General features: G+C 65.2%; 44 protein-coding genes (2 of these 44 running past the window's edge). 21 read left to right on the top strand and 23 right to left on the bottom strand.

The window, feature by feature from the left end; genetic code table 11:
- A protein-coding gene (acs, locus tag ACLBKT_RS10010; RefSeq protein ID WP_410182769.1) for an acetate--CoA ligase crosses the window boundary here: on the top strand, window positions 1–199 show its end. 1733 nt of this gene lie to the left of the window's left edge; the window shows 199 of its 1932 coding nt (coding positions 1734–1932); its start codon lies beyond the left edge, outside the window; it ends in the stop codon at window positions 197–199.
- Window positions 200–203: 4 nt separating this feature from the next.
- A complete protein-coding gene (locus ACLBKT_RS10005; RefSeq protein ID WP_410182768.1) occupies window positions 204–842 on the top strand; it encodes a response regulator in 639 nt (212 codons plus the stop codon).
- Here the strand turns inward: ACLBKT_RS10005 and ACLBKT_RS10000 are convergent.
- The 6 genes from ACLBKT_RS10000 to ACLBKT_RS09975 all read right to left on the bottom strand — a co-directional run bounded on the left by ACLBKT_RS10000 (window position 812) and on the right by ACLBKT_RS09975 (window position 12207).
- Complete coding sequence (locus ACLBKT_RS10000; RefSeq protein WP_410182767.1) at window positions 812–4180, bottom strand: PAS-domain containing protein; 3369 nt, start codon at window positions 4178–4180, stop codon at window positions 812–814. The two genes, ACLBKT_RS10005 and ACLBKT_RS10000, sit on opposite strands and share 31 nt — an antisense overlap.
- A 107-nt stretch (window positions 4181–4287) precedes the next feature.
- Complete coding sequence (locus tag ACLBKT_RS09995) at window positions 4288–5958, bottom strand: MFS transporter (RefSeq protein WP_410182766.1); 1671 nt, start codon at window positions 5956–5958, stop codon at window positions 4288–4290.
- Window positions 5959–6100: 142 nt separating this feature from the next.
- Complete coding sequence (locus ACLBKT_RS09990; protein WP_410182765.1) at window positions 6101–6538, bottom strand: META domain-containing protein; 438 nt, start codon at window positions 6536–6538, stop codon at window positions 6101–6103.
- 136 nt (window positions 6539–6674) lie between these two features.
- On the bottom strand, window positions 6675–6974 hold the full coding sequence (locus ACLBKT_RS09985) for a hypothetical protein (protein WP_410182764.1): 300 nt from the start codon (window positions 6972–6974) through the stop codon (window positions 6675–6677).
- A 118-nt stretch (window positions 6975–7092) separates the two neighbouring features.
- Window positions 7093–9945: a M16 family metallopeptidase gene (locus ACLBKT_RS09980; RefSeq protein ID WP_410182763.1), complete on the bottom strand. Its 2853-nt coding sequence runs from the start codon at window positions 9943–9945 to the stop codon at window positions 7093–7095.
- A 45-nt stretch (window positions 9946–9990) separates the two neighbouring features.
- A complete protein-coding gene (locus ACLBKT_RS09975; RefSeq protein ID WP_410182762.1) occupies window positions 9991–12207 on the bottom strand; it encodes an acylase in 2217 nt (738 codons plus the stop codon).
- Between the two features lie 204 nt (window positions 12208–12411).
- Between ACLBKT_RS09975 and clpB the strand changes: the two genes are divergently transcribed.
- From clpB to ACLBKT_RS09960, 3 genes are all read left to right on the top strand, one after another.
- The gene (gene clpB / locus ACLBKT_RS09970) at window positions 12412–14988 is read left to right on the top strand and encodes an ATP-dependent chaperone ClpB (RefSeq protein WP_410182761.1); all 2577 of its coding nucleotides are present in this window, start codon (window positions 12412–12414) and stop codon (window positions 14986–14988) included.
- A gap of 386 nt (window positions 14989–15374) precedes the next feature.
- On the top strand, window positions 15375–18815 hold the full coding sequence (locus ACLBKT_RS09965) for a TonB-dependent receptor domain-containing protein (protein ID WP_410182760.1): 3441 nt from the start codon (window positions 15375–15377) through the stop codon (window positions 18813–18815).
- A 164-nt stretch (window positions 18816–18979) separates the two neighbouring features.
- Window positions 18980–20977 carry an alpha/beta hydrolase family protein gene (locus tag ACLBKT_RS09960; protein ID WP_410182759.1) on the top strand — a complete coding sequence of 666 codons (1998 nt, stop codon included), beginning with the start codon at window positions 18980–18982 and terminating at the stop codon, window positions 20975–20977.
- Window positions 20978–21062: 85 nt separating this feature from the next.
- Here the strand turns inward: ACLBKT_RS09960 and ACLBKT_RS09955 are convergent, their stop codons facing one another.
- Window positions 21063–21635, bottom strand: a complete 573-nt coding sequence (locus ACLBKT_RS09955) for a hypothetical protein (RefSeq protein ID WP_410182758.1) — start codon at window positions 21633–21635, stop codon at window positions 21063–21065.
- 249 nt (window positions 21636–21884) lie between these two features.
- Between ACLBKT_RS09955 and ACLBKT_RS09950 the strand changes: the two genes are divergently transcribed.
- A complete protein-coding gene (locus ACLBKT_RS09950) occupies window positions 21885–24848 on the top strand; it encodes a TonB-dependent receptor domain-containing protein (protein ID WP_410182757.1) in 2964 nt (987 codons plus the stop codon).
- Window positions 24849–24930: 82 nt separating this feature from the next.
- On the opposite strand, the gene ACLBKT_RS09945 is transcribed toward ACLBKT_RS09950, so the two are convergent.
- From ACLBKT_RS09945 to ACLBKT_RS09920, 6 genes are all read right to left on the bottom strand, one after another.
- The gene (locus ACLBKT_RS09945; protein WP_410182756.1) at window positions 24931–26613 is read right to left on the bottom strand and encodes a tetratricopeptide repeat protein; all 1683 of its coding nucleotides are present in this window, start codon (window positions 26611–26613) and stop codon (window positions 24931–24933) included.
- A gap of 16 nt (window positions 26614–26629) precedes the next feature.
- Complete coding sequence (locus ACLBKT_RS09940; protein ID WP_410182755.1) at window positions 26630–27361, bottom strand: 2OG-Fe(II) oxygenase; 732 nt, start codon at window positions 27359–27361, stop codon at window positions 26630–26632.
- A gap of 29 nt (window positions 27362–27390) precedes the next feature.
- Complete coding sequence (locus tag ACLBKT_RS09935) at window positions 27391–27948, bottom strand: hypothetical protein (protein ID WP_410182754.1); 558 nt, start codon at window positions 27946–27948, stop codon at window positions 27391–27393.
- 90 nt (window positions 27949–28038) lie between these two features.
- Complete coding sequence (locus tag ACLBKT_RS09930; protein ID WP_410182753.1) at window positions 28039–29919, bottom strand: tetratricopeptide repeat-containing sulfotransferase family protein; 1881 nt, start codon at window positions 29917–29919, stop codon at window positions 28039–28041.
- A 6-nt stretch (window positions 29920–29925) separates the two neighbouring features.
- Window positions 29926–31467, bottom strand: coding sequence for a putative 2OG-Fe(II) oxygenase (locus tag ACLBKT_RS09925; protein WP_410182752.1), 1542 nt, complete (start codon window positions 31465–31467; stop codon window positions 29926–29928).
- A 71-nt stretch (window positions 31468–31538) separates the two neighbouring features.
- The gene (locus ACLBKT_RS09920; RefSeq protein ID WP_410182751.1) at window positions 31539–34682 is read right to left on the bottom strand and encodes a TonB-dependent receptor domain-containing protein; all 3144 of its coding nucleotides are present in this window, start codon (window positions 34680–34682) and stop codon (window positions 31539–31541) included.
- A 348-nt stretch (window positions 34683–35030) separates the two neighbouring features.
- Between ACLBKT_RS09920 and ACLBKT_RS09915 the strand changes: the two genes are divergently transcribed.
- The 4 genes from ACLBKT_RS09915 (at window position 35031) to ACLBKT_RS09900 (ending at window position 38571) form a co-directional block, all read left to right on the top strand.
- A complete protein-coding gene (locus ACLBKT_RS09915; protein WP_410182750.1) occupies window positions 35031–36200 on the top strand; it encodes an acetyl-CoA C-acetyltransferase in 1170 nt (389 codons plus the stop codon).
- Between the two features lie 113 nt (window positions 36201–36313).
- Window positions 36314–37099, top strand: coding sequence for an SDR family NAD(P)-dependent oxidoreductase (locus ACLBKT_RS09910; RefSeq protein WP_410182749.1), 786 nt, complete (start codon window positions 36314–36316; stop codon window positions 37097–37099).
- 118 nt (window positions 37100–37217) lie between these two features.
- Window positions 37218–38090: a crotonase/enoyl-CoA hydratase family protein gene (locus ACLBKT_RS09905; RefSeq protein ID WP_410182748.1), complete on the top strand. Its 873-nt coding sequence runs from the start codon at window positions 37218–37220 to the stop codon at window positions 38088–38090.
- Window positions 38083–38571 (top strand): MarR family winged helix-turn-helix transcriptional regulator, encoded by a 489-nt coding sequence (locus ACLBKT_RS09900; protein ID WP_410182747.1) that lies wholly within the window; start codon window positions 38083–38085, stop codon window positions 38569–38571. The genes ACLBKT_RS09905 and ACLBKT_RS09900 overlap by 8 nt, the downstream gene beginning before the upstream one ends.
- A gap of 41 nt (window positions 38572–38612) precedes the next feature.
- Here the strand turns inward: ACLBKT_RS09900 and ACLBKT_RS09895 are convergent, their stop codons facing one another.
- The 7 genes from ACLBKT_RS09895 to ACLBKT_RS09865 form a co-directional block, all read right to left on the bottom strand.
- The gene (locus ACLBKT_RS09895) at window positions 38613–39608 is read right to left on the bottom strand and encodes a type II secretion system F family protein (RefSeq protein WP_410182746.1); all 996 of its coding nucleotides are present in this window, start codon (window positions 39606–39608) and stop codon (window positions 38613–38615) included.
- A gap of 19 nt (window positions 39609–39627) precedes the next feature.
- Window positions 39628–40599 carry a type II secretion system F family protein gene (locus tag ACLBKT_RS09890; RefSeq protein WP_410182745.1) on the bottom strand — a complete coding sequence of 324 codons (972 nt, stop codon included), beginning with the start codon at window positions 40597–40599 and terminating at the stop codon, window positions 39628–39630.
- Between the two features lie 107 nt (window positions 40600–40706).
- The gene (locus ACLBKT_RS09885) at window positions 40707–41987 is read right to left on the bottom strand and encodes a pilus assembly protein CpaE (protein ID WP_410182744.1); all 1281 of its coding nucleotides are present in this window, start codon (window positions 41985–41987) and stop codon (window positions 40707–40709) included.
- A 3-nt stretch (window positions 41988–41990) separates the two neighbouring features.
- The gene (locus ACLBKT_RS09880) at window positions 41991–42668 is read right to left on the bottom strand and encodes a CpaD family pilus assembly protein (RefSeq protein WP_410182743.1); all 678 of its coding nucleotides are present in this window, start codon (window positions 42666–42668) and stop codon (window positions 41991–41993) included.
- 19 nt (window positions 42669–42687) lie between these two features.
- Complete coding sequence (locus ACLBKT_RS09875; RefSeq protein WP_410182742.1) at window positions 42688–44274, bottom strand: type II and III secretion system protein family protein; 1587 nt, start codon at window positions 44272–44274, stop codon at window positions 42688–42690.
- Between the two features lie 86 nt (window positions 44275–44360).
- Entirely contained in the window at window positions 44361–45485 is a 1125-nt protein-coding gene (gene cpaB / locus ACLBKT_RS09870) for a Flp pilus assembly protein CpaB (RefSeq protein ID WP_410182741.1), read from the bottom strand.
- A gap of 90 nt (window positions 45486–45575) precedes the next feature.
- Complete coding sequence (locus ACLBKT_RS09865) at window positions 45576–46061, bottom strand: prepilin peptidase (protein ID WP_410182740.1); 486 nt, start codon at window positions 46059–46061, stop codon at window positions 45576–45578.
- Window positions 46062–46195: 134 nt separating this feature from the next.
- Here ACLBKT_RS09865 and ACLBKT_RS09860 point away from each other — a divergent pair, with 134 nt between their 5' ends.
- The 3 genes from ACLBKT_RS09860 (at window position 46196) to ACLBKT_RS09850 (ending at window position 48484) form a co-directional block, all read left to right on the top strand.
- Window positions 46196–47134, top strand: coding sequence for an alpha/beta hydrolase (locus ACLBKT_RS09860; RefSeq protein WP_410182739.1), 939 nt, complete (start codon window positions 46196–46198; stop codon window positions 47132–47134).
- On the top strand, window positions 47131–48246 hold the full coding sequence (locus ACLBKT_RS09855; protein ID WP_410182738.1) for an NAD(P)/FAD-dependent oxidoreductase: 1116 nt from the start codon (window positions 47131–47133) through the stop codon (window positions 48244–48246). The genes ACLBKT_RS09860 and ACLBKT_RS09855 overlap by 4 nt, the downstream gene beginning before the upstream one ends.
- A gap of 61 nt (window positions 48247–48307) precedes the next feature.
- On the top strand, window positions 48308–48484 hold the full coding sequence (locus ACLBKT_RS09850) for a YegP family protein (RefSeq protein WP_410182737.1): 177 nt from the start codon (window positions 48308–48310) through the stop codon (window positions 48482–48484).
- A gap of 123 nt (window positions 48485–48607) precedes the next feature.
- On the opposite strand, the gene rnhA is transcribed toward ACLBKT_RS09850, so the two are convergent.
- Genes rnhA through ispH form a run of 3 tightly spaced genes read right to left on the bottom strand, consistent with a single transcriptional unit; the run spans window position 48608 to window position 51057 of the window.
- The gene (gene rnhA / locus ACLBKT_RS09845; RefSeq protein ID WP_410182736.1) at window positions 48608–49051 is read right to left on the bottom strand and encodes a ribonuclease HI; all 444 of its coding nucleotides are present in this window, start codon (window positions 49049–49051) and stop codon (window positions 48608–48610) included.
- 28 nt (window positions 49052–49079) lie between these two features.
- Window positions 49080–50048, bottom strand: a complete 969-nt coding sequence (locus tag ACLBKT_RS09840) for a homoserine kinase (protein WP_410182735.1) — start codon at window positions 50046–50048, stop codon at window positions 49080–49082.
- A gap of 19 nt (window positions 50049–50067) precedes the next feature.
- Window positions 50068–51057 (bottom strand): 4-hydroxy-3-methylbut-2-enyl diphosphate reductase, encoded by a 990-nt coding sequence (gene ispH, locus ACLBKT_RS09835; RefSeq protein ID WP_410182734.1) that lies wholly within the window; start codon window positions 51055–51057, stop codon window positions 50068–50070.
- Between the two features lie 71 nt (window positions 51058–51128).
- Here ispH and ACLBKT_RS09830 point away from each other — a divergent pair, with 71 nt between their 5' ends.
- The 8 genes from ACLBKT_RS09830 to tatB all read left to right on the top strand — a co-directional run.
- A complete protein-coding gene (locus ACLBKT_RS09830) occupies window positions 51129–51779 on the top strand; it encodes a hypothetical protein (RefSeq protein ID WP_410182733.1) in 651 nt (216 codons plus the stop codon).
- A gap of 196 nt (window positions 51780–51975) precedes the next feature.
- Window positions 51976–53724 (top strand): arginine--tRNA ligase, encoded by a 1749-nt coding sequence (gene argS / locus ACLBKT_RS09825; RefSeq protein WP_410182732.1) that lies wholly within the window; start codon window positions 51976–51978, stop codon window positions 53722–53724.
- A 43-nt stretch (window positions 53725–53767) separates the two neighbouring features.
- The gene (locus ACLBKT_RS09820) at window positions 53768–54448 is read left to right on the top strand and encodes an SPOR domain-containing protein (RefSeq protein WP_410182731.1); all 681 of its coding nucleotides are present in this window, start codon (window positions 53768–53770) and stop codon (window positions 54446–54448) included.
- Between the two features lie 142 nt (window positions 54449–54590).
- Complete coding sequence (gene nagZ / locus ACLBKT_RS09815; RefSeq protein WP_410182730.1) at window positions 54591–55613, top strand: beta-N-acetylhexosaminidase; 1023 nt, start codon at window positions 54591–54593, stop codon at window positions 55611–55613.
- On the top strand, window positions 55610–56398 hold the full coding sequence (locus ACLBKT_RS09810; protein ID WP_410182729.1) for a segregation and condensation protein A: 789 nt from the start codon (window positions 55610–55612) through the stop codon (window positions 56396–56398). The genes nagZ and ACLBKT_RS09810 overlap by 4 nt, the downstream gene beginning before the upstream one ends.
- Window positions 56395–57018, top strand: a complete 624-nt coding sequence (gene scpB, locus ACLBKT_RS09805; RefSeq protein WP_410182728.1) for an SMC-Scp complex subunit ScpB — start codon at window positions 56395–56397, stop codon at window positions 57016–57018. The genes ACLBKT_RS09810 and scpB overlap by 4 nt, the downstream gene beginning before the upstream one ends.
- 107 nt (window positions 57019–57125) lie before the next feature.
- Window positions 57126–57374, top strand: a complete 249-nt coding sequence (locus tag ACLBKT_RS09800; protein WP_410182727.1) for a twin-arginine translocase TatA/TatE family subunit — start codon at window positions 57126–57128, stop codon at window positions 57372–57374.
- A gap of 38 nt (window positions 57375–57412) precedes the next feature.
- On the top strand, window positions 57413–57671 hold the 5' portion of the coding sequence (gene tatB / locus ACLBKT_RS09795) for a Sec-independent protein translocase protein TatB (RefSeq protein ID WP_410182726.1). It continues 188 nt past the right edge of the window; 259 of the gene's 447 nt are visible here — the first part of the coding sequence; the start codon lies at window positions 57413–57415; its stop codon lies off the right edge, out of view.

Raw genomic sequence — 57671 nt, 5'->3', positions numbered from 1 at the left:
CCGCAAGGAAATCGGCCCCATCGCCACGCCCGACGTGATCCACTTCACCGACGGCCTGCCCAAGACCCGCTCGGGCAAGATCATGCGCCGCATCCTGCGCAAGATCGCCGAGAACGACTTCGGATCGCTGGGCGACACCTCGACTCTCGCCGACCCCTCGCTGGTCGAGCGGCTGATCGAGGGGCGGCAGAACGGCTGAGGCGATGACCGCCCGGATCATCATCGCCGATGATCACCCGCTGTTCCGCAGCGCGCTGGCCCATGCGGTGGGCAAGGTGTGGTCCGAGGCGGCGATTGTCGAGGCGAGCTCCGCGGCCGAAGCCCGCGCCGCGCTGGCGGAGGGCGCGGTGGAAGCCCTGTTGCTCGATCTGCACATGGCGGACTCCACCGGCCTGTCGGTGCTGATGGACCTGCGGCAGGATTACCCCGCGCTGCCGATCGTGATCGTCTCGGCCTCCGAGGAGCCGCGGGTCGCGGCGGCGGCGGCGCAATTGGGGGCGGCAGGGTTCATCCCCAAATCCGCCAGCCTCGATGCGATGCGCGAAGGGTTGTCGGCGGTGCAGGGTGGGGACGGGTGGTTTCCTGAGGTGAACGCAGGGGCGGACGATGATCTCGCCCGCATTGCCAGCCTCACGCCCGCCCAGCGCCGTATCCTCGCCGCGATCCGGCAAGGCCTGCTCAACAAGCAGATCGCCTACGAACTTGCCATTTCCGAGGCGACGGTGAAGGCGCACATCACGGCAATCCTGCGCAAGCTTGGCGTGAGCAGCCGGACGCAGGCGGTGCTGCTCGCCGCCAAGCTCGATGTCGATCAGCCGGTGGCGGATTCTGCGAGATCCTGAACCTTGGCCTCGCGGCCCTGTGCCAGCGCCGTGGCCATCAGCGCGCGCAAGGCGGCGGGCGGCGCGGGTTTGAGCAAGCGGTTCGCTCCCATGCGCGCGGCGGCGGCTTCGGTTTCCTCCGAGCTTTCCGCCGTTAGCAGGATCGCAGGCGGGCGCTGGCCCCAGCCTTCGCACAGCGTCGCATAGGCGGCATCGCCGCGTTCATCCCCGTCGAGGCGGTAGTCCATGATCGCAATGTCGGGAGCCTGACGCATGGCCGCAGCCGCTGCGGCGCCACTGGCCGCGCAGGTGACGTCAAGGCCCCACTTGCCGAGAAGCGCTGCCGTCGCAGCCAGCACGGCGGGATCATTGTCGACCACCAGCACCCGGCCTTCGCCAACCCCTGCGGCGGCGCGGACCGGGGCAGGGCGGGGCGCAGGTGCCGCCTCGCGCCGCAGCACGGGAAAGGCCAGCGCGAACCGGCTCCCGCGCCCCAGCGACGAGGTGGTCTCAATCTCGACCCCCAGCAGCCGCGCGGCCCGCCGGACAATCGCGAGGCCCAAGCCCAACCCTTCCCGGTCGGTCGAAGCGCCGCGTTCGAACTCGCCGAAGATGCGCTCAATGTCATCCGGCGCGATCCCGCGCCCTGTGTCATGGATGCAGATCAGCACGTCCGCGCCGCGCCGCCGCACGCCGATCAGCACGCCGCCCTCGGCCGTGTAGCGCACCGCATTGCTCATCAGGTTGCGCAGCACCGCCGTCAGCAACGCGCGGTCGGCCAGCACCCAGGCATCGGTCCCCACCCGCCGCAGCCGCAATCCCTTGGCCTGTGCCTGAAGCGCGAATTCGCGCGCCACATCCTCGAACAACTGGTCAAGCGCTATGGGTTCCGGCGCTGGCACCACGCCGCCGCTGTCGAGCTTGGAAATCTCCAGCAGCACCCGGATCAGCCGGTCTGCCGAGACGATGGAACCGTCGAGATCGGCCACCAACCGCTCCAGCGCGGGGTGTCCCTGCACCTCCTCGCCCAACGCCGAAGCGAACAGGCGCGCGGCATTCAGCGGCTGGATCAGATCGTGGCTGGCGGCGGCGAGGAAACGGGTCTTGGACTTCGTCGCCTGCGCCAGGGCCGCGTTCGCCGCGCTCAGCTGGCGGGTGCGAACCGCGACCTTGTCCTCCAGCGCCTGCTCAGCCAGCCGGTCAGCAGTGATGTCGGTGTAGGAGGTGGTGTAGCCACCGCCGGGCGTGGGCGCGCCGACGATCCGGAGCACGCGGCCGTCATGCTGCACCCGCTCGATCCGATGCTCGGTCCCGGCCCGCATATAGGCGAGGCGGCGTTCGACCTGCTCGGTGATGGCGGCGTCGGACAGGGCGCCGCGCGCCAGGTTGAAGCGGATCAGATCGGCAATCGGCGTGCCGACACTGACGAGCCCGTCGGGCAGGTCGAAAATCTGCTGATAGCGGGTGTTCCAAGCCACCAGCCGCATGTCGCCATCCACCAGCGCAATGCCTTGATCGATGGATTCGATCGCGGTCTGGAGCAGGTCGGCAGAGAAGGAAAGGCGGCGGCTGGTCTCGTCAAACATGGCGACGACTTCGGGCAGGGGGATGGGATCGCCACCCGCCCATGACCCCACCAGCATTCGTGCGGATGACGTGCCGATCACGCCGGAAATCACCCGCTCGGCCAGTTCCAGCACGCCTGCGCCGGCCGGATCGCCATTGCGCAGGTGAAGCGGGGCGAGGGCGGCATCGGCCCGCTCGCGCCCGACGAACTGTGCGAGCAGCGCGCGGACATCACCCACGCGCTTGGCGGTGGCATGGCGCGGCAGCTCGCCCGGCATCGGTGTGCCCACAAACGCGGCGGCCTGCGCCTGATCGAGCAGCGAGGGCCGCACCAGCGCCGACACCAGCCAGTAGAGCGCGGTGTTCACCCCAAGGCTCAGGATCACGCCTGACACCAGGGGATCGGGATGGATGCTAAGGAACGGCGCGGTGCCATTTGCTGCGGGGACGATCAGCAGCGCGAGCCACAGGAAGAAGCCGCTCGCAAGGCCGGTGAGCATCCCGGCGCGGTTGCCGTGCTGGCTCAGCATCCCCAGCACCAGACCCGGCGCGAATTGCGCGGCCGCCGCGAAGGCGAGGGTGCCGAGCCCCGCCAGATCGGTGATCCCGGCAAAGCCACGATAGAACACGTAAGCCGCCGCCAGCAGTGCGGCGATCACCAAGCGGCGGATCAGCAGCAGGCGTCCCGGCACGCGGCTGCGGTCGCCCCGTCCGGCCAGCGCGCGGCGCAGCAGCAGCGGGGCGATCAGGTCATTGGTGATCATCATCGACAGCGCGACGCTCGCCACCACAATCATGCCGGTCGCCGCCGAAAATCCGCCGATGAACACCAGCACGGCGAGCAGCGGCGTTCCGCTCGCCAGCGGCAGGGCCAGCACGATGGTATCGGGATCGGTGCCGTCGGGCAGCACGGCAAGTCCTGCCAGCACGATCGGCACGATCACGGCTGCGGTGAGCGCGAGATAGGCCGGGAACACCCAGCGCATTGACCGGCTGGCGCGTTCTCCCGGCGCTTCGATAAAGCTCATGTGGAACTGGCGCGGCAGGCACAGGGCTGCCGCCGCCGCGATCAGCGTCAGCACCACGAAGCGCGCGTCGATCGGATCGGGGGCGAACAGGGCCGGGGTGGCAGGGATCGCGGGCCCTTGGCCCGTCGCAAGCCACCACGCGCCGAGCGCGCCGACGGCGAGCAAGGCGGCCAGCTTGACCAGCGCTTCCACAGCAATCGTCAGCACCAGCCCGGCATTTTCGCCCGCCCGGTCGGCGCGGCGTGATCCGAACAGGATTGCGAACAGCCCCATCAGCGCGGCGACGATCAGCACCAGCTCGTCCGTCGCGACCTGCGTGCGCAGCTCCGGGTCGAGCACCAGCAGCGTCGTGCCGACCGAGTCCAGCTGGAGCGCCATATAGGGCAGCGTCCCGCAGGTTGCGATCACCGTCACCAGCGCGGCGAGACTGGCGCTCTTGCCGTAGCGGGCCGAGAGGAAGTCGGCGATCGAGGTCGAATGCTGCGCTTTCGCCTGCGCCAGGATCCGGCGCACCAGCCCGAAGCCCAGCGTGAAGACGAGGATCGGCCCAAGATAGATCGGCAGGTAATCAAGCCCTGCGGTTGCTGCCGTGCCGACTCCGCCGAAGAACGTCCAGCTGGTGCAGTACACCGCGAGGCTGAGGCCATAGACGCTGCCGGAATGGCGCAGCAGCGCGGGCGCTGGCGTGCGATCGCGCCATGCCGCAAGCCAGAACAGTGCGCCAAGGTAGATGATGGCGGCGACCAGCGCCGCGCCCAGCATCATGTCCCGCTCCCCTCTTTCCCGGCGTGCAAACTACGCCAAGCGCGGCGCAAAGCAAAGGGGCGGCACCTTGCGGCACCGCCCCTCCGGCGACCCGCTGGCTGGCGGGCTTAGTCGTCGATATTGCGGCGGAAGGTTTCGGGCAGGAACAGCAGCCCGATCATCACGGTGGCCGCGCAAATCGCCACCGGATACCACAACCCGAAGTAGATATTCCCGGTTGCGGCGACCATCGCAAAGGCGGTGGTCGGCAGGAACCCGCCGAACCAGCCATTGCCGATGTGGTAGGGCAGGCTCATCGCGGTGTAGCGGATGCGGGTGGGGAACAGCTCCACCAGCAGCGCCGCAATCGGCCCGTAAACCATCGTCACCAGCAGCACGAGATAGGTCAGGATGGCGATCACCACCGGGGTGTCGATGGCGGCTGGATCGGCCTTGGAGGGGTAACCCGCCGCGGCCAGTGCCGCCTTCAACTCGTCCTGATAGGCGGTGATCGCGGCCTTGCGTTCGTCACTGGCAAGCGTGGCCGGATCGGGTGCGACGTAGGTCTGGGCCCCGATAGTGATCTGCGCGATGGCCCCGGCGTCGGCTTCGACCTTGGTATAGCTCACCCCGTTTTTGGCGAGGAACGACTTGGCGATGTCGCAGCTCTTGGCATCGAACTTGTTCTTGCCGATGGGGTCGAACTGCACCGAGCAATCCGCATCATTGACGATCACACTCACCGGTGCCGAGGCCTGTGCCCGGGCCAGCGCCGGATTGGCCGCTTCGGTCAGCGCATGGAAGGCCGGGAAGAACGTCACCGCCGCCAGCGCGCATCCGCTGAGGATGATCGGCTTGCGTCCGACCTTGTCCGACAACCAGCCGAAGAAGATGAAGAAGGGCGTGCCGATAGCCAATGCGACTGCAATCAGGATGTTGGTCGTCGCGCCATCCACCATCAGCACTTTCTCAAGGAAGAACAGCGCATAGAATTGGCCCGTGTACCACACCACCGCCTGACCCGCGACCGCACCGAGTAGCGCGATCAGCGCCCAGCGGCCGTTTTTCCAGTTGCCGAAGGCTTCGGAAATCGGGGCTTTGGAACTGGTCCCTTCGTCCTTCATCTTCTGGAACACCGGGCTTTCCTGCAATTGCAGCCGGATCCACAGCGACACGCCGAGCAGCACCGCCGAGATCAGGAACGGCACACGCCAGCCCCATTCCTTGAAGGCTTCCTCGCCGATCATGGTGCGGGTGCCGATCACCACCAGCAAGGCGGCGAACAGGCCCAGCGTGGCGGTGGTCTGGATGAAGCTGGTGTAGAGCCCCCGCTTGTCGTTCGGCGCGTGCTCGGCCACGTAAGTCGCCGCGCCGCCATATTCGCCGCCCAGCGCAAGTCCCTGCACCAGCCGCAGCACCACCAGCATGATCGGTGCGGCCACCCCGATGCTGGCGTAGTTCGGCAGCACGCCGACGGTAAAGGTCGCAAAGCCCATCAGGCCCATGGTGACAAGGAAGGTGTATTTGCGCCCGACCATGTCGCCCAGCCGTCCGAACACCAGCGCACCGAAGGGCCGGACCGCAAATCCCGCCGCAAAGGCGGCCAGCGCGAAAATGAAGCCCGTGGTCTCGTTTACGCCAGAAAAGAACTGCGCCGAGATGATCGTGGCCAAGAGGCCATAGAGGTAGAAATCATACCATTCGAACACCGTGCCCAGCGACGAGGCGAGGATGACGCGTTTCTCCGTCCCCGTGACCTTGTGATGCTTGGGCAGGGCGTCATCATATGTCGTCGCCATTGTCCGTCTCCCGCTTGTAGGCTCGATCCCCTGACCGGCAGGCAGGCCTTGCGCCCGCACCATGCCGGTCCTGTCGAGGACTGCAAGGTCGCGCGTTACGGGCAGCAGCGATAGCTAGACCATCGTCGTAGCCGGGGAGAGTTTACTCGGCGGCGGCGAAGGTGAGGCGCAGCTCGGGCGTTTCCAGCACCAGCTGGCGACCGTCGAGCGTGGTGGTGTAGCGCTGGACCTGTTCCAGCGCGCTGGCCAGATCATTGCCGAAGCTGGGGGCGGGGCAGGCCATGCGGGTGCCGGCCACCGGGCCGAAGCTGATGTTGCCTGCACCGTTCGACGGTTGGCCCGCGGTCCAGGTCGAACGGCCGCGGTTGCAATCAAGCTGAAGCTGCACCTCACCGCCATCATTGAAGGCAAGGGTGTGGCGGCGCTGCAAGGTGGGGGTGAGCGAGGTGGTGCTGCCCGAGGTGTCGATCGCGGTCAGCTGCCACTCGGTCCCGGCGAGCGGGTGACTATCGGGAACGGTCATGCAGCCTCCCAAGGCAAGCGTGGCGGCAGTGGCGATAATGGCGGCGCGAAAAGACATCCCTGATGCTCCCAAGTCGTGACGCCCTATCCATAGCGCAGGATCATGAATGCAGCCAATCCGGCCCGCAAGGCAGGCACGAAAAAGCCGCCGGAGCGGGGGCTCCGGCGGCTTTTCGTAACGCGGGCCGAAGCGATTACGCTTCGCGGGTGCCCGACAGCGGCATCGCACCAAAAGCGCCCGCATTGACCGAGCCGGTCAGCGTGTCGCCGTCGATGGTCGCTTCGCAATCGAGCGTCATCGGCATCGGCACGACCATGTTCATCTTCCACGAGATGGTGTTGCCGCTGACAGTGCCGCCCGTGATGTCCATCGAGCCGAGGCTGCCCACCAGCGAGCCGCTGAAGGTATCGCCATCGGGAACCACGGTGAGGGTGCCGGTCTGGTCGCCCATCGGGCTCTTGACGACGGTCTTGTAGGTACCTGCAACAGACATATTCAACTCCTCCGGTGAACGTGCGGACCTTTGGCGACCCGGCACTTGTGGTGTCGTTATTTACACTGATGTCAGCGCGCTTCAACCGCTTTCCGGCTGAAGCGCGCTGCCATCCGGCTTATTCCCCTTCCATCTCGCGCTGTTCAATCGGCAGGCCGAGCGGTTCGAGCTGGGCGCGGACCACGCTGGCATCGCCCACCACGACCCAGACGAACTTGTCCGCATCAATGCTCGCGCGGGCGATGGCATCGAGGCTGGCGGGGGTCTGCGCGGTGTAGATGCTGGCGAGGGTTTCCTGATAATTGTCCGGCCGTCCGAACAGCGCATTGCTCTGCATCGCGCCGAGCACCGCGGGCGAAGTTTCGAACCGGCCCGGCAGCGAGCCGACATCCGCAGCGACATTGCGCTCCAATTCCTCCGCGGTGACGCCCTTGGTCGTCAGGAATTCCTTGGTCTCCCGCAGCATTTCCGCGAGCGAATCCCCGGTGCGGTCCGCCTGAACCCCGCCCGAGATCGAATAGACCACCGCGTTCTCGCGCGCCTGCGCGCCGCCGCGGACGCCATAGCTCCAGCCCTTGGTCTCGCGCAGGTTCATGTTGAGCCGCGCGAGGAAATCGCCGCCCAGCGACTTGTTGGCGCTGCCAAAGGCGACAAACGCCGGATCGCCCGCGTCAAGCGGCGTGATCTGCGCGCCGTAGATGAAGCTCTGCGGCGAATTGGGACGGTTGACGAGGATGATCCGATTGCCGTTCGTGCCCGCGTTGTCGGCGAACTGCTTGGTGCCCTTGGGTGTGGCAGGCGGCGTCCAGTCACCGAACGCGGCGTTGAGCGCGGTGACGATCTCAGCCAGCGGCTTGTCGGAAATGACGAAGACCTCGCCATTGTCGGGGCGGATCCAGCGGTCCTTGTGGGCGATCAGGTCATCGCGGGTGATGCTGCTGACGCTCTCCACCGTCGGCACGCGGCCATAGGGGCTGGTGGAACCGAACAGCTCCGGTGTCATTGTCAGCTGAGCGATGCCCTGCGGCGACTTCATGGCCTGGCGCAAGCCCGTGATCGTCTGGTTGCGCACCCGCTCAAGGTCGTCAGGATTGAAGGCCGGTTCGCGCATGATCTGTCGCATCAGATCGAGGCTGGGCGCAAGGTTGGCGGTCAGCGCCGAGAGGGTGAAGGTCGAACGGTCGTCGCCCCCGCCCACCGAGATGCTCGCACCGAGTCGCTCGCCCGCCTCGGCAATCTGCTGCGAGGTCAGGTTCTTGGTGCCTTCGTCGAACAGCGACAGCGTGAGACCGTCGAGCCCGGTCTTGCCCTCGGGATCAGCCGCGCCGCCTGCGTTGAAAGCCATCGCCACATAGGTCGCCGGCACCGCGGTGCGGCGGGCATAGGTGACCTTCATGCCGTTCGCCAGAACCGCCCGCTGGACATCCGGGAAATCGAGCTGGGCGATGGTGTCGATCGGGGGCTTGGGCCGTTCGACCGAGACCGTGATCGTTTCGGCGGCGCGGTCCCGCTCGGACGCGTTTTCACCTTCGGCGGCCACCGATGCGGCTTCTTCATAGGTCGCATCGCGGGCGCCGGGCTCCAGCACCACGGTCATCGCCGGGCGGGTCATCCACCTGCCGAGGGCCGCCTTGACGTCAGCCGGGGTGAGCTTGGAAAGAGCTTCGAACTCGCGCGAATAGAACGCCGGATCGCCCGCCAGCACCTCGCCTTCGGCCAGGGTCTGCGCCTTCCCGGTGAAGCCGCCGACCTGCTCCAGCCCGCGGATCGTGCGGGCGAGGTTGCTGGTCACGGCGCGGCGCACTTCGTCTTCGGTCGGGCCTTCCGCGATCAGCTTGGCGACGACTTCGTCCATCCGCTTTTCCAGCACGGCAAGATCGACACCCGCCTTGGCGGTCGCTTCGACTTGCAGGATGCCGATGCGGTGGAAGGCCGAATTGCCCGCCGAAACGCTGACGGCGAGCTGTTCATCGCGCACCAGCACGTTGTCGAGCCGGCTGGAGGCCAGCCCGCCGAGGATCGAGGCACCGACGTCGAGCGCGATGCGATCCTTGCCGGTGATCCCTTCGACCGCCCAGTAGCGGGTCACACTGGTCGCTGCGACCTGATCCTTGAAAGTCTTGCGCACCGGCTCCTTCAGAGTCGGCACATCGGCCTGCGCCGGGTCATTGACGGGGCCGCGCTTGATGCTGCCGAAATACTTCTCCACCAGCGGCTTGGCTTCGGCCGCCGAAATGTCGCCCGCGATCACGAGGGTCGCATTGTTGGGGCCGTAATTGTCCGTAAACCACGCCTTCACATCCTCCATCGAAGCGGAATCGAGGTCGGCCATCGAACCGATCGCTTCGTGCTGATAGGGGTGGCCATCGGGGAACAGGGTCTTGAGCACGTCATAGAAAACCAAGCCGCCCGGCTCGTTATCGCCCTGACGCTTTTCGTTCTGGACGACGCCACGCTGGTTATCGAGCTTGCCCTGCGTCACCGCGCCGAGCAGGTAACCCATGCGGTCGCTTTCCAGCCACAGCGCACGCTCCAGTGCGGGGCGGGGGACCGTCTGGAAGTAGTTGGTGCGATCGAACCAGGTGGTGCCGTTGTAATCGGTCGCGCCCATTTCCGCGAGGTACTTGAAGTAGTCATCCGGCGCGTTTTCCGAGCCGTTGAACATCAGGTGTTCGAACAGGTGGGCAAAGCCGGTCTTGCCCTCGGGTTCGTCCTTCGAGCCGACATTGTACCACACCGTCACGTTGACGATCGGCGCCTTGCGGTCTTCGTGCACCAGCACGGTAAGGCCGTTGGCCAGCTCGAACTGCTGATAGGGGATCGTCACCTGGCTGACGAGGGTCGGCAGATCGGCCGTCGCCTGCGGCGCGGTGGTCGTCGCGGCGTGATTGTCGGCCAACGCCGGGGCGGCTGGGGCAACAAGCGCAAGGGCAAGCGCCGAAAGACTGGCAGCGGCAGAACGGTGGGTCATGGACGAAAGCTCCAGTGGAGGGATCAGAAACGAAAGATACGCAAGTCAGCGCGCATTGGTGACAGTGCGGCGGCTGCTGGCATTCGCCAGCAGATCATCGCGCCAAAAATACACCGGCTTCAGCTTGTGATCGACGAACAGCTGCATCTGGTCGGTGTAATGCGGGCTGGCAGGCCGGGTGGTGGCCGCGCCAAAGGGCTGGATCGAGCGTGAGCTTACCCGCTGACCTTGCTGCCATTCGATCCACATGATGAAGCTGTCGCCGTGCTTGAGGGACAGGCGCCCATCCTCGGCCACGTCCCATGTGGTGGACGCGCGGAGCGTGTCCGATCCGCCGTCCAGCGGCAGGTCAAGTTCGCCCTGCCGCAACCGCAGCACATCGCCCATCGGCGGATCGAGCCGGCCGAAATGGGTTGAGAGGTGGTCGGCGGCGGCTTGCAGTTTCTCAGCCACATCGGGGAAGGGCTTATTGTTGTAATCCGCCGCCATGAAGTCGCGGAGGATCAGCAGCGCGATGGCATCGGCAGCGCCCTTGCCGTCGGCAGTGAAATCCCAGCTGAGCAGCAGATCGCGCGCCTCGGCCAACTGGCCTTCCGCCTTCAGCCCTTCCAGCGTGTCGAACAGTCGGTCGACATAGCCGAGGCGCTCATAAGCGGTGTCATACTTGATCCGCTCCAGCGCCGCGCGGTCGAGCACGCTCGCTTCCGAAAGAAGCCTGTAGGCGCGCCATGAGCGGTTGGTCTGCTTGAGCTCGATCCCCATGATCGGCGCAAACACTTGGGGATCAAGATCGCTTCCGGCTCCGGCGGCAGTGAAGGGGGTGTTGTTCGAATTGTAGAGCCACCCGCTGGTCGGGTTCACGATCCGGGGCAGGGTCTTGAAGTCGACCGCGCCCTGCCAGATCAGATCGCTGCGATTGCCGGGCAGCACATTGCGCCAGTCGGCCTTCACGCCCTCGGGCCGGCGGGGGATCGCGGCGTTATAGACATAGGCGATGGTGCCCGCCTCGTCGGCATAGATGAAGTTGGTCGACGGAATGGCAAGGCGCGCAAGCTGCGCCTCCCACTCGGCGAAATTGGTCGCCTTGTTGATGCGGTAATAGGCGTCGAGCTGGCCAAGCTGCCCGATCCCGCCGTAGCGGATGGCAAAGGCGCCCTTGGCGTTCCTGATCACCGGGCCATGCGCCGACCGCAGCACTTCCTTGCGGATCGGCAGCACCACGGGACCAATCTTGACCGGCAGCGTCACCCACTTGCTTTCGAGATCGCGCCAAGCGCCATCGAGCTTGTAGCGGGTGCCGGTTGCGTCGAGTTCGAGCTGGTAGACGTCGATCATGTCGGGGGTGTTGACCGTGTTGGTCCACCCGAGATGCTCGTTATGGCCGAGGAAGGGGAAGGGCGATCCGGGGAAGTTCGCACCCGCGAAGTGCCAGCCTTCGCCGCTCTCGACCACGAGTTCGTACCACGCCACCCCGCCGCGCAGGGGCTGGTGCGAATTGGAGATCAGGGTGGTCGGCCCGCCCGATTTTTTCGGCGCGACGGCAAAGGCGTTGGAGCCGAGGTGTTCGGCATCCTCGCCGCGCGGCAGCACCATGCGGCGCGCCTGATCCGTGGCGGGCGCTTCGGGGGCGGGTTCGGCAGGGGCGGCAATCGGGAGCGGAGGACGCGGGAAGCCGGGCATGTCGGGGCCATGCTCGCGGCGCAGTTCCTCGCCTGCCACCAACGGGCCGATCACGCCGTCCAGCCCGAAGAAGAACGGCTGGCGCAAAGCAAATCCGGCGGCGACATCCATGCCGTTGACGGGGAACAGGTTGGCGAGCTTGACCTCGCCCAAATGTTCGGCGGCGTATTGGTTGAGCCCCGCAGCATAGGCTTCGAACAATGCGCGGGTATCGGCGGGGAGCTTGGGATATTCCCGCTCCGCCGTGCCGCGCGCGTCGATCAGGTGGTAGGCGTAATCGATCTGCGCGCCTTCCTCGCCCGCGATCGCGCCATAACGCCCGCGCGCCATTGCGACGACATCCTGCAGGGTGAAGAAATCATCCTCGGCATGGGCGATGGCGACGCCATAAGCGGTGTCGGCATCGGTCTTGCCGTAGATATGCGGCACGCCGAATTCGTCGCGGATGATCTCGGCTGTATAGGTCCGGCCGGGGGCAGGGTTGGCCGCGCTGGCAAAGAACGGCTCCCACGTCGCAAGCACCGTCGCTGCCAGCAACAGCACACCCACCAGCGCAAACGCGCCGCGCTTGACCCAGATCATGTCCGATTTCTCTCCCAAATCGCAAGCAGGCTCCATCGCTTGGCGGTGGAGTGAGGTCAAGGTTCGCGCGGCCTCTTGCCTTGGCGCGTGATCGAACCCACCTACTCGGGTAACACACCTGCGCGCGATATTTGCCCCTGGGGTCTTGTGTTGCCAATGTGCAACACTATCTCGCGGTGGTAACCTTTGGAGGGGTTAGACGACATGAATCTCGAAAAGTTCACCGACCGGGCCAAGGGCTTCCTGCAAGCTGCGCAAACCGTCGCCATCCGCATGAACCACCAGCGCATTACCCCGCTGCATATCGCCAAGGCCTTGCTGGAAGATAGCGAGGGCATGGCCGCCGGGCTGATCCAGCGCGCGGGCGGGCAGGCGCCGTTGGCGGTGACCGCGATTGACGTGGGTCTTTCGAAGGTTCCGGCCGTCACCGGCAGCGGCGCGCAGGCGACACCGGGGCTGGATAATGATGCCGTGCGGGCGCTCGATCAGGCCGAACAGCTCGCCGACAAGGCGGGCGACAGCTACGTGACGGTGGAGCGAATGTTGACCGCGCTGGCGCTTGCGCCCGGCGCGGCGGGTGAGGCGTTGAAGGCCGCAGGGGTTACGCCGCAAAACCTCAACGCCGCCATCGAGCAGCTGCGCGGCGGCAAGCGCGCGGACAGCGCCAGCGCTGAAAACACCTATGACGCGATGCAGAAATTCGCCCGCGACCTCACCCAGGCCGCGCGCGACGGCAAGCTCGATCCGGTGATCGGCCGTGACGAGGAAATCCGCCGCACGATCCAGATCCTCGCCCGCCGCACCAAGAACAACCCCGCGCTGATCGGCGAGCCCGGCACCGGCAAGACCGCGATTGCCGAAGGATTGGCCCTGCGCATCGCCAATGGCGACGTGCCTGACAGCCTCAAGGGCCGCACCCTCATGAGCCTCGACATGGGCGCGCTGATCGCGGGCGCGAAGTATCGCGGCGAGTTCGAGGAGCGGCTGAAGTCGGTGCTCGACGAGGTCAAGCACGCCGAAGGGCAGATCATCCTGTTCATCGACGAGATGCACACCCTGATCGGGGCGGGCGCGAGCGAAGGCTCGATGGACGCCTCGAACCTGCTGAAGCCTGCCCTGTCGCGCGGCGAACTGCACTGCATCGGCGCGACCACGCTCGATGAGTATCAAAAGTATGTCGAGAAAGACCCCGCGCTCCAGCGGCGCTTCCAGCCGGTCTTCATCGCCGAACCGACCGTCGAGGACACGATCTCGATCCTGCGCGGCATCAAGGACAAGTACGAGCTGCACCACGGCGTGCGCATCACCGACGGCGCGATTGTCGCGGCGGCGAAGCTCTCCGACCGCTACATCCAGAACCGCTTTCTCCCCGACAAGGCGATCGACCTGATGGACGAAGCTGCGTCCCGCATCCGCATGGAGGTGGAGAGCAAGCCCGAGGAGATCGAGGCGCTCGACCGGCGGATCATCCAATTGAAGATCGAGGAACAGGCGCTCCAGAAGGAGACCGACCAGAACTCGAAGGACCGCCTCGTGGCCTTGCGCGAGGAGCTGGCCAACCTTGAGCAGCAGTCGGCTGAACTTACGACCCGCTGGCAGAACGAGCGTGACAAGATCGAGGCCGAGGGCAAGATCAAGGAAGCGCTCGATGCCGCGCGGCTGGAGCTGGAACAGGCCCAGCGCGAGGGCGACCTCGCGAAGGCCGGGGAGCTGTCCTACGGGCGTATCCCCGAACTCGAAAAGCAGCTTGCCGAAGCGCAAGGGCAGGCCGCCAACGCCATGCTGCGCGAGGAGGTGACCGAGGAGGACATCGCCGGGGTCGTCAGCCGCTGGACCGGGGTTCCGGTCGACAAGATGATGGAGGGCGAGCGCGAGAAGCTGCTGGCGATGGAGAGCATCCTCGGCAAGCGCGTGATCGGCCAGTCGCAGGCGATCGAGGCGGTCTCAAAGGCGGTGCGGCGGGCTCGCGCTGGCCTGCAAGATCCCGGCCGTCCGCTCGGGTCCTTCCTGTTCCTCGGCCCCACCGGCGTCGGCAAGACCGAGCTCACCAAGGCATTGGCCGGGTTCCTGTTCGACGATGACAGCGCGATGGTGCGCATCGACATGAGCGAATTCATGGAGAAGCACGCCGTCGCCCGCCTGATCGGCGCGCCTCCGGGCTATGTCGGCTATGAGGAGGGCGGGGTGCTGACCGAGGCCGTGCGCCGCCGCCCCTATCAGGTGGTGCTGTTCGACGAGGTCGAAAAGGCGCATCAGGACGTGTTCAACGTGCTGCTGCAAGTGCTCGACGACGGGCGTCTGACCGACGGGCAGGGCCGGGTGGTGGACTTTGCCAACACGCTTATCATCCTCACCTCGAACCTTGGCAGCCAGTATCTCGCCAATCTGCCCGATGGTGCGGAGGTCGCCAGTGTCGAGAAGGACGTGATGGACGTGGTCCGCGGGCATTTCCGGCCCGAGTTCCTCAACCGGCTGGACGAGATCATCCTGTTCCATCGCCTGGCGCAAGAACACATGGCGCCGATCGTCCAGATCCAGGTGGGGCGGGTGCAGAAGCTGCTCGCCGACCGCAAGATCACGCTCGACCTGACCGAGGCGGCGCTGCGCTGGCTCGGGCGGGTGGGCTATGATCCGGTCTATGGCGCGCGACCGCTGAAGCGGGCGGTGCAGCGCTATTTGCAGGATCCGCTGGCCGAGATGCTGCTTGAAGGGAAATTGCCCGATGGCGCGACGCTGCTGATTGATGAGGGGGATGGGCAACTCAGCATGACGATTCGCTGATGTGACGCCCAGATATCCACTTTCGATGGTTTCAGGCCCACTCTTGCGGCACGCAAGATTGTAACCATGCGTCGTTCGATTTGATAAGCGAGGCGGTTTGTTGCGTGCAAACCTGCCAAGCTTTTAATATTCGCAAAGCCACAATCGAACAATGTTGCGGCTTTTTGGCTGAGCGCTGCCTGAATGTGGGATTAACGCAACACCGCCCGGAAAAGTTCGGAGCGGCGAGCGGGCGCTTTGACATCATTCCTACGCCATTGCACAAAACAGTCACTGCGGGGACTGAATTGGGCAACCTTTGGGGCGCTGCCCCACCACATGGGGTAACTATGTGGTGGGAGCGCTGGGTTGTTGTGACGTCTCCGGTTCGGGCAACTGGAGTGATCATGAAGAAATTTCACAGCAATTCGATCAAGGCTCTGGCCTTTTCGGCATCAGCGATAGCGTTCGTGATCGCCGGCCCTGCCTATGCGCAGGATGCCGACGAGCAGCCCGCGGAAGACGAACAGCAGGTCGATGTAACCGAGGATGAGGCGGCCAAGGCAGAAGACAAGACCGGCAACATCACGGTCACCGGTTCGCGTATCGTTCGCGATACCTACAGCTCGATTTCGCCTTTGCAGGTGCTCACCACCGAAAATCAGCAGGCAGTTGGTGCCTTCGATCCTTCGCAGATCCTCCAGCGCTCGGAAGCGGCTGCCGGTCAGCAGATCGATGCGACCTTCAACGGCTTCGTGCTCAACAACGGCCCGGGTTCGCAAACGCTGAACCTGCGCGGCCTTGGCGCTGACCGTACCCTGATCCTCGTCAACGGCCGCCGTCTTGCGCCTGCGGGCGTGGAAGGCGCTCCCTCCAACCCGTCGATCAACCTGATCCCGGCGTCGCTGGTTGACCGTTACGACATTCTCACGGACGGCGCATCGTCCGTGTATGGTTCGGACGCGGTCGCGGGCGTGGTGAACGTCATTCTGCGCAAGGACTTCGACGGGCTCGAAATCCAGGCCAACGGCAACATCAACCCGCAGGGCGCAGGGGAAGACTACACGGTTTCCGCCGCATGGGGCTTCAACACCGACCGCGCCGTGTTTGGTATCGGCCTCGAATATCAGAAGCGCGACCTCGTGCGCTTTGCGGACCGCGACTTCCTTACGGGCTGCGACGCACACCGCGAAATCGACCAGAATGGCAACATTCGCACGCTCGGCATTCGTGACAGCGCGCTCGTTCGCCGCAACTCGGGCGGTCGCGTCACCGTGCGCGACAGCGAATGCAAGGTTGGTTCGCTGTCGGGCCGTATCTTCATCGATGCAACCCGCGTGGGTTCGGTGTACTACAAGCCGGGCGCCGGTAACGTGATCGCCGACTTCTCGGAAAACACCGGCCTTGGTAACCGCGAAGTCGACTTTAATGGTGACGGCATCCGCGATGTCGACTTCCAGGATTACAACAACAACTCGAACAACAACCCCGAGACGCTCGATACGACCTTCATCTCGGGTCAGAAGCTGTACAACGGCTTTGCCTATGGTGAGTACACCTTCGAGGGCGAGGCCAATATCACGCCGTTCTTCGAAGCGCAGTTCACCCGTGCGGAAATTTCGGCACCCAACCAGTTCCAGGCGCAGATTTTCCCGTTCGTGCCTGACCTTAACCCGTTCAACCCTTGCAACATCGACACCAATCCGAACGGCCAGGACTGCCGTGCGGCGGATAACGCCTTCCAGCGCCGTCTCAACCCGGCGGTGTTCAACGGTGCGACCCGTCCGCTTTCGACCGGCTTCTCTCTGCCCGTTTCGCCGATCATCGCGATCCGTGGAGACCGCAACAACAACGAAGTCACGCAGGAGCAGTACCGCGGCGTGATCGGTGTGCGCGGTGACCTGCCCTTCATCGGTTCGACCTGGACCTTTGAAGTCGCAGGTACCTACTCGCGCTCGGTCGGCGTCTCGACCCGCAATGGCATTCGCGAAGACCGCCTCGCCCTTGCGCTCGGTCTTGACCCCACCGCCGACTATGACGGCGACGGTGTCAGCGATAACAACGGCGACGGCGTTGCCGACGACTACAATGACGCGATCTCCATCTTCGGGGCCTTTGGCGATCCGCAGTGGATCGGCGTCTGCAACACGGCCGGCCTCGCCAACCCTGGTCAAGCCGCTGCCGACCTCACGGAAGGCTGTGTCCCCGTGAACCTGTTCGCCCCCAGCCTGCTCAACACATTCGTCGGTGACTTTGCCACGGCAGCCGAGCGCAATTACCTGTTCGATCAGCGTCGCTTCGATACGACCTATGAGCAGACCATGCTCTCGGCCTATGTGACCGGCGACCTGTTCGAACTGCCTGCGGGCCCGGTTGGCGTGGTGCTTGGTGGTGAATGGCGCGAGGACAAGATCCAGTCCGACCCGAATATCGCGGCCGCCAATGGTCTGTACTTCGCCTTCTTCGCCGATAGCGGTGCAGCTGGTTCGAAGTGGATTCGCGAACTCTACGGCGAAATCGAAGCGCCGCTGATGGCCGGCGAAACTCTGGTCGAGGAACTGACGGTCAAGGCGGCCGGCCGTCTCACCGACGAAGAGTTCTATGGCACGAACGGCACCTTCTCGGTCGGCGCGGGCTGGCGTCCGGTGTCCCCGCTGCTCGTGAAGTTCAACTATGGTACGTCGTTCCGTGCACCGAACCTGCGCGAGAACTTCCTGCTGGCACAGTCGGGCTTCTTGACGCTGTTCGATCCCTGCGCCGTTCCTGCCGCTGCATTCGACCCAGCGCTGGGCTATATTGCGGGCAACGAAACCCGCGAACCGCAGGTCCTCGCAAATTGCCGCCGCGAAGGACGTGATCCGACCCGCGTAGGTATCGATTCGCAGGGCTTGAACACCCAGTCGAACTCGGGCGTTGAAGTGACCTCGGGTGGTTCGCTCGATATTGATCCGGAAACCTCGCGCTCGATCACGACCGGCTTCGCGTTCGAAGAAGACTGGGCAAGCGGGTTCGAATTCTCGTTCAACTTCAACTATTACGATATCAAGTTGAAGCAGTCGATCATCGAACCGAGTGCGCAGTTCATCATCAACGATTGCTACAATCGCGACGATAACACGCGCAGCCCCTTCTGTGACCGGATCAGCGCCTCGACGGTTGAGCGGCGTCTGGTGTCGGACGTGTTCTCGGGCTTCCTCAATCTCGATCAGGAGTCGGTGCGCGGGATCGATCTGAATGCCAACTTCGGCTACCCGGTGACCATTGGTGATAAGGAGATCGACCTGTCGCTCAACCTGACTGCCAACCACCTGATCGAACGTTCGAGCACCTTCACCAACGACAATGGCGATATCGACACTGAAGACTTCGCCGGTGAATTCGGCTTCCCGAGCTGGATCGGCCGCGCGACCTTCAACATCGGCGTGGATGACTTCACCTTCACTTGGCAGACCCGTTACATCGGTTCTGTGGCGCAGGACCCTGAAGGCGTCGATCCTTTCTCGGACGCCTTCAGCTTTGGTGAGAACAACACCCCCACTCCGGGCGTCTTCGGCGACACCTGCCTCGGCGGCGGGTCGCGCACGGGAACCGCGCCGAACGGTGTTGTGCCCGGTGACGGCATTCTGTGCCGTGACGTCGGGTTCACGGATGAATACTTCGAGCACGCCGCGTCGGTGCGTTGGGACAACGGCGATCTGCGCATCATCGCCGGTGTGACCAACCTGTTTGACCGCAATCCGCCGTTGGTGGACGGCAGCGAAGTGCTGGCCATTGCCAACGCCGCGATCGGTAACGGTTACAACCTCGACGGCCGCGAATTCTTCGCTCAGCTGCTGTATCGCTTCTGATCGCCGAATGACCTGAATGACCACGAAAATGCGGCCTCTCGGCACTTGTCGAGAGGCCGCATTTCTCGTTTAATGGCAGGCGTTCGTGCGGCGTCGTCCCTGGACGTCCGAGAATTTGCCTAACCTGTTCGGCTCAACAATCTGTCCCCGAGAAAGAACGGATTATGAAACTCCTTAAAGTCAGCCTAGCCGCCGCCCTGATCGGCGTTTCCGCTCTTGGTCTTGTCACCGCAGCGCCTGCCCCCACGCAGGCGCAAGGCAGCATACCGGTCGATGTCTGGGCGCTGCGCGATGTCGTCAACGCCGTTCAGATTTCGCCCGACGGCAAGCACCTGCTTGTTCACAAGGTGGAAAGCAAAGAGGGGCAGTACATCCTCGAGATCTACGAAACGGCCGATCTGTCTAAGCCGTTGCGCCGCCTCAACGCCGATCCGATGGAAATCGTCAGCGCCCAGTGGGTCAGCGGCGACGTGATCTTCGGCACCGCATGGCAAGTCAACCGCAAGACCGTGAAGGGCCCGGAAGACGACGTCCGCGACTACAAGACCTACGCCTACAGCCTCTCGGCCAACAAGTTCACCTCGGTTGACGGCAATTTTGGTATCGTCAACCTGCTGCCCGAAGAGCCCGATCACGTGTTGGTGAGCACCGGCAACGTCGTGCCCGATGGCACCGGCGTCGATCCCTACGCGGCGGGGCGCCCGCGGTCCTACTACCGTTTCAACCTCAAGACCGGCGCCCGTGAACTGGTGCTACGCGGCGGGGGCAAGATCCCGTTCGTGTCGACCTGGGACGACAAGGGCAACCCGCGCTACACCGAGGTGCAGGACATCTCGGCCGGCAAGATCATCTCCTACTATCGCAAGCCCGGCGACAGCGACTGGATCAAGCTTAACGAACTCGACCTCAACGATCCCAAGAACCTTTACCGCGTGCTTGGCGGGTTTGTCGGGGTGGCCGGCTTCGATCCCGACAACCCCAACATCGGCTACATGATCGACAACCTCAACGGTGAGGACAAGGCCGCGCTCTACGAGTTCGACTTCACCACCGGCAAGGCGGTCAAGAAGCTGTTCCAGACCGAGGATGCCGACGTGATGAGCATCCAGCTCCACTCGATCCCCGGCAATGGCAAGCTGGCTGCAGCCCGCTATCCTGGCGCGAGGATGGAGTGGCACTGGTTCGACGAGGAAGAAAAGGCGCTCTACGAGGCACTCGAGAAGCAGATCCCCAACGCCTGGCAGATTTCGATCAGCAGCCGCTCGCTCGATGGCAAGACAATGGTGGTGACCAACCGTGGGCCGCATGATCCGGGGTCATTTTGGCTGGTCAAGGACGGCAAGCTCGCCAAGCTCGGCAGCCGCAATCCGCTGATCAACCCCGAGCAGCTCGCCGATGTGAAGTACATTCGCTACCCGGCGCGCGACGGGCTGACGATCCCGGCGTGGATCACGATCCCCAAAGGCAAGCCGCCATTCCCGCTGGTGGTCCAGCACAATGGCGGCCCGCACGTCAACGGCATGGTCAGCTATGACGAATGGGGCCAGATGCTTGCCAATGCGGGCTACATGGTGTTGCACCCTGACAACCGCATCTCGGTGGGTTGGGGCCAGAAGCACTTCGACGCCGGCTATGGCGAGCACGGCCTCAAGATGCAGGACGACAAGGACGACGGGGTGAAATACCTCATCGACCAAGGCCTGGTTGATCCCAACCGCGTCGCCTTCTTCGGGTGGTCCTATGGCGGCTATGCGGCGCTCGTTTCGCTCAGCCGCGAGCCGCAGCTCTACCAGTGCGCGATCGCCGGTGCGGCAGTGGCCGATCCAGAGAAGTCCTATATTCAGGGCGGTCGCAGCAACGATCTGAAGGCGCTCGACGAATGGGCCAAGCGCCGCGGCATGATCGGGATCAACCCGATCAAGGAAGTCAGCAAGGTCAACATTCCGTTGCTGATGATCCACGGCAACGTCGATCGCCGCGTGCTCTACTACCACATGAAGGACTATCAGAAGGCCTTCGAGGCGGCGGGCAAGACCGGCGAATTCGTGACACTGGAAGGTGCCGACCACTTCTACAACACGCTGATGTTCAACCACCAGCAGCAGCTGGTAACCAAAATGCTCGATTATCTCGCCAACGACTGCGGCCCGGGCGGGCTGTAAGGCGGGTAGATCGCCGAAACGCGAAGGGCGCGGCCAGTGATGGCCGCGCCCTTTTGCATTCCCCCTTTGGCGTGGGGGCTGGCGGTCAGATCACGCGTCGGCCCTTGACCCCGATCTGGCCATTTATGCGGATGAAGTAATAGCCGAGCGATGCCTTCTTGAAGACCACCTTGTCGCCCGGCATGATCGGGTCGATCTTTCGGGGCGGGTTGTTGATTTCCCAGACCGCACCCTCGGCCGTGGTGAAGCGCCAGGTGCTCGGCCCGGTCTGGCGACCGCTGGCGATTGTCGTCTCGAACAGGTCCGAAAGCTCCGCTTCCTCCTTGGGTTCGGCTTTCAGCATATCGATCGCAGGCAAGGTGAGGCCGAACAATTGGCGGCGTGTCTTGCGCACTTCCTCCCGGTCGACGAGGCGGACTTCACCAGACTCCACCGCGCCGAGCAGCGCGCCGACCTTGTCATCGTAACAGACCGCGCGATCAGAAACGCTCGCGATGCTGCGGCAGCCCCGTAAACCATCGAGCAGGACGGCTGCGCCTTGAACAGCGGGAACCTGTGCAACCACCGCCACGCCGCCCGCCAACAGCACAGCAATCGCCGCGCCGCCGCGCACAAGGCGGCGATTTGCGCCCCGACGTTTCTCCGACTTGCCGATCATGCGCGAATCTCCTTAGCGAGCGTGTGACGTCCAAGGCCCAGCAAAGGCATGGCCAATCTGCAAACAATTGCAGATAAGACACACTGTACATCCACAGTAATGTAACGGGAGTGTAGCTGTTCTGCCACAGTCTGCAAGCAACTGTGGCTGGGTGACATCCGGCCAATTGCAGGCGGGAACGCGATTGTCTTAAGCGCCTATCACTAACACGCGGGCACCTCGTCCGCGTGCAGATAGGGGACATGCAAAATGCAACGCTTCCACAAGGCATCACTGCTCGCCGGGACGATCATGGCTGGCGCCGTGTTCGCCACGCCGGCCTATGCTCAGACTGAGAGTGCCGAAGATACCACCGAATCCACCGCGATTGTCGTGACCGGTTCGCGCATTCAGCGCACCGATCTGAACTCGACGAGCCCGGTCACGGTCGTCTCGCCCGAAGAATTCAAGCTGACGGGTGCCGTCAACGTCGAGCAGGTGCTGAACACCCTGCCGCAGGTTCTTCCTGGCGTGACCGGCTTCTCGAACAACCCCGGCAACGGCGCGGTTACGCTGAACCTGCGTAACCTTGGCGCCACCCGCACCCTGGTGCTGGTCAACGGCCGCCGCTGGATGTTCTACGATACCAACCAGATCGTCGACCTCAACACCATCCCGCAGTTCCTGCTGGGCGGCGTGGAAGTTTCGACCGGTGGTGCCTCGGCCGTTTACGGTTCGGACGCGGTTGCCGGTGTCGTCAACTTCAAGCTGCGTGACATCGAAGGCCTTGAGCTTGGCGGCAGCTACTCGCTGACCGGCCGCGGCGACGCGGCACGCTACCAGTTCAACGCCGCCATCGGTTCGGCGTTTGACGATGGTCGCGGCGCGGTGACGATGTTCGCCAACTACACCCGTCGTAAGCCGGTGTTCCAGGATGCGCGCGTGTTCTCCGAGCGTGCGGCTGGCGACGGCTGTATCGTTCCCGGCTCGACAGGTCGCGGTGACATCGGCACGCCGTTCCCGAGCGGCATTGCGGTGGGCACCTGTATCGCCCGTGGTGGTGAGCTCGGCTTCGTGCCGCAGGGTTCGGCAACCACGCCGACCGGCACCTTCAACGCTGGCCCGACGGGCGCGCAATCGACCTACATCTTCAACCCCACCGGCGGTGGCTCGCGTCTGTTCCAGGATCCGGGCGATCTCTACAACTTTGCGCCCGATAACTACCTCCAGCTTCCGCAGGAGCGTTACCTGATCGGCGCCTATGGCCACTACGAGTTCACCAATGGCATCGAAGCCTACTCGGAACTCTCGTTCGTGCGCAACGACGTCGCCACCGAGCTGGCCCCGACCCCGGCGGGCATTTCCGCTCCGCTGTTCGTCAACAGCCCGTTCTTCAACGACCAGACCCGCGCTCTGCTGAACCAGAACCCGGTCAGCACCACGGCTGGCGCGACTCTCGGGAACCCGCTGTATCGTCAGACCCAGGTCAACTTCCGCTTCAACGACATCGGTTCGCGTAACTCGGACTTCAACCGTGAAGCGTTCCGTGTGCTCGGCGGCGTTCGCGGCGGGATCACGGACAACATCAACTTCGATGCGTACTACTCGTACTCGCGCACGACCAACACCAACATCCAGCAGGGCAACATCGCGGCCAGCCGCTTCCGTAACGCTCTGACCGTTGAGTTCGTGCCGGGCAGCACCACCCAGCTGCGCTGCGTCGACGCAACCGCACGTGCGGCGGGCTGCGTTCCGCTGAACGTCTTCGGGACCGGCCTGGCCGATCCGGCGGCCCTGCGTTACCTGGCGATCCAGGCGACCAACATCACCACCTCGGACATGAAGAACGCGGTGGCGACTGTCAGCGGGACCCTGTTCAATCTGGGCTTCGGCGCGGATGACATCGGCTTCGCGCTCGGCGGTGAATACCGCTCGATGAACTCGGAATTCATCCCCGACACCTTCCTCGCTTCGGGCGACGTGCTCGGCTTCAACGCCGGTCTGCCGACCAAGGGCGGTTACGACGTGAAGGAAGTGTTCGGCGAAGTCCGCGTTCCGGTGATCGAGGAAGGCTTCGTGCACGCTCTCGAATTCACGGGTGCGTTCCGTTATTCGGACTACTCGCTCGACCGCGTTGGCGGGACCTGGACCTATAACGTCGGCGGTGAATTCGCTCCGGTGCGGGGCGTTCGCTTCCGCGGCATGTACTCGCGTGCGGTCCGTGCGCCCAACGTGCAGGATCTGTTCGGCGGTGCGTCGACCGGCTTCCCCGCAGCGACCGATCCGTGCTCGGATCGCGGTCCGGTTGCCGAGCGTACCGACGCTCTGCGCGCTTTCTGCATCCAGTCGGGTGTGCCGGCCGCGGCCGTGTTCACCCGCGCCGTGCAGCCGAACGCGCAGATCCAGGCCGACTTCGGCGGTAACCCGGATGTGGGCGAAGAAACCTCTGACACCTACACCGCAGGTGTGGTGATCCAGCCGGCCTTCATCCCCCGTCTGAACATCGCGGTCGACTACTTCAACATCACCGTTGATGACACGATCAACACCCGTCTGGGCGGTCTCGCCAGCGCGCTGACGTTGTGCTTCAACACCGTCCAGAACCTGCAGGATCCGGCGTGTTCGATCTTTGCCGGCAAGCGCAACAGCGGCACCGGTGCTCTGGGCCTCAACTCGGGCGGTCAGAACCCCGCGCTGGTTCAGGACAACGTCGGGAAGCTGGAAACGGCCGGTATCGACATCCAGGTCGATTACTCGCTGCCGGTGTTCAAGGGCGACCTGTCGTTCATGTTCCTGGCGACCTGGCTCGACAAGTATCGCAACACCCCGGTGGCTCTGCTCCCGCTGCGCGAGAACATCGTCGAAGGGACCTACGGCCTGCCCGATTACCGTCACAACTTCCGTGTGACCTACGAGCAGGGCCCGCTGACGGCTTCGGTGCGCTGGCGCTATGAAGGTGCCACGGAAGACTTCCGTGTGCAGAACACCTTCAGCGGGAACGACCGTATCCCGAACAACGCCCTGCCGCTGCGTTCGATCGGTGCCTGGAACTACTTCGACCTGGCGCTGGGCTTCGACCTGAACGAGCGCATGTCGCTCAACGCCGGCGTGAACAACCTGTTCGACAAGGACCCGCCGGTCCTCGGCGCGCAGGCCGAACAGGGCAACACCCTGCCGAGCTTCTTCGACGTGCTCGGCCGCGACTTCTTCGTGGGTGTGAACTTCACCTTCTGATCCCGGTCAGAAGTGACACATAAAGAGGGGCGGCGGATCACACGATCCGCCGCCCTTTCTCTTTGCCCGAACCACGGTGGCGTCAGTTCGCGGCGCTGACGTCGAACGCCACGGTCATGCGGGCGCCTTGGGTGATCGGGCGTGTGCCGTGGTAGAGGGTGCTGGGAAACAGCACGAGCGTACCGGGTTGTGGTCGGACCGTGTGCAGGCTGCCCAGACCTTCGGCGAGGCTGGGCGGCGGATTGCCGAGCTCAAGCCAGCCGGGCTGGCCATCGGCGTCCACTTCATCCGGCACCAGCCAGTAACTGGCCGACGACAAGAGCCCGCGCGGGTGGATATGGGCCGCGTGGTGACCTTGACCGTCCAGCCGGATCGACCAGCTGCCAACAATCGTCCACGGATCGTCCCGGTGCGCAAGCAGGGGGTGGTGCGGATCGGCAGGTGGCAGACCTGCGCGATAGTCCGCCAGCGCCTCGTGCAGGGCCGCTTCGAGCCGTGCCAGTTCCGGTTCTGCGCGCGCAAACAGCGCCCCCTTGGTCTGGCTGCCGCGTTTGACCGATTGCCCGATCGGCATGGCCGAATGGCGGTGCAGCTCGGTCAGGAGCGCAGTCAGTTCTGCGCGTTCGCCCTCGTCCAGTGAGAGCGGCAATTGCCGGACCAGCCCGGGTTGGCCGTGGAGCCATTCGTGCCGCGCGTCACCGCTGAGCCGCCAGCACAGATCGGTGAGCGCCCAGGCAACCACATCGGCGGGTCGGGCAGCGCGCACGGTGGCCAGTTCGCCCTCCGCCCGCGCGATCTCGCCAAGCCGCAGCCAGTTGCGCCCACGCGCGGTCGCCCATTCTGGTGTTGTCATCCCCGCGAACCGATCAAGCACACCCTGCGCTTCGTCCGCCGCACCCGCTTCGCCCAGCGCCACCGCCTGCGCCAGCGCAAGACCGGCATTCTCGGGCCAGATGGCGCGCGCGCGGGCAAGGATGGCCGCGCTCTCTGCTGGCCGGTCGACCCCCTCGAGCGTCTCGGACCAGGCAAGCCACACGTCTGGCCCCGCGCCCTGCTGCGCCGTGATCTGGGCGAAGTGATCGGCGAAGTTCGCCTGCTCTCCCGCCGCCCAGCGCAGTTCGGCATGCAGCTTGAGCGCGGCGGTCCAGCCGGGCACATGGGTGATGAGCGTCGTGGTACACTCCAGCGCTTCGCCCAGCCTGCCGGCAACTGCGAGTGCCTGCGCGTAATCGAACAGCAGGTTCGGATCGCCGCGGTTGAGGGTCAAGGCTGTCTCGAGCAGGGGAATCGCATTGGGAGCGCTGCGTTCAAGCGCGAGCCGGGCACGGCTGCGAGCGGTCTTGGCCCCGCTCGGGTCGAGCGCCGCCGCGCGCGCGATGCTGCCCTCGGCTTCGCGGTAACGCATGGCTTGCCGCTCGCTATCGCCGCGCACCCGCCAATAGCCCGGATTCTGCGCCGCGACCGCTTCGAGCGGAGCGAGCAGGGCAGCGGCGCGGGCGGGCTGGTCCATGCGGCAAAGGGTGATAGCCGCGTTGATCCCCGCCTCGACCAGATCGGGTGCGAGCGAAAGCGCCCGTTCGAACAGCGCCAAGGCGCGATCGAGCCGCCCAGCTTTGAAGTGGAAATTGCCCGCACTGTTGGCGAGCCGGGCATCCTGAGGGAAATCCGCCAATCCGCGCGCGTACATGGCGTCCGCCTCGGCATCGCGGCCCTGCGCCGCCAGCTGGCTCGCCGCCAGTGCGACGCTCTGCGCGCTGCCCGTCATCGTGCGGCTCGCAAGGTCACAGGCTGCGCAGCCACCCCGTCACGGCCATTCGTCCGATGGGCGCGAAGGGCGGGACGTAGCTTACCAGATGCGATTGCGGCACACGGAACAGGTTGAGCGCGTTGAAGCGCGGGCGGAAACCTTCGATCACGTCGCCATCGTCATTCAGGAACAGCAGATAGCCGCCCCAATCGGGATGCCAGTCATCGCGCGCCAGGTTCAGCACATAGGCGACCTCCCAGCCTTCGGCGACATGACTGTCGGAGTGGCGGCCAAGATAGTGGCCGGGGGCGAACAGGGTCGCCTGACCATCGGCCTTGACGAGAGCTTCGACGCCGGTGACCGTGCGAACCAGATCGAGGAAGTCGGGGGTGTTGAGGTGTTCGAGCAGGATCTCGTGCGCGCTGCCCGGGTCCCAGCCTTCGCGGATCGCTTCGAGAATAGGGTAATGCGCAAAGCGGAAGCCGTATTCGCCGCGGGCTGAGTGCTGTTCGGCATTTTGCATCGCCTGGCGGAGCGCCTGCTGGCCTTCGGGCGTGCGGCTGCGGGCGGCGCGGATGCTGGTGGGCTTTTCGGTCCCGGCGCCGACCGCCATGCCCCAATCTGTCCCCCGCGCCAGCACCATCTGGAGTTCGCCGGCGCTTTCGGGGGTCAGCACATCGCGCAGCTGGACCCGTCCTGTCGCTGCGAAACGGGCGGCATAGGCGGGAAGGTCGAGCGCCGGATTGAGTTCGAAGAGGGTCTTCATGGTGTCCTGACTATATCGTCACGTCCGGCTCACCGCACGCGCCGCCCTTTGACGCCCTTCTGGCCATCGATCCGCAGGAAATAGGCGCTGAAGGCACCGCTCTTGATCTCCAGCGACCGGCCGACCTTGGGCCGCATCAGGCCTGCTGGCATTTCGTCGAGCTGCCAATCCGCACCCTCGGCCGTGGTGATGACGTAACGGCCGTTGACGGTGCGAACCGCGGCAATGGTGGTGTTGAGCGTGGCGAACTCCTCGGCCTGCTCGGGGTCGTCCTTGTCGCTCTTGCCGCCGAAGATGCCGAGATCGGGAAGGGTAAAGCCGAACAGCTTGCGCCGCGCCTCGCGCACATCCTCACGGTCGACGACCCGGACGTCACCTTCGCTGCTGGCGGCAACCATGGCGGACACGGCGGTGTCGTAGCAGGCGAGGCGTTCGGCCGGGTCGGGCTTGGACTGGCACGCACGCAGCGCGGTGACATAGCTGCTCTCATCCGGGTCGGCTTTGTCTTCCGCGGCGAGCGGCGCGGCGGCTCCTACGGCAATCGCAAGCGCCGCGCAGGCGGCGGCAGCAGCACGGATACGGGTCATGGCGGTCTCTCCCATCAAGGGCGGTTGAAGCCCTGTCCTTTGCGGCCCTGATTACCCCTGCACGCAGCCCAAGGCAAACGGGGAGCTTGGTCAGACCTCGTAACCCATCCGCTCCGCCCACGGCGTCAGAATCGGCATCACAGGCGCGAGTTGATCGGCATAGCGCCGCCACCGCCCACTGGCGCGTGTGTAGAGCTTCTCGCCGATCTGGGCGTAGCTGGCGGTCTTCACCCGGCCGCGTTCCTTCGCGGTTTCCTCGTGGGCGAGCAGGCGGTCGTTCCAATCGAGCCCCAGCCACGCAACCAGCGGCTGCAATTCGCCGCGCGAGTCTTCGACCAGCCGCTCATAACGCACCGCGTGGGCGGCAATGGGGAACAGGTCGTTCGCCCGGTGCCAGGCGCGGAACACCGCGTCATAGGTTCGCGCGGCTTCGGCAAGATCGGTGAAGCTGCGCATCGCGAAATTGAGCGTGAAGTTGGCCATGAAGCAGCTCAGCACAACGTCCGCCGGGTGACGCTCGGCAAGGATGAAGCGGGCGTTCGGGAACATCCGGTGGATTTGCACCGCGCGCGCCATGTTGAGCGGGTGCTTGTCGACCAGCCAGCGCTGGCCGTCCCATCCGTGGCCCACAGCGCTGGCGAAATAGGCCTCGCGCAGCTGGCCGCACTGCTGGGGATTGAGCGCGGCGAGATCGAAGTCTCCCAGCATTCGCAGGATTTCCGCCAACATCGGGCGTTCTTCCAGCACGTGCAATTCGGGCAGGCCCATCAACATCGTGTCGAGCAACGTCGTCCCCGAACGGGGGAATCCGACGAGGAACACCGGATCGCGCCGTGCCGGATCACTCGCAAGCGGCGGAGCCCAGCGCGCGGCCCATTCCGGTGTCCAGCGGGCCAGATCAGCCTCAATACTTTCCCGGTAAGTCGGCCCGTGGCGGGGCGGCGCTTCGGCGATGGCGGCAGCGTTCATGGTCTCGAACGCGGCAAAGGCGGAAGCGGCATCGCCCCGCCGCTCGGCGATGTTGCCGATCAGTGCGGCGCGCCGCATCGGATGGATCGTGGTGGGGATCGCCTCTGCATGCCGTGCCGCATCCTCGAACCGCCCCTCCCTCTGGGCCAGCCACGCGTGCAGGAACGCAACCTCGGGCGGGCAGGCCGCCGGGTCGAGCGTGGCAAGGAAAGCGGCCAGCGCCTCGGTGCGGTTGGTCGCCTCGTAAAGCCGGCCGAGTTCCAGCTGCGCTTCGCCAAAGTCGGGCCAGCGCTGCACCGCTGCTTCCAGCACGGTGATCGCTTCGTCGAGCAGTTCGTTATGCGCCAACGCCATGCCAAGCTCGGTCTGGGCGGCACGACTGTCCGGCGCGACCGCGACCGCATCGCGGGCCACCTTGAGGCGCGGCTCCCCCAGATCGGCCTGACGCAGCACATCGGCGAGGTTGAGATAGATCCCCACCTCGCCCGGCTGATAGGTGATCGCGTGCTCGAAGGCGTTGATCGCCTGATCGAAATGGCCAGCGGCGGCGTGGATATTGCCGAGATTGTTCCAGCTCGCCGCATCCGCGGGTTCACCTTGAAGCACGCGGCCATAGGCCTGCACGGCCAAGGCCATCTCACCGCGCTGCTGCCGCACCCAGGCTTCGATCCGGGCGAGGGCGGGCAGGTTCGATCCCTGCGCCAGTGCCAGCGCCTCGTCCTCACGGCCTGCGGCCAGCAGGGCGCGCGCCAGATCGCCGCGGATTTCGCTATCATCGGGCCGCAGCCGGGCGAGTGTTTCGAGATGCGCCACCGCGCGCGGCGCATCGCCCAGCTCAAGCGCGGCGAGGCCGGCAATCGCAAGGAAGGGCGCACCTGCCTCGCTCGCCGCAGCATGGCGTTCGGCCAGTGCCAGCGCGCCCGCGGCATCACCCGCTTGGCGCAGGCGGATCGCCTCGGTCAGAGCCGGGGGGAGCGCCGCGGTGGGGGTGGCCTGATACATGTCGCGTCAATCCTGTAGAGCGTGGGCCTGTCGGGGACGGGCAATATCGAAGGCGACGGTCAGCCGCTCGCCTTGAGGGAAGGGGCGCGTACCATGCCACATGGTGGATGGGAACAGCACCAGACGCCCCGGTTTGGGTTCAATCAGCTGCAGCGGTGCGAGGTCTGGCACAAGATCACGCGCCTCGCCAAGCGAGAGCCAACCCGCGTGATCATCCGCCCCTCCTGACTGACCCGCGCCCAGCGTTTCGGGCAATGCGACGTAGAGGGCCGAACTGAACCAGCCCTGCGGGTGGACGTGATCGGTGTGAAACCCGGCATTCTCCAGCCTGACCGACCACGACCCGGCAATCCGCACCGGAGCGCGATCGGCGGGCAGGGTCGGGTGTCCGGCTTCGGGCGGCGGGAGCTGCGCGATATGCCGCGCGACGATGGCGAGCAGGCGCGCCTTGAGATCACGGATCGGCGGTTCAACGCGCAGCAGCAGGTTGCCGTCGGTCTGCGTCCCCCCGCGCACCGACTGATCGAGCGGAGCGGCCTTGGCGTGATGCAACCCGCGCAGATGGGCTGCGAGCGCCGCGAGTTCTTCGGGCGTGAGGCCGATGTCATAGACCCCGACAAGGGCTGCATCGCCCTCTAGCCAGCGTGCGCGGGGATCGCCGGTCATGCGCCACGCCAGCGACAGATAGGGCCACAGCGTCAGGGCTCCGGGTTGGCTGACGCGGGGTTCGAGCAAGGCGGCGGCGGGACCGGGCTGGTTGCGGCGGATCAGGTGGCGGGCAAACATCCACGCCTCGTTCGCGTCAGCGGGCGGCCCGGCGGTGGCGAAATGCGGATTGGCAGCGTCCAGCGCGCCGCTTTCCGACGCGATATGGCCGATCATCAGGCTGAGCCAGCGTTGCGCTCCCAATACGGCTTGCGCTTGCGATGCCGCGGCGGCCGCGCGCGGGAGATCGCGGGTTTGCAGGGCGAGTGAGATGGCGAGGTGATGCAGTTCGGGCGCACGCGGGTGGCGGGCCAGCGCTGCGCCAAGGCTGGCGAGCGGATCCTCGCCCATCTGGCCGCGCAAACTGGCAAGGCTGCGGTGTCCGTCGAGCCACAGCGGGTTGGTGGACAGGATGCCGGTCAGGAGCGCGATGCCCTGTTCCGGGCGGCCCTCGGCCAGCAGGGCGGCGGCCTGGCCCAACAGGATGCCGCCGTCGCGCGGGGCGAGCGGGGCAGCGGCGGCGAACAGGTCAGCGGCGGGCAGGCCGGCTTCGAGCGCGGTGCGCGCGTGGGAATGGGCGATCAGGCCGTCCCGGGGGGCGAGCGCCGCTGCGGCGCGGAAGGCTTCGTAGGCGGTGAGGCTATCCCCGCAGGCGCGGGCGGTGAGACCGAGCAATTGCTGGGCCTGCGCACTATCCGGGTGGCGCGCGGCAAGCTGGCGCGTGTGGGGCAGGAGGAGTTCGGGAAAATCCGCGTTGATGAGGGCAAGGCCCGCACCCAGCGCGGCAGCAGGGTCGGCCAGCGGGAATTGCGCAATCCGGGCGAGGGCTTCGGCGTGCTGCAAGGTGACTGGTTCCCTGAAACGAAAATGGCGGGCCTTTCGGCCCGCCATCTCGTGTCTAACGGTTCGGACGCTTAGAAATCAAGCGTCACACCCGCGAACAGGTAACGACCCAGCGCATCATACTGCTGCGCATAGACGTTGCCGTTGCACGAACCCGCGGGGCAAGCCTGCGAGCCGGTCGTCGGCGGAGCCTTGTCGAGCACGTTGTTCGCGCCGAGGACGAAGTTGAAGTTGTCCCCTGCCGCGAAGGTGAAGGTCAGGTCGAAGTAGTTGATGGAGTCAAAGCCAGCAGCACCCGGACGGGCCACACCACCCGGAGCCGGGCCAGTGCCGCTCGGGTTGTTGAGGTTGGTGTTGGTGTCAAGGGCATCGAGCGTGACGCCGTCGAAGTAACGCCAACGGACCGAGGCACCGAAGCCGTTGCGGAAGTTGAAGCCGAGACGGGCCTGGTGGCGCCACTCGGGGTTCGGCTGACCGCAAACGTTACCATACAGACCCACGCAATCGAAGGACTGATCGAGACCCGGAATGCTGACCCCCGTGTCGGTCACCAGCTCATCGAGGTAGGTGCCGAGGAAGTTGAAGGTCAGCGTGCCGACATCGCCGATTTCCGTGCTGTAGTTGACCTGGGCGTCGATACCCGAAGTCTTGAAGCCACCGATGTTCTGCGTGACGTTGGTCGTGAAACCAGCCGCCGAGCGCCACAGCGAGCCCGAGGGGTCGCGGTTGATGAGGCCGCAGAAGAACGGATCAGCCGTTGCGGTACAGGCCGCAAGGATGGTGTCCGAACCGATGCCGCCGATCGCCTGCGAAATGTCGATGTTGAAGTAATCGACGCTGGCGGTGAAGCCAGGCAGGAAGGTCGGGGTCAGCACCACACCGGCGGTGTAGGTATCGGCGACTTCCGGGTTGAGGCTGAGGTTACCACCAACGAAGCCGTTGTACTGGTCAGCCGGGTTCGGAGCGACGAACTGGCCAACGGTCAGGCCCTGGGCCAGACAGCCGGTGTTCGCAGCCGTGATGACGAAGCCAGCACAGGGGTCCGACGAACCGTCAAGTGCGACGAGGTTCGGAGCGAACAGATCCTGCACCGTCGGCGCACGCACCGCCCGGTTGTAACCACCGCGGATGCGGAAGTCGCGGGTCGGAGCGAACTCACCTTCGATCTTGTAGGTGTCGGTGTTCACGCCGGTGCTGTAATCCGAATAACGGTAACCGCCGGTGATGGTGAAGTCATACACCCAGCTGTCCTGCGCGATCGGGATACGGACTTCGGTGAAGAATTCCTTCACGTCGAAGCTGCCGCTGACCGGGAGGGTCGCTGCGCCCTGACCGGCCAGGTCGCCCGTGCTGAAAGCCGAGTCCGAGCTGAACTGGAGGCTTTCCTTGCGGTATTCCGCACCGAACACGACATCGACGCCCTGGTCAGCCCAGGGGGTCTTGAGACCATATTCACCCAGCGAACCCGACAGGAACGCGTTGGCGACCTGCTGGCTCACAACACCGCGCGAGAAGCCCGGCGTGGCGAGGTACTGGACCGAAGCCGCCGACGGAGTCACCGTGCCCGGCGAGAAGATGTCCCACGGCACGCAGTTCGGATCGGTGCCATCGAGCGTCGAACGGCAGACGGGGGTACCGCCGGGGCCGGCCACGACATCGAGAGCGCGGCCGAGACGGGTGACCGAGAAGTCGTTCAGGTAGGTCTGGGCGTAGTTGTTACGGCCATACTGGTAGAACGCATCATACGACCAGGCCGGCGACAGTTCGCCCTTCACACCGATGACGGCGCGATAGCTGACGTGCTGGAGATCGTCCTGACGACCGCCGCCTTCGACGTTACGACGCAGGATCTGCGCGAAGGCACGGTTGTAGGTGTTGCCAGTCAGCGGATCGACGAAGTTGAACGGCGTGGTCGGGAGCAGGGGTTCACCCAGGCCGCGAGCGACACGGGCAGCGTTTTCGGCTGCGACGTTACCGGTCACGGTGAAGGCATCACCCGGCAGCGGGCTGACGAGCAGGTTGCCAGCGTTGCAGAAGCTGGTACGCTGACCAGCCGAAAGCAGCGGGTTGTCGCAGTTGATCGACAGGGTGTTACCGAAGTTACCCGACGGAGCGATCTGGGCGACCGTACGGTCGTCCATGAACATGAACTCCATGTACGGCTTGATCGCGCTCGAGATTTCGTAATCGGCGAACACACCGGCGGTGTAGCGTTCGTCGGGACGCTGGAAGTAGTTCAGCGGACCGAAGTTGTACGGCGTGAAGCCGGGGAGCAGGGTGCGGTTCGGGCCGAACTGCGCGGTGCTCGAAGTGAAGTTAGCGCCGGTGCCGGTGTTGAAGAACACGGTGCCGGTGGCCGAGGTGGCCGAGCCGCCGCAGTTGTACTGGCGACCAAGGGTCGTCGTCTGGGCAGCGGTGTTGGCCGAGAGCGAGCAAGCCGAGTAATCGCGGCGCGCCTGCAGCACCGGATCGATCTTGCGGTAGCCGGCATAGGCGGTGACGCGGCCGCGGCCATCGTCGAAGCTGCTGCCGAAGGCAACGGTGGCGTCGAAGGTGCCGCCATCGGTGACCATGCCGGTCGGGTAGCCGAAGCCACGCGCGTCATTCGCACCGCGAACGTCGGCCGAGGCACGGTTGTTGTGGTTGTACACGCCGTAGTTGAGATTGACCTTGAAACCTTCGAAGTCGGTATCGAGGACAAAGTTCACAACGCCCGCGACCGCGTCGGCACCATACACCGACGAAGCACCGCCGGTCAGCACATCGGCGCGCTCGATCAGAGCAGCGGGGATGAAGTTGATGTCGGCAGCCGAAGTGCTGGGCGTGCCCGGCGCCATGCGGCGACCGTTGATCAGGACCAGCGTACGCTCCGGCCCGAGACCGCGAAGGTCGAGGGTGGCGATACCGCTTGCGCCGTTGGCGATGTTACCGCCCTGCGCCGCGAAGACCTGCGGCAGCGAGTTGATGAGGTCTTCCACGCGGGTCGTACCGGTGAGGGCGAATTCCTCGGCGGTCACGACGGTGACGGGGCTGGCCGATTCCAGGTTCGGCGAACGCAGACGGGTGCCGGTGACGACAATGGCCTGGCCAGTCTCTTCAGCCGCTGCGGTGCTATCAGTGGTAACGTCGGCATCCTGCGCATAGGCCGGAGCGGCGACAGTCAGGGCGATGACGGCAGTTGCCGCACCAGCCTTGAGAAGCGCGTGCTTCTTCATGGTGGTCTTCCTCCTCTAGGTTTGACCAAGTCAATTTACACTTCAAACGTCAAGGACGCGCGACAATACATGCCGGTGCCCTCGCCGACCTGCCGAATGCTCCTTGCCTTTGCGCAGTGCAAACCCAATTCGCCCGAAGCCGCCCGCTTGCGCGCCGCGTGTTACGCATCTGCAACAGTTGGAAGGCACGCGGTTGTGCATGGGAACCCGGCATTCTGTCACTTTTGCCCGCTTGATTTGCGCGGGGGCCTTCAATAGGCGCATTCGTGCAAGCGAGTGGCGAAGCGAAACTGATTACGCGCCGCGCGCGCCCGGCCCCTGCGCGGGGGTCTGCCCAAGGAGAGAGACATGACCACAGCCTATATTGTCGAAGCCGTCCGCACCGCCGGTGGGCGCCGCGGCGGGCGTTTGGCCGGGGTGCACCCGGTCGACCTGCTGGCGAAATCGCTCGACGCCATCGTCGAGCGCAGCGGGATTGATCCGGCCGCGATCGATGATGTCGTCACCGGGTGCGTGTCTCAGGCGGGCGAGCAGGCGATGCAGGTCGGCCGCATGGGCGTGCTCGCCTCGAAGCTGCTCCCGCAATCGACCCCCGCTGTCACCATCGACCGCCAGTGCGGCTCCTCGCAGCAGGCGATCCAGTTCGCCGCGCAGGCCGTGATGAGCGGAACGCAGGATGTGGTCATCGCCAGCGGTGTCGAAAGCATGACCCGCGTGCCGATGGGCTCCAACGTCACGCTGCACATGAAGGAAGGCCTCTATGCGAAGGCCGCGGGCCTTGAGGAAAAATTTCCCGGGATCAACTTCAGCCAGTTCATGGGCGCGGAGATGATCGTCAAGAAGCACGGCTTCACCAAGGACGAGCTCGATCGCTTTGCCCTGTCGAGCCATCAGAAGGCGACGGCCGCGACCAAGGCCGGGGCGTTCGAGCGTGAGATCGTCGTGGTCGAGGTCGAGACGGCGGAAGGCACCCAGTTCCACGCCATCGACGAAGGCATCCGCTTCGACGCGACGCTGGAAGGCATCGCGGGCGTCAAGCTGATCAGCCCCGATGGCGCGCTGACGGCGGCCTCTGCCAGCCAGATCTGCGACGGTTCCTCGGCGGTGCTGGTGGTGTCCGAAGCGGCGCTGAAGGCCCATGACCTCACCCCGCTGGCGCGCATCCACAACCTCACCGTCACTGCGGGTGATCCGGTGATCATGCTCGAAGAGCCGCTGTTCGCCACCGACCGTGCCTTGCAGCGTGCGGGCCTCAGCATCGATGATATCGACCTGTTCGAAGTCAACGAAGCCTTCGCCTCGGTGCCGCTCGCATGGCTCAAGCACACCGGCGCTGATCCGGAGAAGCTCAACGTCAACGGCGGCGCAATTGCGCTGGGCCACCCGCTCGGCGCGAGCGGCACCAAGCTGATGGCGACCCTCGTCCACGCCCTGCGCGCGCGCGGCAAGAAGTACGGTCTGCAAACGATGTGCGAAGGCGGCGGCGTCGCCAACGTCACGATCATCGAGGCGCTGTAAATCTCATCCGTCACCCCGGCGCAGGCCGGGGCCCAGGGCCGCAAGCGCCCACCTATCCGATCGAGATCCCGGCCTCCGCCGGGATGACGACATTTGATTGAGAGGACTAAACAATGGAAGTTTCAGCCAACACCCCCGCCGTCGTCACCGGCGGTGCCTCCGGCCTCGGCGCAGCGACCGCCCGCGCGCTGGCCGCCAAGGGCGCCAAGGTCGCGATCTTCGACATGAACGCCGAAAAGGGCGAAGCGCTCGCCGCTGAACTGGGAGGCGTCTTCTGCCTCGTCAACGTCACCAAGGACGAGGACGTCGATGCCGGTTTCGCCAAGGCCCGGGCGGCCCACGGGCAGGAGCGCATCCTCGTCAACTGCGCCGGGATCGGCAACGCGATCAAGACTGCCAGCCGCAGCAAGGAAGACGGCTCGATCAAGCACTTTCCCATCTCGGCTTTCGACTTCGTGATCCAGGTGAACCTGATCGGCACCTTCCGCTGCATCGCCAAGTCGGCGGCCGGCATGATGACCCTCGACCCGCTCGACGAGTTCGGTGAGCGCGGCGCGATCGTCAACACCGCCTCGGTCGCGGGTGAGGACGGTCAGATCGGTCAGGCGGCCTACTCGGCCTCGAAGGCGGGCGTGATCGGCATGACCCTGCCCATCGCCCGCGACCTGATGAACGAGGGCATCCGGGTGAACACCATCCTGCCGGGCATCTTCGACACCCCGCTGCTCGCCGCCGCGCCGCAGAACGTGCGCGATGCGCTGGCCGCCAGCGTGCCGTTCCCCAAGCGTCTCGGCATGCCGGTGGAATATGCCAAGCTCGCCATGACCATGATCGAGACCGGCTATTTCAACGGCGAGGACGTGCGCCTCGACGGCGCGATCCGCATGGCGCCGCGTTGATATCTTGTGCGTCCCGCCTGCGCCGGGGCTCACCGTCGAAAGGAAAGCCCTCGCTTTTGCGGGGGTTTTCTTTTGCCCGCAGCATGGCATCACAGGCGTCAAAGGAGAGGGATTCCCCATGACCGAATACACCCAGATCATCGTCGACAAGGCGGACGGCATCGCCACCATCACGCTCAACCGTCCGGAAAAGATGAACGCCTACACCCGCATCATGGGTGAGGAGATTATCGCGGCGATGGACGATATCGACGCGGATGATGCGGTGCGGGCGGTGATCTTTACCGGTAGCGGCGAACGGGCGTTTTGTGCGGGCGCTGACCTCACGCCTGAAGGCGGGGGGCAGGTGTTTTCCGATCCGACGCAAGTCGATGACCTGTCCGATGCCCGCGTGCGTGATGGCGGGGGATTGCTGACGCTCAGGCTGTTCGAATCCAAGAAGCCGTTGATTTCCGCCTGTAACGGCGTTGCGGTGGGCGTGGGGGCGACGATGCAGCTCGCCATGGATATCCGCCTCGCGAGCAGCACGGCGCGTTACGGCTTTGTCTTTGCCCGGCGGGGGATCGTGCCCGAAGCCGCGTCGAGCTGGTTCTTGCCGCGCATCGTCGGCATCCAGCAGGCGCTCGAGTGGTGCTACACCGGCCGCATCTTCGATGCCGAAGAAGCGAGGGCGGGCGGGCTGGTGCGATCCCTCCACGCACCTGCCGATCTGCTGCCCGCCGCCCATGCGCTCGCCCGCGAAATTGCGGACAACACCTCGGCGATCTCTGTCGCCATGACGCGGGCGATGATGTGGCGGCTGGCGGCGGCTGATCACCCGATGGAGGCGCACAAGATCGATAGCCGCGCGATCTATCGCCTCAGCCGCGGCGGGGACGCCAAGGAGGGGATCGCCAGCTTCCTTGAAAAGCGCGCACCCAGCTATCCCGGCAAGGTCAGCGCCGACATGCCCGACTTCTACCCGTGGTGGGATGCGCGCCCTTATGAATGATGCGGCTGGCGAGGGGACTGGCGATCTGGCCGGATTCCTGCCGTACCAGCTTTCGGTCGCGTCCAACGCGGTCAGCGGCCTGATTGCCGAACGGTATCGCAAGCGCTTCGGACTGAAGATCCCGGAATGGCGGGTGATGGCCGTGCTGGGCGATGCGGGGCAGATGACCCAGCGTGCCCTGACCGCGGCAACCGTGATGGACAAGGTCGCGGTCAACCGGGCGGTTAAGGTGCTGGAAGAGCGCGGGCTGATCGCGCGGGTGCCCAATCCCGAGGATGGCCGCTCGCACCTTCTGGCGCTGACGGGCGAGGGGCGGGCGATCCATGCCGAAGTGATGCCGCTCGCCCGCGCGACCGAGCGTGAGCTGCTGGCCGATCTCGCGCCCGGCGAGGAGGAGGCGCTGCGCCGCCTGCTTGCGGGCCTGCGCGCCCGCGCCATGCGGCTTGCGCGCTCCAAGGGTGAAGGGCCGGAGCAGGGATAATCCCACTCCGACCCTTCGGGGTTGGCTCGTTTGTCTTGGTGTTACTTGATCAGGTTGTCCGAGATCGAGCAGGCTGCCGGACCGAGAATAACCACAAACAATGTCGGCAGAATGAACACGATCAGCGGTACGGTCATGATCGCGGGCAGTCGCGCCGCCTTTTCTTCGGCGCGCATCATGCGCTCGTTGCGGAACTCGGCCGACAGCACGCGCAGCGCGGACGCGAGCGGGGTGCCGTAGCGTTCGGTCTGGATCATGGTCGTCACCACGCCCTTCACCGCTTCCAGATTGACGCGGTAGGCGAAGTTGTTGAACGCCATCTTGCGCTCGTTGAGGAAGCTCAATTCGATCGCGGTCAGGGCGAATTCGTCGCCCAGCTCGGGATAGGCGCGGCCCAGTTCCTTGGCGACGCGGTTGAAGGCGGCGTCCACGGTCAGACCGGCCTCGGCGCAGATCACCAGCAGGTCGAGCGCATCAGGCAGGCCCTTCTGGATTTCCTTGGTGCGCTTGGTTGCCTTGTTCTTGAGGAAGATTTCCGGCCCTTTGTAGGACAGGAGCACGCTGCCGCCGAACACGGCGAGGCGCTTCATCGGGCCCCAGTCGGGCCAGAAGTCGACCCAGTAGATCAGCAGGCCCATCACCAGACCGATCACCAGCGGCAGAACGGCGCGCGCGACGATGATCAGCACCGCCCATTCCTTGTTGCGATAACCGGCATGGGCCATCTTCTGCTGGATCGCCTGGATCTGGCTTTCCTGCAGCACATTCAGACGGCCGAGGCTGTCCTTCATCTTGTCGGTCGTATCGGTGCGGCGCACAAGACTGGTGCGCTTCTTCGACGACGAGGTGACGATCCCTGCCTTCAACTGTTCGCGCCGCGCCTCCAGCGCCTTGACGCGCTTGGCCATCGGGTCACGGATCGTGAGCGCCGCATAGATCGCCAGCATCACGGCAAAGGCAGCCAGGCCAGCCAGCAGCGTGCCGACGAGGATGACGTCGAAGCCAAGCAGGGTCGGGCCGGTGGGTTGGTTGATCATGATATTTTGCCCCCCGCCATCAGATTTCGAAATTGACCATTTTGGCCATCATCAAAACGCCCACGCCCATCCACACGCCGGCGCCGAGGCCGGTGACAATCAGGCGCTCATCGGTGAAGAAGGTGCCCATGTAGCTCGGATTGATCGTGAAGATCGCGCCGAACACGAGGAACGGCAACGAGCCGACGATATAGGCCGAGGCCTTGGATTCCGAGCTCATCGCCCGGATCTTGAGCTTCATCTGCGCGCGCTGACGCAGCACGTTGGCGAGGTTCGACAGGGTTTCGGCCAGGTTGCCCCCCGTCTCGCGCTGGATCGCCAGCGTGATGGTGAAGAAGTTGAATTCCGCGATGCCCAGCTTGTCAGCGGTATCCTGGAGCGCGTCCTCCATGGTCTTGCCGACCCTCATGCGGTCGATCACGGTCTTGAACTCATAGCCGACCGGACCCGGAACTTCGGTCGAGACGATGCTGAGCGTTTCGGCCACCGGCAGACCTGAGCGCAGGCCGCGCACCAGGAGTTCGATCCCGTCCGGGAATTTGGTGATGAAGGCGTTGGTGCGCTTGTTGATGAGGTAGCCCACCAACATGTGCGGCAGGCCCGCACCAATCAGCAGTCCCATCCCCAGCGAGAGCATCGGCGCGCGGCTGAGCACGAACATCACCACCGCGATCCCGAGCGCCAGGCCGAGCGACCCGTAGACATATTGCGATACGGTCCAGTCCTTGCCCGTGCGGCTCAGGCGCATGGCCAGCGCTTCGCTGCGCGAGCCCGATCCTGCGACCTTGTAGGTCTTGGGCTTGCGGGCAGCGACAGCGCGCTTGAACTGCGCATCAACCTTGGCATCGACGCTTTCCGAGTGGCGGTAGCGCAGCGCCTCCATCCGGCGCTTCTGGGATTTGGCCGCGCCCGAACCGGCGATCACCGCATAGCCCATGACCAGCACGGAGAAGATCACCAGCGTGATGAGCAGGGTTTGGATAATGGCCATGTCTAAGCTTCCTGCCTGGTTCCGCCGGGCTGCGGCGGCGCAAATCCTGTGTCACTGCGCCGGCGGCGGGGCACCTGCGCGCCCCGCGCCGTGTGCGCAGATTTCGGTCAGTCGGCCTTGGTGAGGTCGACCTTGGGCTTCTTGGCGAGCATGGCCTTGAAATCGAAGTTGCCGAGCAGCGACTTCTTTTCTCCGCCCGTCGCGAGGGTGTCTTCGGTGCTCACGCCCATCACGCGCTCGGCGATTTGCCGGATCGCGGCGGTCGCCTTGCTGGAACGGTTGGCGTCGACGAACACCTGACCCAGCTTGGCCGCGTTCGAGGCCGCCTTGATATCGTAAGGCACAACAAAATCGACCTTGCGTTCGATCGAAGCCTCGAAATCGGCCTTGCTGATCTCGGCGAGAGCGGTCTGCACCTTGTTGGCGACAATCATCGGATGCGCATGGCTCGCGTTGGATTTGAGCCACGAGAGAATGCGGATCGTGTCGCGCGCCGAAGCCAGCGTCAGCTCGCAGGTCAGCACCACCAGATTCACGTCAGCCAGAAGCTGCGGGAAATTGATGAGCATGTTGCGGGGCAGGTCGATCACCGTCATTTCGAACGCCTGACGGAATTCATCCTCCAGCTGCACGAAGGCCGAACCATCGGTCATCAGCGGCTGATTGATCGGCGCTTCGGCGGACAGGATCGACAGGTTGTCACCGGCGCGCACCATCGCGCGCTCGATGAACAGCGGGTCGATGCGGCTCGGGTTTTCGATCGCGTCGGTCAGGCCCCGGCCCGGCTCCAGATCCAGCGCCAGCGCGCCGGTGCCGAAGTGGACATCGAGGTCGAGCAGGGCGGTCGCTGCCTTGTGCTGTTCGGCGAACAGCCATGCCAGCGACGTCGCCAGCGTCGAGGCACCCACACCGCCGCGCGTGCCGACCACGGCGGTCGAGATGTGGCGCTTGGCTGCATCGGCGTCGCCCGCCTTGGGCGACATGAACACAGCCAGCGCCTGATTGAGCGCATCATGCACCTGCTGCGCCGACAAGGGCTTGAGCAGGTAATCGTGGATCCCGCTCGACAGCAGGTCACGGTAAAGTCGCACGTCGTTGACCTGGCCAATGGCGATCACCACCGTGCCCGGCTCGCAGACTTCGGCGAGCGCGTTGATGTCGTTGAGCGGGTCACCGCTTTCCGACAGGTCGACCACGAGGATCGCCGGGCTGGCGCTGACCGAGAGCGATTGCACCGCGTTGCGCAGGCCGCCCTTGTTGCACTTTTCCGGCTGCCAGCCGAGTTCGATGACCACCGGACGCAGCACATCGAGCGCGCTGTCATCGCAGATATAGGCCGCGAAGGGATCACGATTGCCGGGCAGGCCCGATTTCCAGGGAGCATTCATGGCTTAGTTACCTCCTCCGCCGCCGGCAGCGGTGCCTGCGTCCTTCAGACCCGACTTGCCGGTCGGTTCCATTTCACGATAGGTCGAGATCGCCTTGTTCGAGGTGGCGATCACGGTTTCGCCGTCATTCTTCTTGCCTTCGAGCAGATCCTGCGGATCGGCGACCATGGCGGCGAGGTTGCTGTTGATCGCGCAGCCGTAGTTCGGGCTGAGACCGCTGGAATAGTTCATGTCCGACTTGGCCGACCAGTCCGGGCAGCCCGGCACGGTGGCGCTGGTGCGGGTGATGACCACGCGGGCCTGACCCGGCTGCACAAAGCCTGCGGTAACCGGCGCGGTTTCGCTGAGCATCAGACCAAAGCGCGCCGCCAGATCGCGGATCGCATTGGTGACAGCCGGGTTCTGGCTCGGGTTCTCGATCGCGATGCGATCCCCGTAGCGCAGGTCCATCGTCTCGAACCAGCCATTGAGGCGCTGCTGTTCCGAGATCGGCAGGCCAGACGTGGTGGTGGTGACGTCGAGCGTCATGTTGGTGCGTTCCACCACCGGCACCTTGGTGCTGTAGAGGGTGGTGTTGGTGGGCATCCCGCCGCAGCCGGCAAGGCCGAGGCCCAGCGTCAGCGCAAACGCGAGATTGGCCACATGATATTGGGGGCGCTTGGTGGGTCGTGCAATCGGCATCGTGGTCACCTTTCTCACGTTAGAGGCTGAAGCCCGGGGTCGCGGAGCTGGCTTCGCGTTCCTCACGGCGGTTCTTCTTGTCGGCGCGGCGCGGCTTTTCCGGCTGCGTCGGGACGATCGCCGACGGGTCGGCTGCGCTCACCTTGGGCTGCGGGGCATCCTGGCCACCGGCAACCGGGCCGGGGCGCTGTTCGCCCGAGACGCCTGCGTTGTCCTGAAACCCGAGGAACTGCTGCAGCTCGTTGGCGGAACGGAAGCCATCAGTCGGCAGCTTGATGTCCGCGGCGTTGACCGGCTTGACCAGATAGGGGGTGACGATGATCACCAATTCGGTCTCGCCCTTGCGGAACTGACGGCTGCGGAACAGGTTGCCGAGGATCGGCACGTCGCCCAGACCCGGCGCCTTTTCGAGCTGATTCTGCGAGTTGGCGCTCATCAGGCCGGCGATCATGAAGCTCTGGCCTGAACCCAGTTCAACCGTGGTTTCAGTCCGGCGGGTGGTGATCGCGGGAACCTGGAAGCCGTTGAGCGTGATCGCGCCTTGGGTCGAGAGTTCCGACACTTCGGGACGCACGCGCATCGAGATGCGGCCGTTCGACAGCACGGTCGGAGTGTAGGCGAGGCTCACGCCGAACTGGCGGAACTGCACCGTCACCTGGCCAAGGCCCTGAGCGATCGGGATCGGGAATTCACCGCCCGCAAGGAAGGTGGCGGTTTCGCCCGAAAGTGCAGTCAGGTTCGGTTCGGTGATGGTGGTCACCAGACCCAGACGCTCGGTCAGATCGAGCGCGCCGAGCATGTTGAGCCCGAACAGCTTGCCGAGGCCGGCAATTGATGTGCCGCCCTGCGTGTCGACCGACGGGCCGACGATTTCCGTGCCGTCGGGCAGGGTGATCGCGGTTTGCGCTGCGCCATTGCCGACACCGAGCGGGCCGCCGTAGCTGAATTCTTCACCACCGATCGACCGGCCGTTGCCCACGCCGAAGCGGAAGCCGCTGGTGGCGTCGGCCATCTGCAGGTTGCCGCCGATTTCGCGGACGAGGCTGCGGCTGACTTCAGCGAATTTGACGTGCAGGTTGACCTGCAGCGGGGTCGCGGTCTTCAGACGGCTGATGACGTTGGCCTCTTCGCCGAGGAAGGCGGTGACGAGGCGTTCGGCCTCGGCCGCATCTTCCGGTGCACCCACAGTTCCGGTCAGCAGCACGGTGTTGGCGCCCATGGTCGACACGCTGACCTTGGCATCGGGCATCGCCATCGCGAGCATCTGGTCGATGCTGCCGATGTTCGATCCGACCCGGATGTTGGCCGAGAAGATCACATCACCGCGTTCGTTGCTGGCGTAGATCGTGGTTTCACCGCCGGCCTTGCCGAAGACGTAGAGCTGACGCTGCGACTTCACCTGAACATCGGCGACGGCATCATTGGCGACGAACACATCGGCCATGTTGCCCGGCACCGTCACCAGCTCGCCCTTGCCGATCGACAGGACGATTTCCTGCGCCGGGCTGACAACCTGCTGCGCGGTGGCAGTGGCCGCCGGCATCGCTGCCATCGGCACTGCGGCAATAGCAGCCACCAGCAGCTTGATCTTGAAATTGCGTGTCATGGTTTGCCCCCCTTCGGGTTTGCCACGGGTTGCCTGGAAAGCAGGCAAGCGATGGGTCATGGTCTTCAACATGGTCCTGATGCCTCTCAGTTGATCACGGTCGCACCGGCGGCGGGCAGTCTTTGCCCGGCGCGGCGCACACCGCTCGACTGACTGGAGAGGATCGCGGTGCCATTGGCCTTGGCGCTTACCGCGGTTTCTTCGGTTTCCTTGCCGCGGGTCACGCGGACGCTGGGACCGCGATAGACCGGTGCGGCGTTGCCATCCGAGCCACCCGAACGGGCCGGGGCAGGAGCAGCCGCAGGAGCCGCCTGCTGCTGGCCTTGCGACTGGCCCTTGGGCGGCACAGTCGAACGCTGGAAGCGCGAGACATCGCCGCCGGTGACATAGGTGGTGCCCTTGTCGATCGGACGACCCATCGCGGCCTTGAGCATCTTTTCTTCCATTTCCGGCGTGGCATTGGCCGGCAGCTGGACATCGCCAGAGGCGACAGCACGCTCAAGTTCGGCCGGGCTGTCCGCAAGCGAGCGCAGCACCAGGCTGATCGTGCCGATGGTCTGGGCGACCGCGACCTTTTCCGCGATCTTCGGCGTCACTTCGATGGTAACGGTGCGGAATTCGCTCACCACGGTCTTGCCGTTTTCGTCGGTGGTCTTTTCAACCGTCTGGTCGGTCGCCAACACCCGCAGGTTGCGCAGCACCGTTTCTGCCGTGCGCAGCGTGCAATTGTCGCAGTCCCCCGAAACTTCCTGGGTCAGCACGAGGTCAACCCGGTCGCCAGCGAAGACGAAGCCTGCCACCCCGGTCGTCGCCGACACCGGAACGGTGACAGCGCGCATGCCCGGCCCGAGCGCCGCAGCGAGGAAGCCGCGATCGCCCGGCGCGACGAGCGAGCCCTGGGTGACCGGCTCACCGGCGGTGATCGGATAGCGGACCACGGTGCCCAGCAGCTTGTTCATTTCGGCTTCGCCGTCGATGAAGTAAGCATCCTGCACCAGTTCCTTGGGCCAGGGCTGGAAGCCCAGAGCGTCGGCGGTGATGATGGTGCCTGCCGTCAGCGCCCGCTTGGCAACCAGCACGCGCGGCCCGGTGGGCACAGCGGCTTCGGCAGCGGGGGCAGAGCCTCCGGTGAACATGCTGCGTGCAGCAATCGCCGTCCCGATCGCGATGATCAGCGCTCCGAGCAGCAGAACCAGTTTCTTCCTATCCATGGCTCAAATAGCCCCCTCGTAAATGCCCTTGGTTTGGTTAGCGGGCGGGTATGGTTGCGATACGTAAGTCTTGACTGGTTAAAATCGGGTTCACGCCGCCTGAGCTGCCATTGCGCCGCCCGGCAGGTAGTTGACCGCCAGCACCCACAGCCCGCCAAAAGCGATCGCCACGCCGTAGGGAATCTTGAGCTTGTCGCGCTCGCGGCGGATGGTGTGCCAGCCGACCATCACGATCGTCAGCGCGCCGCCTGCCAGTGCCATCACCAGCAGCAGTTCCATGAAGTGATAGGGCGTGATCCACAGCGCCAGCGCGGTCAGCAGCTTCACATCGCCGCCACCCATCATGCGGAGCGCGAACATCCCGGCAAAGACGGCAAAGGCGACAAGCGCCACGCCAAGCTGGATCGCGACATCGGGCCATAGCGACAATCCGCTCGCCCACCAGAATACCGGCGCGCCGAGCGCGATCGCGGCATTCAGCCAGTTGTCGATCTGGCGGCGCCTCATGTCCGTAAACGCGGCAAAGACCAGCGCAATTGCCAAGGCGATCAGCAGACCGTAGGAAATGGAATTCATCGACTTCGTGCCCCCGACGCGAACCCTCGCGAGATGCGCGGGCCGTCCTTCAATGGGACACTGCTACAGGTTATGACTTACCAAATAGTAACCACGACAAACGGCATCCGACCGGAGCATATGGGAGCGCGGCCATGATTGATCGCCGGGCGATCCCGCCCTACGCGCAGGAAAGCATGTGGGCCGCCGCAGATGGTCATGCCGTGCGCCGGATCGACTGGCCGGGCGGTGCTGTGCCGCGCGGCTCTATCCTGTTTCTTCCCGGGCGCGGCGACTTCTACGAAAAATACCTCGAGACGCTGGACGAATGGCACCGCGCAGGGTGGCGCGTGACCGCGTCAGACTGGCGCGGGCAGGCGGCATCGGGGCGGCTCGGCAGGGATGCGGTCACAGGCCACATCGAGGATTTCGGCATCTGGGTCGATGATCTGGCCCACCTGTGGGAGCGCTGGGTCACCGAAACCCCGGGGCCGCATGTGCTGGCGGCCCATTCGATGGGCGGCCATATCGTGCTGCGCGCGCTGGTGGCTGGACGGGTCAAGCCGGACGCCGTGGTGCTGAGCGCGCCGATGACCGGCATGAACGGCCCGCCGCTGCCGCTGGCGATGCTCCACCGGGTGGCGCAGACCATGTGCCGGATCGGCGACCCGCTGCGGCAGGCGTGGAAATGGAGCGAAAAGCCGGGCGAGCTTCCCGCCGCGCGCTCGCATCTGCTCACCCATGATCCGGTGCGCTATGCCGATGAGCAATGGTGGCGTGACCACCGCCCGCAGCTGGTCATGGGGCCGGCCAGCTGGCGCTGGGTTGAGCGGGCCTATGCCTCCTGGCGGGTGCTGGACGCTCCCGGCGCGCTGGAAGCGGTGGACGTGCCGGTGCTGATTATCTCGACCGCGTCCGACAAGCTGGTCAGCCACGCCGCCAACCTCAAGGCGGCCAAGCGGCTGCCCAAGGGCGAGTTGATGGCCTTGGGCGCCGAGGCTCATCACGAAGTGCTGCGCGAGGAAGATGCGGTGCGGGACCCGATCATGGCGAGAATTGCCGACTTCCTCGACCGGACGGCGCCGCGGGCATGATCTACGATATCGCCATCATCGGGGCCGGCATGGCGGGCGCGAGCCTGGCGGCGGAACTTGCACCCCATGCCCGCGTGCTGCTGCTCGAAGCGGAGGATGCGCCGGGGTATCACGCCACGGGGCGCTCGGCCGCGTTCTGGGAGGAATGCTATGGCGGCCCCGGCGTGGTGCCGCTTACGCTGGCCTCGGGCACCTATCTCGGCGAGCACGGTTTCCTGACCCCGCGCGGCGCGCTCTATGTCGGGCGGGGGGAGGACCGGGCGAAGATGGATGACCATGTCGCGACCTTCGCAGGAACCGGCGTCACCATCGAACGCCTCAACCCGGCAGAGCTGGCGGACAAGGTGCCGCATATCCGCCCAGACTGGACCGAAGCGCTGCACCAACCCGCCTGCGCGGATATCGACGTGGCGGGGCTGCACCAGCATTATCTCGGCACCTGCCGCCGGCTGGGCGTGGAGATCGTCTGCCGGGCACAGGTCCGTGGCCTTGTGCGTACAAGTGGGGCTTGGACCATTACGGCGGAGCGCGGGGAGACGTGGCGTGCGGCCACCATCGTCAATGCGGCCGGAGCGTGGGCGGACACCATCGCGCGCCTCGCCAGCGTTCGCCCCATCGGTATCGCGCCGTTCCGCCGCACCGTCGCGGTCCTGCGCGTGGCACCGCTAGCCCCTGCCGATCTGCCACTGGTGCTCGACATCAATGGTGGCTTCTATTTCAAGCCCGACGCCGGACGCCTGTGGCTCAGCCCGCATGACGAAATCCCCAGCGAACCCTGTGACGCCGCGCCCGAGGAGCTCGATGTCGCCATCGCCATCGACCGCTTCCAGCAAGTCACGGACTGGCGGATCGAAGCGGTCGAGCGGCGCTGGGCGGGCCTCAGGAGCTTTGCGCCGGATCGCCTGCCGGTCTACGGCTTCGATGCCGATGCCGAGGGTTTCTTCTGGTTCGCAGGCCAAGGAGGCTTCGGCATCCAGACCGCGCCTGCCGCCGCGCGGCTGGGGGCGCAATTGCTGCTGGGGCATGGTGCCGATGCCATGACCGCGGCCATCAATCCGGCCATGTATGCTCCCGCGCGTTTGGCCGCGCAGGCCGAAGCGTTAAGCGTCTAGCCAAGCCGACGGCCTTCTGGCATTTCCCTGATCTTGATTAACCACATGGGAGGGAAAACCGATGGCGCACACGTTTGAGATCTACAAGGATAACGCGGGCGAGTTCCGGGTGCGGTTCAAGTACAACTCGGAAGTGATGTTCTCGACTCAGGGCTATTCGAGCAAGGCGAGCGCGCAGAACGCGATCGACTCGATCAAGAAGAACGGCCCCGGCGCCCCGGTTGAAGACAACAGCTGATTTTCGTCGCTCGTCCTTGCGAGGAGCCGAAGGCGACGAAGCAATCCATGGCTTGAACGGCCCGCATGGCGCGCGCCTGATTGATGGATTGCTTCGCTCCGCTCGCAAGGACGAGGCCGGGCGCTAGGTTGCCGCCCGCGCCTTTTCCGCCTCGGCACTCGCCAGCGCATCGACCCGGTCATTTTCCGGGTGGCCGTTGTGGCCCTTGACCCAGTGCCAGGTGATCTGGTGCGGGCGGGCGGCTTCGATCAGATCGTGCCACAGATCGGCATTGCGTACCGGTTTCTTGCTGGCATTGACCCAGCCATTGCGCTGCCAGCCGTGGATCCACTTGTTCATCCCGTCGAGCACATATTTGCTGTCGGAATAGAGATCGACCTTGCACGGCTCGATCAGGGCATTCAGCCCTTTGATCGCGGCCGTCATTTCCATGCGGTTGTTGGTCGTGTCCGGCTCTCCGCCCGACAGCTCCTTTTCGTGCGGGCCCATCCGCAGCAGCACGCCCCAGCCGCCCGGGCCGGGATTGCCCTTGCAGGCACCGTCGGTGAAGATTTGGACATGTTTCATGCCACTCCCCTATGGCGGCTCGGGGCGATCACGCAAGCAGGCCGTCGCCCGCCTGGTCGTAGAACTGCCAGCGGCGCGCGAATTGCATCGGATCCTTGCGGGTGACGAGCGCGTCGTCCGGGGTGTCGAGCCAGTCTTCGGCGCGGCTGGCGACGAACCGCAGACACGCGCCTTTGGCGACATCGGCAAAGCGCGCGCGTTCCGCGGTTTCGAGCGGGCGGACGCTCTGATAGCCTTGCACCAGTGCCGCGCCGCAATCTGGGCGATAGGCATTGGCCCCGTCGAAGCACCATGCCGCGTGGGTCACTGCCAGGTCGAGCACCATCGGCCCCGTGCAGGCGAAGTAGAAATCAATCAGGCCCGTCACCCGGTCGCCCAGCATCAGCACATTGTCGGGGAACAGGTCCGTATGGGTCTGCGACTGCGGGAGCGCCGACAGATCGAGCGCGGCGGCGGTGCGGGCATGATCCAGCATCGCGGGCAGGGCGGGATCGATGGTCGCCAGCCGCTCTGGTCCGCACGTCTCCAGAATTGCGGCGGTCGCGGCAAAGTCCATCGCATTGGCGCGGGTGCGGGGGAAATCCTCCGCCGCCAGATGCAGCCGCGCCAGCACCTCGCCCACGGCACGCGCCTGTGTCGGTGTGGGGCGGGTGGGGGAGACGCCGGGGAGAAATTCGATCAGCGCCGCCGCCTTGCCTTCGACCATGCGGAACGACGCGCCATCGCGGTCGTGCATGGTGCGCGGCACCGGGCAGCCCTTTGCCGCCAGGTGATCGAGCAGGTCGAGGAAATAGGGCAGATCGGCATAATCGATCCGCCGTTCATAGAGCGTCAGGATGAAGCGTGCGCCGGACCCATCGCGCCCCGTGGTCTCCACCAGCCAGTTGGAATTGGACACGCCCTCGGCAATGCCCTTGGCCGAAACCAGCTCGCCCACGTCATATTGCGCGATCAGCCGGGCGAGATCCTCCGCCCCGAGATGGGTATAAACCGCCATGCCCCCCTCCGCCGGACAACTATTCGGTCAGCTGGCGCGGCAGCTTGAACACCATCTTCTCGACCGTGGCGGTGATTTCCTTCTCGTGGATCGTGCGGCGCTCCGCCAGTGCGGAGACCACCTCGCGCACCAGCACTTCGGGCGCGGAGGCCCCTGCGGTAAGGCCGAGGGTTTCGACGCCCTCCAGCCACGCAAAGTCGATTTCCGCCGCACGCTGGATCAGCTTGGCGGGGGTGCCCAGCCGCTCCGACACTTCGACCAGTCGCAGCGAATTGGATGAATTGGGCGCGCCGATCACCAGCACCAGATCGCAATCATGCGCCAGTTCCTTCACGGCAGCCTGGCGGTTGGAGGTGGCATAGCAGATGTCTTCGGCGCGCGGGCCGGAGATGTTGGGATAGCGCCATTCGAGCGCTTGAATCACTTCGCGCGTGTCGTCGACCGACAGGGTGGTCTGCGTGAGGTAGGACAATTCCTCGTCCGCATCGAAGGGCAGCTTGTCGACATCCTCGATCGTCTCGACCAGCGTCATCTGACCCGGTTCGACCTGCCCCATCGTGCCGATCACTTCGGGGTGGCCTTCATGGCCGATGAAGATGATGTGCCGACCCTTTTCGATCTGGCGTTCGGCCTGACGGTGGATCTTGCTCACCAGCGGGCAGGTGGCATCGACATAGAGCAGCTGGCGGCGCCGCGCCTCGGCCGGGACGGCCTTGGGCACACCGTGGGCACTGAACACCACCGGCGCATCGTCGGGCACCTCGTCCAGCTCCTTGACGAAGATCGCGCCCTTGGCCTTCAATTGCTCCACGACATACTTGTTGTGGACGATTTCGTGCCGGACATAGACCGGCGAGCCATAGCGTTCGAGCGCCTTTTCGACGATCTCGATCGCCCGGTCGACCCCGGCGCAGAACCCGCGCGGTGCAGCGATCAGCAGGTTGAGGGGCGGGCGCTCGGCAGCGGTATCTGCGGTGGCGGCATCGGATGCTTGAAAGGGCGCGTTCATGTCGCTCCCTCTAGCGCTTTCATCACGTCCTCGCTAGGGCGCACGGGATCGTAAATTCGAGGACGGCTTTGATGATGCTTCGCGCACGCGCCTTTTTTGCCCTTTCCGCCGTGGCGACGCTCGCGGCCTGTTCGAACGAGGGCGAGCTGGTGATCGATCAGGGCGTCGGTATCGCCAGTGTGCTGACCCTGTGCCCGTCGGTCGGCATCCCCGACTACACCGGCGACGTCACCACCTTCCGCAACCCGGCGGACACGACCACGGCCAGCCTCGATGTCAGCGCGGCGATGACCAATCTGCGCGCCACCTGCAACGACACCGGCGAACAGGTCTATTCCGAGGCGACCTTCACCGTGAACGCGCGCCGCAGCGACACCCGCGGCGCGCGCACGGTCGAACTGCCCTATTTCGTCACCGTCCTGCGCGGCGGCAGCGCGGTGGTGACCAAGCGGGTCGGCACCGTGACTCTCGCCTTCGCCGATGGGCAGGAACGCGCCAGCGCGAGCGGCAAGGCCGGAAGCTACATCAACCGCGCCGACGCCGCGCTGCCTGAGGATATTCGCGAAAAGATCACCCGACGACGCCGCGCCGGCGACACCGAAGCGGCGCTCGATCCCTTGGCTGATCCCGAAGTGAAGGCCGCCATCGCTCGCACGCGCTTCGAAATGCTCGTCGGCTTCCAGCTGACCGAGGCGCAGCTGGCGTATAATGTGACGCGCTGACGTTTTCCGCACGCCCTCCGGCGTGCGAAATCCTCGCTCATGCGGCCTGAAGGCCGCGTCGCTGCGGGCGGCCGGTCGGCCTTGCGGTCACTTCGTGACCGTTTGCCTCGTCACACATCCCCGTCCCGGGCTTGACCCGGGACCCCGCTTCCTATCTTGCACGCGCGATATTCCGCGCACATCGCACGAGACAACCATGACCCAACCCAAGACCCTCTACGCCGCCCACGCCGCGCTGATCGAAACCGTGCTGACCGATCTGGTCGCCGAAGGTGTGCTGCCGGCGGGCACCAGCTTCGCCAACGTCACGCTCGAACCGCCGCGCGATGCGTCGCATGGCGATCTGGCGACCAACGCCGCGATGGTGCTCGCCAAAGGCGCGGGCATGAACCCGCGCGCCTTGGCCGAGGCGATCACGGCCAAGCTCACCGCGTGTCCCTCCATCACCAGCGCCGACATCGCCGGGCCGGGCTTCATCAACCTGCGGCTCGCACCGCAAGCGTGGCTCGATGAATTGCAGGCGATCGTTGCGCTTGGCGATGATTACGGCCGCTCCACCATGGGCGAGGGCCGCAAGGTCAATGTCGAATATGTCTCGGCCAACCCCACCGGCCCGATGCACATGGGCCATTGCCGCGGCGCGGTGGTGGGCGATGCGCTCGCGGGCTTGCTGGAGTTTGCGGGCCACAAGGTCATCAAGGAATATTACGTCAACGATGCCGGTGCGCAGGTCGATGTGCTCGCCCGCTCGGTGCATATGCGGTATCGCGAGGCACTGGGGGAAGAGATTGCCATCCCCGAAGGGCTCTATCCGGGTGACTATCTCGTGCCGGTCGGCCAGCAGCTCGCCGCCGAGTTCGGCGACACATACGCCGCCGCGCCCGAGGGCGAGTGGCTGATCCTGTTCCGCACCCGCGCGGTGGCGGCGATGATGGACATGATCCGCGCCGATTTGGCGACGCTCGGCATCCAGCACGACCTGTTCTCGTCCGAAGCCGAGTTGCAGGCTTCGGGCAAGGTCGATGCCGCCGAGGCGTGGCTGCGCGAACATGACCTTGTCTATGATGGCGTGCTCGAAGCCCCCAAGGGCAAGGCCCCGCCCGAGGATTGGGAGCCGGTGCAGCTGCCGCTGTTCCGTTCGACCAAGTTCGGCGACGATCAGGATCGCCCGATCAAGAAGTCGAACGGCGCGTGGACCTATTTCGGCGCGGACTTGGCCTACCATTTCCAGAAGGCGCAGACTGCCGACGCACTGGTCGACATCTGGGGCGCGGATCACGCCGGGACGGTGAAGCGGATCAAGGCCGCGGTCGCCGCGTTGACCAGCGCCGATGGCGCTGCGCCCAAGCCGTTCGAGGTCAAGCTCGTCCAGATGGTGCAGCTGATGAAGGGCGGCCAGCCGTTCAAGATGTCGAAGCGCGCGGGCAATTTCGTCACGCTGGCGGACGTGGTCGACATGGTCGGCAAGGACGTGGTGCGCTTCACCATGCTCACCCGCAAGCCCGACGCACAGATGGATTTCGATTTCGACAAGGTGGTCGAAGCCTCGAAGGACAATCCGGTGTTCTATGTGCAATATGCCCATGCCCGGATCCGTTCGACGTTACGCAAGGCAGCTGACGCCGGGCTATCACCGTCTGACGCAGATATCGCGCGGCTTGGCGCTGAAGAAATGGCGCTGATCGCCCGGGCGGCGCAGTTCCCGCGCGAGATCGAGGCCGCAGCCCGCGCCCGCGAACCGCACCGGATCGCGTTTTATCTCTATGATCTGGCGGCTGATCTCCATTCCTACTGGAATCTGGGTAACGACCGGCCGGAAAAGCGCTTCATCGTGGAACAGGATCCAGAGCTGACCGCGGCGAGGCTTTTCCTCGGCAGCGCAATCGGGCAAGTGATCAAGGGCGGGCTCGCCGTGTTAGGCGTCGAGGCTGTCGAGAGTATGTGACCGGAAGTTTTTGGCTCTTCCGGGGGGGAAGCGAAAGATCACCATGATCGAGGCTGAGTACGAAGAACTGAACGACGAGGGCGGCGAACTGGATCTTGCCAGCACCGACAGCTTGCCGTGGCTCGAATCCGATGAGGATGAGAGCGACGCCGGTGGGCTGGATCCGGGGCAGATCATGCTGTTCGCCGCGGCGCTGGTGGTGTTGCTCGGCGCGGTGGTTGGCGGGGTGTGGTTCATCTCGAACCGGGCCGCGGGCGGTGATGTGGTTGCCGATGGCAGCGTGATCCCTGCGCCCGAAGGCCCGGTCAAGCAGCGCCCCGATGATCCGGGCGGCAAGGAATTCGCCGGTACCGGCAATGTCGCGCCCGTGGTGGGCGAGGGCGGCTCGCGTCCGGCAGTGGTGGCCGATGGTCCCGCTCCGACACCGAGCGCTGTGCCCAAGCCGAGCGTCTCGACCGTCCCCATGAAGGTTCCGACCGCGGGCGACATCCCCGGCGTCGGCGTGCAGCTTGCCGCTTACGGCACCCGCGCCCGCGCCGAACAGGGTTGGGGCGACGTCACGCGCCGCACCGATGCCTTGACCGGGGTCAAGTACCGGATCGTCGAAGGCAAGGTCGATATCGGCACGGTCTATCGCTTGCAGGCTGTGGCGGGCAGCCGCGCCGAGGCGGATCGGTTGTGCGCGGCGCTGAAGGCTGACGGGGTCGATTGCCAGGTCAAGTGAACGCCCATGCCGGTGGCGGGGCCGTTGCAGGGTCATAGGCGGGTTATTGCAGTCCTTGCGCGTGCAATGTGCGGTTTTTCCCCGTTCTTGACCCCCTCTTGCCCTTGCTAGACCCCCGCCAGCCTGCGATTTTGCGCCCGCTATGATTCCGGCAATATTCGGCCTCAGCGGCCCGCACCTGACAGCGGACGAACGCGCCTTTTTCCGCGAGGCGGACCCGGCGGGCTATATCCTGTTCGGACGCAATTGTGTCGATCCCGAGCAGCTGCGCGCGCTGACGGACGAACTGCGCAGCATCCATGGGCGGGAGCGCCTGCTGGTCTCGATCGATCAGGAAGGCGGCCGGGTGGCGCGGCTCAGGCCACCGCTGTGGGCGGGCTATCCATCGGGTCAAGCCTTTGAGAAATTGTACGAAATCTCGCCCGCCAGCGCGATCGAAGCGGCGCGCGCCAATGCTACGGCGATGGGGCTGGAACTGTCCGCCATGGGCATCACAGTCGACTACCACCCCCCGCTCGACCTGCGGGTGCCGGGTGCCCACGATGTGATCGGCGACCGCGCCTTCGGGGCGGATCCGATGCAAGTCGCGGCGCTGGGCAGGGCGGTGCTCGAAGGGCTGGCGGCGGGCGGCGTGACCGGGTGCATCAAGCATATGCCCGGCCACGGCCGCACCGATGTCGACACGCACAAGGCCCTCCCGACCGTGACGGCGTCGGTTGAGGAATTGGAAGACGACCTCATCCCGTTTCGCACACTGAATCATGCGCTTATCGGCATGACCGGACATCTCGTCTTCACCGCGTGGGACGCCGAGAACCCGGCGACTCTCTCCCAAACCGTGATCCGCGATGTGATCCGCGGGTCGATCGGGTTTGATGGCCTGCTGCTGACCGACGATATTGACATGGAGGCATTGGGCGGCAGCATCCCTGAACGCGCTGCGCGTGCTCACGCGGCGGGGTGCGATATCGTGCTCAATTGCTGGGCGAAAATGGACGACATGCAGGGCATCTGCGAGGTACTTCCCGCCATGTCCGATGCCATCGCCGCGCGGCTCGACCGCGCGCTGGCGGACACTCGCATCGCGGCGAGCATTGCGCCTGAAGCGGCTGAATTGCTGGCGAAACGCGACGCCTTGCTGGCGCTCGCCGGCACTCCCGCATGAGCGCTGACGAACCCTTCATGTTCCCGTCCGACGCCGGCCGGGCGGACACGGACGCGCTCTATCTGGAGCTGGACGGCTGGGAAGGCCCGCTCGACCTGCTGCTTGATCTGGCGCGGAGGCAGAAGGTTGATCTGCGGCAGATTTCGATCCTTGCGCTGGTCGACCAATACCTGACCTATATAGAGCGCGCCGGGGCGATGAAGCTGGAGCTGGCCGCCGATTACCTCGTGATGGCGGCATGGCTCGCCTACCTCAAATCCGCGATGCTGCTGCCCAAGGCCGAGCAGGAAGACCCGTCACCTGAAGAACTCGCCCTGCGCCTGCAACTGCGGCTGCAACGCCTTGGCGCGATGCGGGAGGCGGCGGCGCGGTTGATGGGGCGGGATCGGATCGGGCGCGATGTGTTTCTGCGCGGGGCGCCTGAAGGCCTGCGCACCGACCGCAAGACCGTGTGGCGCAGCGATATCTTCTCGCTGATCCAGGCCTATGGGCAGGTCAAGGCGCGCACGGCGCCGCGCATCTATCACGTCGTCAATCGTCCGGTGATGACGCTGGATTCCGCGCTGGAGCGGGTCTCGGCGATGCTGGGCGTGACGCTGGAATGGATGGAAATCAGGGACTTCCTGCCGCCCCACGCTTCGCCGGAACTGAAGCGTTCGGCGCTGGCATCCAGCTTCGTCGCGGCGCTGGAATTGGCCAAGCGGGGCCGGGCCGAGATTGCACAGGACGGCGCCTTCACCCCCCTGCGCATTCGCCGTCTGAAAGAAGGGGCCGTCGCCGCATGAGCGACGAGCCGGGCACTCTCGAACGCGCCGTGGAAGCCACGCTGTTCGCGTCGGAGGAGCCGCTGACGGTCGATGCGCTGGCCGCTCATCTTGGCGGCATAGCGCCGGGAGATGTGCAGGACGCGCTGGCAATGCTCGAAGTGCGTTACCGCCTGCGCGGCGTGCATCTGGTCGAGCGCGGCAAGCGCTGGCATTTCGAGACCGCGCCCGATCTTGCCCACCTGCTCCGCCGCGAGAAGGAGCAGGTCCGCCGCCTCAGCCGCGCGGCGACCGAGGTGCTGGCGATCATCGCCTATCACGAGCCTGTCAGCCGCGCGGAAATCGAATCGATCCGCGGCGTGCAGACCAGTGCGGGCACCCTGGACGTGCTGATGGAGGCGGGCTGGATCAAGCTTGCCGGTCGCCGCGAAGTACCGGGCCGCCCGGTGATCTATGCCACCACGCCCGAGTTTCTCGACCACTTCGGCCTCGCCAGCCGCCGCGATCTGCCGGGGATCGACGAGTTGCGCGCGGCCGGGTTGCTCGATCCGGTGGACGAGGCGATGGAGGCCGCCATGCGCTTCGATCCTGACGAGGCCGACGAAAGCGATGGGGCAGACGACGAGAATCTCGCGGACTGACTCGCATTTGCCAAAGGCTTGCCCTAAATGAGCCTCTAGCGAACGCCGGACAGCGATCCGGCCATGCGGCACCCACGTACCCCCGCCGCAGTTCAGGAGTTGAGACCATGGGTTTTTCGTCGATTTGGCACTGGGTCATTGTCCTGCTGATCGTGTTGATCCTGTTCGGACGCGGCCGCATCGCCGAGATGATGGGCGATTTCGGCAAGGGCATTTCCAGCTTCAAGAAGGGCCTCAACGAGACCGAGGACACCGCCGCCAAGGCGGTTCGGATCGAGCCGCCTGCCGCAGCGCCTGCTCCGACCGAAGCGCCGACTGCCGCTCCAGCCGACAAGACCGACACCACCGGCGCCTGATTTCTCCCTCCTGAGGAGGCGGCAGGGCCGCATCTGACATGTTCGATATCGGCGTTGGAGAACTGCTGGTCATTGTGATCGTCGCGGTCGTGGTGATCGGGCCGAAAGACCTGCCGCTTGCCATGCGCACGGCGGGCCGCTGGATTGGCAAGATGCGCCGGATCTCCGCCCATTTCCGCTCCGGCATCGACACCATGGTGCGCGAGGCCGAACTGGAGGAAATGGAAAAGAAGTGGAAGGCGCAGAATGAGGAGATCATGCGCCGTTCCGCTGCGCTGACTGAAGCCGAAGCTGGCG

The sequence above is a fragment of the Erythrobacter sp. W302b genome, from assembly GCF_046452395.1.
Taxonomy (GTDB): Bacteria; Pseudomonadota; Alphaproteobacteria; order Sphingomonadales; family Sphingomonadaceae; genus Erythrobacter.
The sequence above is the reverse complement of the archived record's forward strand: the minus strand, read 5'-3'. Positions and strand labels throughout refer to the sequence as shown.

Coding starts and splice junctions, on each gene's coding strand:
- ACLBKT_RS09955 (WP_410182758.1), bottom strand. CDS start 21,635: ATGATCGGCAAGTCGGAGAAACGTCGGGGCGCAAATCGCCGCCTTGTG.
- ACLBKT_RS09920 (WP_410182751.1), bottom strand. CDS start 34,682: ATGAAGAAGCACGCGCTTCTCAAGGCTGGTGCGGCAACTGCCGTCATC.
- ACLBKT_RS09820 (WP_410182731.1), top strand. CDS start 53,768: ATGATCGAGGCTGAGTACGAAGAACTGAACGACGAGGGCGGCGAACTG.
- ACLBKT_RS09800 (WP_410182727.1), top strand. CDS start 57,126: ATGGGTTTTTCGTCGATTTGGCACTGGGTCATTGTCCTGCTGATCGTG.
- ACLBKT_RS09810 (WP_410182729.1), top strand. CDS start 55,610: ATGAGCGCTGACGAACCCTTCATGTTCCCGTCCGACGCCGGCCGGGCG.
- rnhA (WP_410182736.1), bottom strand. CDS start 49,051: ATGAAACATGTCCAAATCTTCACCGACGGTGCCTGCAAGGGCAATCCC.
- ispH (WP_410182734.1), bottom strand. CDS start 51,057: ATGAACGCGCCCTTTCAAGCATCCGATGCCGCCACCGCAGATACCGCT.
- ACLBKT_RS09930 (WP_410182753.1), bottom strand. CDS start 29,919: ATGTATCAGGCCACCCCCACCGCGGCGCTCCCCCCGGCTCTGACCGAG.
- ACLBKT_RS09950 (WP_410182757.1), top strand. CDS start 21,885: ATGCAACGCTTCCACAAGGCATCACTGCTCGCCGGGACGATCATGGCT.
- ACLBKT_RS09905 (WP_410182748.1), top strand. CDS start 37,218: ATGACCGAATACACCCAGATCATCGTCGACAAGGCGGACGGCATCGCC.
- ACLBKT_RS09860 (WP_410182739.1), top strand. CDS start 46,196: ATGATTGATCGCCGGGCGATCCCGCCCTACGCGCAGGAAAGCATGTGG.
- ACLBKT_RS09990 (WP_410182765.1), bottom strand. CDS start 6,538: ATGTCTTTTCGCGCCGCCATTATCGCCACTGCCGCCACGCTTGCCTTG.
- ACLBKT_RS09965 (WP_410182760.1), top strand. CDS start 15,375: ATGAAGAAATTTCACAGCAATTCGATCAAGGCTCTGGCCTTTTCGGCA.
- ACLBKT_RS09985 (WP_410182764.1), bottom strand. CDS start 6,974: ATGTCTGTTGCAGGTACCTACAAGACCGTCGTCAAGAGCCCGATGGGC.
- ACLBKT_RS09910 (WP_410182749.1), top strand. CDS start 36,314: ATGGAAGTTTCAGCCAACACCCCCGCCGTCGTCACCGGCGGTGCCTCC.
- ACLBKT_RS09890 (WP_410182745.1), bottom strand. CDS start 40,599: ATGGCCATTATCCAAACCCTGCTCATCACGCTGGTGATCTTCTCCGTG.
- ACLBKT_RS09980 (WP_410182763.1), bottom strand. CDS start 9,945: ATGACCCACCGTTCTGCCGCTGCCAGTCTTTCGGCGCTTGCCCTTGCG.
- ACLBKT_RS09865 (WP_410182740.1), bottom strand. CDS start 46,061: ATGAATTCCATTTCCTACGGTCTGCTGATCGCCTTGGCAATTGCGCTG.
- argS (WP_410182732.1), top strand. CDS start 51,976: ATGACCCAACCCAAGACCCTCTACGCCGCCCACGCCGCGCTGATCGAA.
- ACLBKT_RS10005 (WP_410182768.1), top strand. CDS start 204: ATGACCGCCCGGATCATCATCGCCGATGATCACCCGCTGTTCCGCAGC.
- ACLBKT_RS09900 (WP_410182747.1), top strand. CDS start 38,083: ATGAATGATGCGGCTGGCGAGGGGACTGGCGATCTGGCCGGATTCCTG.
- ACLBKT_RS09960 (WP_410182759.1), top strand. CDS start 18,980: ATGAAACTCCTTAAAGTCAGCCTAGCCGCCGCCCTGATCGGCGTTTCC.
- ACLBKT_RS09940 (WP_410182755.1), bottom strand. CDS start 27,361: ATGAAGACCCTCTTCGAACTCAATCCGGCGCTCGACCTTCCCGCCTAT.
- ACLBKT_RS09995 (WP_410182766.1), bottom strand. CDS start 5,958: ATGGCGACGACATATGATGACGCCCTGCCCAAGCATCACAAGGTCACG.
- ACLBKT_RS09885 (WP_410182744.1), bottom strand. CDS start 41,987: ATGAATGCTCCCTGGAAATCGGGCCTGCCCGGCAATCGTGATCCCTTC.
- ACLBKT_RS09875 (WP_410182742.1), bottom strand. CDS start 44,274: ATGACACGCAATTTCAAGATCAAGCTGCTGGTGGCTGCTATTGCCGCA.
- ACLBKT_RS09880 (WP_410182743.1), bottom strand. CDS start 42,668: ATGCCGATTGCACGACCCACCAAGCGCCCCCAATATCATGTGGCCAAT.
- ACLBKT_RS09915 (WP_410182750.1), top strand. CDS start 35,031: ATGACCACAGCCTATATTGTCGAAGCCGTCCGCACCGCCGGTGGGCGC.
- clpB (WP_410182761.1), top strand. CDS start 12,412: ATGAATCTCGAAAAGTTCACCGACCGGGCCAAGGGCTTCCTGCAAGCT.
- ACLBKT_RS09855 (WP_410182738.1), top strand. CDS start 47,131: ATGATCTACGATATCGCCATCATCGGGGCCGGCATGGCGGGCGCGAGC.
- nagZ (WP_410182730.1), top strand. CDS start 54,591: ATGATTCCGGCAATATTCGGCCTCAGCGGCCCGCACCTGACAGCGGAC.
- ACLBKT_RS10000 (WP_410182767.1), bottom strand. CDS start 4,180: ATGATGCTGGGCGCGGCGCTGGTCGCCGCCATCATCTACCTTGGCGCA.
- scpB (WP_410182728.1), top strand. CDS start 56,395: ATGAGCGACGAGCCGGGCACTCTCGAACGCGCCGTGGAAGCCACGCTG.
- ACLBKT_RS09850 (WP_410182737.1), top strand. CDS start 48,308: ATGGCGCACACGTTTGAGATCTACAAGGATAACGCGGGCGAGTTCCGG.
- ACLBKT_RS09895 (WP_410182746.1), bottom strand. CDS start 39,608: ATGATCAACCAACCCACCGGCCCGACCCTGCTTGGCTTCGACGTCATC.
- ACLBKT_RS09840 (WP_410182735.1), bottom strand. CDS start 50,048: ATGGCGGTTTATACCCATCTCGGGGCGGAGGATCTCGCCCGGCTGATC.
- ACLBKT_RS09830 (WP_410182733.1), top strand. CDS start 51,129: ATGATGCTTCGCGCACGCGCCTTTTTTGCCCTTTCCGCCGTGGCGACG.
- ACLBKT_RS09945 (WP_410182756.1), bottom strand. CDS start 26,613: ATGACGGGCAGCGCGCAGAGCGTCGCACTGGCGGCGAGCCAGCTGGCG.
- ACLBKT_RS09935 (WP_410182754.1), bottom strand. CDS start 27,948: ATGACCCGTATCCGTGCTGCTGCCGCCGCCTGCGCGGCGCTTGCGATT.
- ACLBKT_RS09975 (WP_410182762.1), bottom strand. CDS start 12,207: ATGATCTGGGTCAAGCGCGGCGCGTTTGCGCTGGTGGGTGTGCTGTTG.
- cpaB (WP_410182741.1), bottom strand. CDS start 45,485: ATGGATAGGAAGAAACTGGTTCTGCTGCTCGGAGCGCTGATCATCGCG.